This window comes from Mesorhizobium sp. 131-2-1 (assembly GCF_016756535.1).
In the GTDB taxonomy this organism is placed as follows: domain Bacteria; phylum Pseudomonadota; class Alphaproteobacteria; order Rhizobiales; family Rhizobiaceae; genus Mesorhizobium.
The window spans coordinates 1612501-1669041 of sequence record NZ_AP023247.1; the positions used below are offsets into that span (position 1 = coordinate 1612501).

The 56541-nt window shown below is 64.6% G+C and carries 52 protein-coding genes, 1 tRNA gene, 2 rRNA genes and 1 pseudogene (1 of these 56 only partly in view); 24 read left to right on the forward strand and 32 right to left on the reverse strand.

Features of this window, described 5'->3' with window-relative positions:
• Positions 1–119: 119 nt before the first annotated feature.
• From JG743_RS07915 to JG743_RS07930, 4 genes are all read left to right on the forward strand, one after another.
• A 23S ribosomal RNA gene (locus tag JG743_RS07915) occupies positions 120–2917 on the forward strand.
• A gap of 203 nt (positions 2918–3120) precedes the next feature.
• Positions 3121–3235 (forward strand): 5S ribosomal RNA (gene rrf / locus JG743_RS07920).
• Between the two features lie 186 nt (positions 3236–3421).
• Positions 3422–3498: transfer RNA gene (locus JG743_RS07925), tRNA-Met, on the forward strand.
• Positions 3499–3810: 312 nt separating this feature from the next.
• Positions 3811–4452, forward strand: a complete 642-nt coding sequence (locus JG743_RS07930) for a ThuA domain-containing protein (RefSeq protein WP_202299231.1) — start codon at positions 3811–3813, stop codon at positions 4450–4452.
• A 204-nt stretch (positions 4453–4656) separates the two neighbouring features.
• Here JG743_RS07930 and JG743_RS07935 read toward each other — a convergent pair whose 3' ends face one another.
• The 5 genes from JG743_RS07935 to JG743_RS07955 all read right to left on the reverse strand — a co-directional run bounded on the left by JG743_RS07935 (position 4657) and on the right by JG743_RS07955 (position 9395).
• Positions 4657–5007, reverse strand: coding sequence for a hypothetical protein (locus JG743_RS07935; RefSeq protein ID WP_202299232.1), 351 nt, complete (start codon positions 5005–5007; stop codon positions 4657–4659).
• A 464-nt stretch (positions 5008–5471) separates the two neighbouring features.
• Positions 5472–5942: a nucleoside deaminase gene (locus tag JG743_RS07940; RefSeq protein ID WP_202302504.1), complete on the reverse strand. Its 471-nt coding sequence runs from the start codon at positions 5940–5942 to the stop codon at positions 5472–5474.
• A 151-nt stretch (positions 5943–6093) separates the two neighbouring features.
• Positions 6094–7449 carry a glutamine synthetase family protein gene (locus JG743_RS07945; RefSeq protein WP_202299233.1) on the reverse strand — a complete coding sequence of 452 codons (1356 nt, stop codon included), beginning with the start codon at positions 7447–7449 and terminating at the stop codon, positions 6094–6096.
• Between the two features lie 303 nt (positions 7450–7752).
• A complete protein-coding gene (locus JG743_RS07950; RefSeq protein WP_202299234.1) occupies positions 7753–8451 on the reverse strand; it encodes a GntR family transcriptional regulator in 699 nt (232 codons plus the stop codon).
• A gap of 161 nt (positions 8452–8612) precedes the next feature.
• Positions 8613–9395 (reverse strand): SDR family NAD(P)-dependent oxidoreductase, encoded by a 783-nt coding sequence (locus tag JG743_RS07955; protein WP_202299235.1) that lies wholly within the window; start codon positions 9393–9395, stop codon positions 8613–8615.
• 176 nt (positions 9396–9571) lie between these two features.
• On the opposite strand from JG743_RS07955, the gene uxuA reads away from it, so the two are divergent.
• Positions 9572–10756, forward strand: coding sequence for a mannonate dehydratase (uxuA, locus tag JG743_RS07960; protein WP_202299236.1), 1185 nt, complete (start codon positions 9572–9574; stop codon positions 10754–10756).
• Positions 10757–10824: 68 nt separating this feature from the next.
• Here uxuA and atzF read toward each other — a convergent pair whose 3' ends face one another.
• Genes atzF through JG743_RS08000 form a run of 8 tightly spaced genes read right to left on the reverse strand, consistent with a single transcriptional unit; the run spans position 10825 to position 19171 of the window.
• A complete protein-coding gene (gene atzF, locus JG743_RS07965; protein WP_202299237.1) occupies positions 10825–12657 on the reverse strand; it encodes an allophanate hydrolase in 1833 nt (610 codons plus the stop codon).
• Positions 12654–13004 (reverse strand): cupin domain-containing protein, encoded by a 351-nt coding sequence (locus JG743_RS07970; RefSeq protein WP_202299238.1) that lies wholly within the window; start codon positions 13002–13004, stop codon positions 12654–12656. The genes atzF and JG743_RS07970 overlap by 4 nt, the downstream gene beginning before the upstream one ends.
• A complete protein-coding gene (locus JG743_RS07975) occupies positions 12997–13665 on the reverse strand; it encodes a cysteine hydrolase family protein (protein WP_202299239.1) in 669 nt (222 codons plus the stop codon). Before JG743_RS07975 ends, JG743_RS07970 begins: the two co-directional genes overlap by 8 nt.
• Positions 13665–15197, reverse strand: coding sequence for an ABC transporter ATP-binding protein (locus tag JG743_RS07980; protein WP_202299240.1), 1533 nt, complete (start codon positions 15195–15197; stop codon positions 13665–13667). Before JG743_RS07980 ends, JG743_RS07975 begins: the two co-directional genes overlap by 1 nt.
• Positions 15198–15207: 10 nt before the next feature.
• Positions 15208–15909 (reverse strand): biuret amidohydrolase, encoded by a 702-nt coding sequence (gene biuH / locus JG743_RS07985; protein WP_202299241.1) that lies wholly within the window; start codon positions 15907–15909, stop codon positions 15208–15210.
• A gap of 38 nt (positions 15910–15947) precedes the next feature.
• On the reverse strand, positions 15948–16874 hold the full coding sequence (locus JG743_RS07990; RefSeq protein WP_202299242.1) for an ABC transporter permease: 927 nt from the start codon (positions 16872–16874) through the stop codon (positions 15948–15950).
• Entirely contained in the window at positions 16874–18016 is a 1143-nt protein-coding gene (locus tag JG743_RS07995) for an ABC transporter permease (RefSeq protein WP_202299243.1), read from the reverse strand. The genes JG743_RS07990 and JG743_RS07995 overlap by 1 nt, the downstream gene beginning before the upstream one ends.
• A 27-nt stretch (positions 18017–18043) precedes the next feature.
• The gene (locus tag JG743_RS08000) at positions 18044–19171 is read right to left on the reverse strand and encodes a BMP family ABC transporter substrate-binding protein (protein ID WP_202299244.1); all 1128 of its coding nucleotides are present in this window, start codon (positions 19169–19171) and stop codon (positions 18044–18046) included.
• A gap of 337 nt (positions 19172–19508) precedes the next feature.
• Here JG743_RS08000 and JG743_RS08005 point away from each other — a divergent pair, with 337 nt between their 5' ends.
• Positions 19509–20162 (forward strand): GntR family transcriptional regulator, encoded by a 654-nt coding sequence (locus JG743_RS08005; RefSeq protein ID WP_244673179.1) that lies wholly within the window; start codon positions 19509–19511, stop codon positions 20160–20162.
• On the opposite strand, the gene JG743_RS08010 is transcribed toward JG743_RS08005, so the two are convergent.
• Positions 20140–20952: a LuxR C-terminal-related transcriptional regulator gene (locus JG743_RS08010; RefSeq protein WP_244673085.1), complete on the reverse strand. Its 813-nt coding sequence runs from the start codon at positions 20950–20952 to the stop codon at positions 20140–20142. The two genes, JG743_RS08005 and JG743_RS08010, sit on opposite strands and share 23 nt — an antisense overlap.
• A 112-nt stretch (positions 20953–21064) precedes the next feature.
• On the opposite strand from JG743_RS08010, the gene JG743_RS08015 reads away from it, so the two are divergent.
• Genes JG743_RS08015 through JG743_RS08035 form a run of 5 tightly spaced genes read left to right on the forward strand, consistent with a single transcriptional unit; the run spans position 21065 to position 25864 of the window.
• Positions 21065–22201, forward strand: coding sequence for an ABC transporter ATP-binding protein (locus tag JG743_RS08015; protein WP_202299246.1), 1137 nt, complete (start codon positions 21065–21067; stop codon positions 22199–22201).
• Complete coding sequence (locus JG743_RS08020; protein WP_202299247.1) at positions 22182–23345, forward strand: ABC transporter substrate-binding protein; 1164 nt, start codon at positions 22182–22184, stop codon at positions 23343–23345. Before JG743_RS08015 ends, JG743_RS08020 begins: the two co-directional genes overlap by 20 nt.
• Positions 23346–23392: 47 nt before the next feature.
• Positions 23393–24286 (forward strand): ABC transporter permease, encoded by an 894-nt coding sequence (locus JG743_RS08025; RefSeq protein WP_244673086.1) that lies wholly within the window; start codon positions 23393–23395, stop codon positions 24284–24286.
• A complete protein-coding gene (locus JG743_RS08030) occupies positions 24286–25092 on the forward strand; it encodes an ABC transporter permease (protein ID WP_202299248.1) in 807 nt (268 codons plus the stop codon). Before JG743_RS08025 ends, JG743_RS08030 begins: the two co-directional genes overlap by 1 nt.
• 10 nt (positions 25093–25102) lie before the next feature.
• On the forward strand, positions 25103–25864 hold the full coding sequence (locus JG743_RS08035) for an SDR family NAD(P)-dependent oxidoreductase (RefSeq protein WP_202299249.1): 762 nt from the start codon (positions 25103–25105) through the stop codon (positions 25862–25864).
• Between the two features lie 24 nt (positions 25865–25888).
• Here JG743_RS08035 and JG743_RS08040 read toward each other — a convergent pair whose 3' ends face one another.
• The 9 genes from JG743_RS08040 to JG743_RS08080 form a co-directional block, all read right to left on the reverse strand.
• Positions 25889–27397 carry an aldehyde dehydrogenase family protein gene (locus tag JG743_RS08040; protein WP_202299250.1) on the reverse strand — a complete coding sequence of 503 codons (1509 nt, stop codon included), beginning with the start codon at positions 27395–27397 and terminating at the stop codon, positions 25889–25891.
• A gap of 155 nt (positions 27398–27552) precedes the next feature.
• A complete protein-coding gene (locus tag JG743_RS08045; RefSeq protein ID WP_202299251.1) occupies positions 27553–27897 on the reverse strand; it encodes a cupin domain-containing protein in 345 nt (114 codons plus the stop codon).
• A gap of 27 nt (positions 27898–27924) precedes the next feature.
• Positions 27925–28266, reverse strand: a complete 342-nt coding sequence (locus JG743_RS08050) for a cupin domain-containing protein (RefSeq protein ID WP_202299252.1) — start codon at positions 28264–28266, stop codon at positions 27925–27927.
• 17 nt (positions 28267–28283) lie between these two features.
• Positions 28284–28634, reverse strand: coding sequence for a cupin domain-containing protein (locus tag JG743_RS08055; RefSeq protein WP_202299253.1), 351 nt, complete (start codon positions 28632–28634; stop codon positions 28284–28286).
• Positions 28631–29905: a glycosyltransferase gene (locus JG743_RS08060; RefSeq protein WP_202299254.1), complete on the reverse strand. Its 1275-nt coding sequence runs from the start codon at positions 29903–29905 to the stop codon at positions 28631–28633. Before JG743_RS08060 ends, JG743_RS08055 begins: the two co-directional genes overlap by 4 nt.
• A 14-nt stretch (positions 29906–29919) precedes the next feature.
• Entirely contained in the window at positions 29920–30993 is a 1074-nt protein-coding gene (locus JG743_RS08065; protein ID WP_202299255.1) for an ABC transporter ATP-binding protein, read from the reverse strand.
• On the reverse strand, positions 30990–31784 hold the full coding sequence (locus JG743_RS08070; protein WP_202299256.1) for an ABC transporter permease: 795 nt from the start codon (positions 31782–31784) through the stop codon (positions 30990–30992). The genes JG743_RS08065 and JG743_RS08070 overlap by 4 nt, the downstream gene beginning before the upstream one ends.
• Positions 31777–32619 (reverse strand): ABC transporter permease, encoded by an 843-nt coding sequence (locus JG743_RS08075; RefSeq protein WP_202302510.1) that lies wholly within the window; start codon positions 32617–32619, stop codon positions 31777–31779. Before JG743_RS08075 ends, JG743_RS08070 begins: the two co-directional genes overlap by 8 nt.
• Positions 32620–32720: 101 nt before the next feature.
• Positions 32721–33782: a polyamine ABC transporter substrate-binding protein gene (locus JG743_RS08080; RefSeq protein ID WP_202299257.1), complete on the reverse strand. Its 1062-nt coding sequence runs from the start codon at positions 33780–33782 to the stop codon at positions 32721–32723.
• A gap of 234 nt (positions 33783–34016) precedes the next feature.
• Here JG743_RS08080 and JG743_RS08085 point away from each other — a divergent pair, with 234 nt between their 5' ends.
• Genes JG743_RS08085 through JG743_RS08100 form a run of 4 tightly spaced genes read left to right on the forward strand, consistent with a single transcriptional unit; the run spans position 34017 to position 38944 of the window.
• Positions 34017–34955: a GntR family transcriptional regulator gene (locus JG743_RS08085; RefSeq protein ID WP_202299258.1), complete on the forward strand. Its 939-nt coding sequence runs from the start codon at positions 34017–34019 to the stop codon at positions 34953–34955.
• A gap of 11 nt (positions 34956–34966) precedes the next feature.
• Entirely contained in the window at positions 34967–36250 is a 1284-nt protein-coding gene (locus tag JG743_RS08090) for a glycosyltransferase (protein ID WP_202302512.1), read from the forward strand.
• A 4-nt stretch (positions 36251–36254) separates the two neighbouring features.
• The gene (locus JG743_RS08095) at positions 36255–37640 is read left to right on the forward strand and encodes a glutamine synthetase family protein (RefSeq protein WP_202299259.1); all 1386 of its coding nucleotides are present in this window, start codon (positions 36255–36257) and stop codon (positions 37638–37640) included.
• A gap of 2 nt (positions 37641–37642) precedes the next feature.
• The gene (locus JG743_RS08100; protein WP_202299260.1) at positions 37643–38944 is read left to right on the forward strand and encodes an NAD(P)/FAD-dependent oxidoreductase; all 1302 of its coding nucleotides are present in this window, start codon (positions 37643–37645) and stop codon (positions 38942–38944) included.
• A 15-nt stretch (positions 38945–38959) separates the two neighbouring features.
• Here JG743_RS08100 and JG743_RS08105 read toward each other — a convergent pair whose 3' ends face one another.
• The 6 genes from JG743_RS08105 to JG743_RS08130 all read right to left on the reverse strand — a co-directional run bounded on the left by JG743_RS08105 (position 38960) and on the right by JG743_RS08130 (position 44930).
• Positions 38960–39466, reverse strand: coding sequence for an L-2-amino-thiazoline-4-carboxylic acid hydrolase (locus JG743_RS08105; RefSeq protein ID WP_202299261.1), 507 nt, complete (start codon positions 39464–39466; stop codon positions 38960–38962).
• Positions 39463–40248 (reverse strand): ATP-binding cassette domain-containing protein, encoded by a 786-nt coding sequence (locus tag JG743_RS08110; protein ID WP_202299262.1) that lies wholly within the window; start codon positions 40246–40248, stop codon positions 39463–39465. Before JG743_RS08110 ends, JG743_RS08105 begins: the two co-directional genes overlap by 4 nt.
• Entirely contained in the window at positions 40245–41234 is a 990-nt protein-coding gene (locus tag JG743_RS08115; protein WP_202299263.1) for an ABC transporter ATP-binding protein, read from the reverse strand. The genes JG743_RS08110 and JG743_RS08115 overlap by 4 nt, the downstream gene beginning before the upstream one ends.
• Positions 41231–42061: an ABC transporter permease gene (locus JG743_RS08120; protein WP_202299264.1), complete on the reverse strand. Its 831-nt coding sequence runs from the start codon at positions 42059–42061 to the stop codon at positions 41231–41233. The genes JG743_RS08115 and JG743_RS08120 overlap by 4 nt, the downstream gene beginning before the upstream one ends.
• Positions 42058–43044 (reverse strand): ABC transporter permease, encoded by a 987-nt coding sequence (locus JG743_RS08125; RefSeq protein ID WP_202299265.1) that lies wholly within the window; start codon positions 43042–43044, stop codon positions 42058–42060. Before JG743_RS08125 ends, JG743_RS08120 begins: the two co-directional genes overlap by 4 nt.
• Before the next feature lie 275 nt (positions 43045–43319).
• The gene (locus JG743_RS08130; protein WP_202299266.1) at positions 43320–44930 is read right to left on the reverse strand and encodes an ABC transporter substrate-binding protein; all 1611 of its coding nucleotides are present in this window, start codon (positions 44928–44930) and stop codon (positions 43320–43322) included.
• A gap of 383 nt (positions 44931–45313) precedes the next feature.
• Between JG743_RS08130 and JG743_RS08135 the strand changes: the two genes are divergently transcribed.
• Entirely contained in the window at positions 45314–46501 is a 1188-nt protein-coding gene (locus JG743_RS08135; protein WP_202299267.1) for a M24 family metallopeptidase, read from the forward strand.
• Positions 46502–46512: 11 nt separating this feature from the next.
• Here JG743_RS08135 and JG743_RS08140 read toward each other — a convergent pair whose 3' ends face one another.
• The 3 genes from JG743_RS08140 to JG743_RS08150 are packed head-to-tail and all read right to left on the reverse strand — an operon-like array spanning position 46513 to position 49012.
• Positions 46513–46932, reverse strand: coding sequence for a cupin domain-containing protein (locus JG743_RS08140; protein ID WP_202299268.1), 420 nt, complete (start codon positions 46930–46932; stop codon positions 46513–46515).
• Between the two features lie 4 nt (positions 46933–46936).
• Positions 46937–47803, reverse strand: coding sequence for a phosphoenolpyruvate hydrolase family protein (locus tag JG743_RS08145; RefSeq protein ID WP_202299269.1), 867 nt, complete (start codon positions 47801–47803; stop codon positions 46937–46939).
• Positions 47804–47815: 12 nt separating this feature from the next.
• On the reverse strand, positions 47816–49012 hold the full coding sequence (locus tag JG743_RS08150) for a Tm-1-like ATP-binding domain-containing protein (protein WP_202299270.1): 1197 nt from the start codon (positions 49010–49012) through the stop codon (positions 47816–47818).
• A 105-nt stretch (positions 49013–49117) separates the two neighbouring features.
• Between JG743_RS08150 and JG743_RS08155 the strand changes: the two genes are divergently transcribed.
• From JG743_RS08155 to JG743_RS08190, 8 genes and pseudogenes are all read left to right on the forward strand, one after another.
• Positions 49118–49765, forward strand: coding sequence for a TetR/AcrR family transcriptional regulator (locus tag JG743_RS08155; protein WP_202299271.1), 648 nt, complete (start codon positions 49118–49120; stop codon positions 49763–49765).
• 439 nt (positions 49766–50204) lie between these two features.
• Complete coding sequence (locus JG743_RS08160) at positions 50205–51317, forward strand: ABC transporter ATP-binding protein (RefSeq protein WP_202299272.1); 1113 nt, start codon at positions 50205–50207, stop codon at positions 51315–51317.
• 46 nt (positions 51318–51363) lie between these two features.
• On the forward strand, positions 51364–52797 hold the full coding sequence (locus JG743_RS08165; RefSeq protein ID WP_202299273.1) for an ABC transporter substrate-binding protein: 1434 nt from the start codon (positions 51364–51366) through the stop codon (positions 52795–52797).
• An 80-nt stretch (positions 52798–52877) separates the two neighbouring features.
• The gene (locus tag JG743_RS08170; protein WP_111548867.1) at positions 52878–53939 is read left to right on the forward strand and encodes a carbohydrate ABC transporter permease; all 1062 of its coding nucleotides are present in this window, start codon (positions 52878–52880) and stop codon (positions 53937–53939) included.
• A 3-nt stretch (positions 53940–53942) separates the two neighbouring features.
• Positions 53943–54881, forward strand: a complete 939-nt coding sequence (locus JG743_RS08175; RefSeq protein ID WP_095084794.1) for a carbohydrate ABC transporter permease — start codon at positions 53943–53945, stop codon at positions 54879–54881.
• Between the two features lies 1 nt (position 54882).
• Positions 54883–55971 carry an ABC transporter ATP-binding protein gene (locus JG743_RS08180; protein WP_202299274.1) on the forward strand — a complete coding sequence of 363 codons (1089 nt, stop codon included), beginning with the start codon at positions 54883–54885 and terminating at the stop codon, positions 55969–55971.
• Positions 55968–56408, forward strand: coding sequence for a hypothetical protein (locus JG743_RS08185; protein ID WP_095772406.1), 441 nt, complete (start codon positions 55968–55970; stop codon positions 56406–56408). The genes JG743_RS08180 and JG743_RS08185 overlap by 4 nt, the downstream gene beginning before the upstream one ends.
• Positions 56409–56515: 107 nt before the next feature.
• Positions 56516–56541: pseudogene (locus JG743_RS08190) on the forward strand (ABC transporter ATP-binding protein) (its annotated part continues 739 nt past the right edge of the window); the annotation flags it as partial.

Below are 56541 nucleotides of genomic sequence, written 5' to 3' on the forward strand. Positions count from 1 at the left end.
TGCACAGGATCTGGTTCGGGCGACAATCCCTTCGGGATTGCGCGGACGCTAATCCCGTAAGGGAGTGGCTGAAGCGACGATTTCTTCGAAATCGCGCGATGGGTATTGGCAATGAGAACGATCAAGTGTCTTAAGGGCAATTGGTGGATGCCTTGGCATGCACAGGCGATGAAGGACGTGATACGCTGCGATAAGCTACGGGGAGGTGCGAATACCCTTTGATCCGTAGATTTCCGAATGGGGAAACCCACCTAAGGTACTTGGAAAATCAGAGCAGCAGAGCGATCTGCTACTGTGGTTTCCAAGTATCGATAATAGGTAACTTATCCTGAATACATAGGGATAAAGTGGCGAACGCGGGGAACTGAAACATCTAAGTACCCGTAGGAAAGGACATCAACCGAGACTCCGGAAGTAGTGGCGAGCGAACCCGGACCAGGCCAGTGGCGATTGAGAGACAAGCGGAACCTTCTGGAAAGTTGGGCCATAGCGGGTGACAGCCCCGTACGCGTAATGCGATCAATCGTCCTCGAGTAAGGCGGGACACGTGAAATCCTGTCTGAAATTGGGAGGACCACCTTCCAAGCCTAAGTACTCGTGCATGACCGATAGCGAACTAGTACCGTGAGGGAAAGGTGAAAAGCACCCCGACAAGGGGAGTGAAAGAGTACCTGAAACCGATTGCCTACAAACAGTGGGAGCCCGCAAGGGTGACCACGTACCTTTTGTATAATGGGTCAGCGACTTAGTGTGACGAGCAAGCTTAAACCGATAGGTGTAGGCGCAGCGAAAGCGAGTCTGAACAGGGCGTTCAGTTCGTCGCATTAGACCCGAAACCGAGTGATCTAGCCATGAGCAGGTTGAAGGTAAGGTAACACTTACTGGAGGACCGAACCCATAACTGTTGCAATAGTTCGGGATGACTTGTGGCTAGGGGTGAAAGGCCAATCAAACTCGGAAATAGCTGGTTCTCCGCGAAATCTATTTAGGTAGAGCGTCGACCGAATACCCCAGGGGGTAGAGCACTGGATGGGCTAGGGGTCCTCACCGGATTACCAAACCTAACCAAACTCCGAATACCTGGGAGTACTAGTCGGCAGACACACGGCGGGTGCTAACGTCCGTCGTGAAAAGGGAAACAACCCTGACCTACAGCTAAGGTCCCCAAGTTATGGCTAAGTGGGAAAGGATGTGAGGATCCCAAAACAACCAGGATGTTGGCTTAGAAGCAGCCATCATTTAAAGAAAGCGTAACAGCTCACTGGTCTAAATAAGGGTCTTTGCGCCGAAAATGTAACGGGGCTAAAGCCATACACCGAAGCTTAGGGTTCGCAGTAATGCGAGCGGTAGCGGAGCGTTCTGTAAGCTGATGAAGCCGTACCCGTGAGGGGCGGTGGAGGTATCAGAAGTGCGAATGCTGACATGAGTAACGTAAGGGGAGTGAGAGACTCCCCCGCCGAAAGACCAAGGGTTCCTGCTTAAAGTTAATCTGAGCAGGGTTAGCCGGCCCCTAAGACGAGGCGGAAACGCGTAGTCGATGGGAACCACGTTAATATTCGTGGGCCTGGAGGTAGTGACGGATCGCACAAGTTGTTCAACCTTATCGGATTGGTTGGGCGGCGGAGCGGTTCCAGGAAATAGCTCCTCCTTATAGACCGTACCCGAAACCGACACTGGTGGTCTGGTAGAGTATACCAAGGCGCTTGAGAGAACTATGCTGAAGGAACTCGGCAAATTGCACGCGTAACTTCGGAAGAAGCGTGACCCTTTTCTGCGCAAGCAGAGGAGGGTGGCACAGACCAGGGGGTAGCGACTGTTTATCAAAAACACAGGGCTCTGCGAAGCCGCAAGGCGACGTATAGGGTCTGACGCCTGCCCGGTGCTGGAAGGTTAAGAGGAGGGGTGCAAGCTCTGAATCGAAGCCCCAGTAAACGGCGGCCGTAACTATAACGGTCCTAAGGTAGCGAAATTCCTTGTCGGGTAAGTTCCGACCTGCACGAATGGCGTAACGACTTCCCCGCTGTCTCCAGCATAGACTCAGTGAAATTGAATTCCCCGTGAAGATGCGGGGTTCCTGCGGTTAGACGGAAAGACCCCGTGCACCTTTACTATAGCTTTACATTGGCATTCGTAGTGGCATGTGTAGGATAGGTGGTAGGCTTTGAAGCCAGGGCGCCAGCCTTGGTGGAGCCACCCTTGAAATACCACCCTTATCTCTATGGATGTCTAACCGCGGCCCGTTATCCGGGTCCGGGACAATGTATGGTGGGTAGTTTGACTGGGGCGGTCGCCTCCTAAAGAGTAACGGAGGCGCGCGATGGTGGGCTCAGAACGGTCGGAAATCGTTCGCTGAGTGCAATGGCATAAGCCTGCCTGACTGCGAGACTGACAAGTCGAGCAGAGACGAAAGTCGGTCATAGTGATCCGGTGGTCCCGCGTGGAAGGGCCATCGCTCAACGGATAAAAGGTACGCCGGGGATAACAGGCTGATGACCCCCAAGAGTCCATATCGACGGGGTTGTTTGGCACCTCGATGTCGACTCATCGCATCCTGGGGCTGGAGCAGGTCCCAAGGGTATGGCTGTTCGCCATTTAAAGCGGTACGTGAGTTGGGTTCAGAACGTCGTGAGACAGTTCGGTCCCTATCTGCCGTGGGTGTAGGAATATTGAAAGGATCTGTCCCTAGTACGAGAGGACCGGGATGGACGGATCTCTGGTGGACCTGTTGTGGCGCCAGCCGCATAGCAGGGTAGCTATATCCGGACGGGATAACCGCTGAAGGCATCTAAGCGGGAAACCCACCTTGAAACGAGTATTCCCTGAGAACCGTGGAAGACGACCACGTTGATAGGCCGGGTGTGGAAGAGCGGCAACGCTTGAAGCTTACCGGTACTAATAGTTCGATCGGCTTGATCGTTCTCATTCCTAATACTCATCCGACAAGTCGGATGTTTTGTTCTCACTCACGCTTGTTCCGCCCTGCGGGCGGCGCTACGTGGGTGCGGCGCATCAGCGCCGACGGTCGGTCGACCTTGCGAAGCTTCGCTTCGAAAGGCGCCAGGCCAAAAGAACATCCAAGGCACAAAAAAACAGCTTCTCGAACAACGTGCGTTTCGCCGACCTGGTGGTTATGGCGGAGCGGCTGCACCCGATCCCATTCCGAACTCGGCCGTGAAACGCTCCAGCGCTGATGGTACTTCGTCTCAAGACGCGGGAGAGTAGGTCGCTGCCAGGTCTGCCAAACGCACGTTCATCTCACATCCGGATCAAGGCATCCGGATCGAGACAAATCTTCTCATTACGATAGGTCCGCCAACGGGATCCCGGGCCGCGCAAGCGGCCCTTTCATTTGGCAGCCACTTGAATCCGGTAAGCGAAAACTTACCTCTAAGGACGCAAGCTAACGCTTGCTCGTTGTTGACGCGGGGTGGAGCAGCCCGGTAGCTCGTCAGGCTCATAACCTGAAGGTCACAGGTTCAAATCCTGTCCCCGCAACCAAATACAAAAAGGCCCGCCTCGCGCGGGCCTTTTTGTATTTGGTCGTGGTGGCCGGCGATCTTAACCCGCATAAGGGGCCCGCAAGGAGGCAAAGCCGACGCCGCGGGACAAAAACCAAATCCTGTCCCCGCAACCAAACAAAAAACGGCCCGCCAGGCTCCTCGCCCGCGGGCCGTTTTCGTTTGTCGCATGGCGCTGGCTGGACAACCGCGCGCTCTTTTCATCTCGACTTGGCGGGGCTTTGCGGCGATGGTCGCCCGACCCCGCGCTGCGGCATATCCGGCCACCGGGGTAACGCATAAGGAGCGGAAGATGCGGCAGGCGCTGATCGTATGGGGCGGCTGGGAGGGCCACGAGCCGAAATTGGGGGCGCGCGCCGTCAAGGCGCTGCTTGAGGAGGAAGGTTTTGCCGTGCGCGTCGAAACCTCGACCGCGGCGTTCGGCGATCCCGCGATCGCCGATCTCAGCCTGATCGTGCCGATCTACACCATGTCCAAGCTTACCAAGGCCGAGGAATCCAATCTCACCAAGGCGATCGAGGGAGGTGTCGGCCTTGGCGGCTACCATGGCGGCATGGGCGACGCCTTTCGCGAATCGACGGACTACCAGTTCATGTGCGGCGGCCAATGGGTCGCCCACCCCGGCAACATCATCGACTACCAGGTCAATGTCGTCCGGCGCGACGATCCGATCATGAGCGGCATCGACGATTTCCCCTACCGCTCCGAGCAGTATTACATGCATGTCGACCCCTCGAACGAGGTGCTGGCGACCACCACCTTTTCCGGCGCGCATGCGCCGTGGATCGACGGCGTCGTCATGCCGGTGGTCTGGAAGCGCCGGCACGGCAAGGGGCGGGTGTTCTACTCCTCGCTCGGCCACGTGGCCGCGGAGTTCGAGGTGCCGCAGATGCGGACCATCCTGCGCCGCGGGCTGGCTTGGGCGGCGCGCTGAGTTCGGCGCGGAGATCCGGTGTCGGCCTAAGGTTTTCTATTGCCGCCGGCCCTTACGAATCATTTCGATCGAACGAGTCGCGTGTCCTTGCTCAATGACGCGCAGGCCGGCGGAACCGGCACGGCACGACCGGTCCCGCTTTCTACGTCTCGCGGTCGCGTGGGGCTGTCGCGTTTGGACGGCCTCACGCGGCTCGCAATAGCTTCATCTGACCGCAAGGCGGACATCGCCGTCGCCGCGAAGGCGATCCACGCACAGGGCGCGGAGGACGAGAGCGGCGTCGGCGTAGGTGGTCGTCCTTTCGCCGCCGGAAAGCGGCATGCCGCCGACCGTATCGAGGACATCGGCCTCGATACGCCAGGGCAGGATGTCGGTGCAGGTGCGCATGCGACCGAAGACCGAGCTGATCGGGATCATATGGCCTTCGAACTCGACTTGCGGCTCGTCCGTGCCCGGAGTCCAGGCCTGGTAGGCTTCCAGAGCCTCGTCGAAGGCGCCATGCAATTGGATCGGGGCATGGCCCTCATGCAGGGCGGGCAGCAGGCGTGTGGTCATCGGTTTCCTCCTCGATCGCGGCAGATATCCGTGCCGCCCAACGCCCCCGCGCCTTTGATGATTTGGTTGGTCTACTGCACCGGCCTGACGGTGATGGGATCTGGAACGATCTCCAGAAATGTCTGCGTCATCGTCATCTCCTGATCATACGAACACGAATGGCGAAAAGGCCAGGCACTGGAAGGGCAGTATGACTTGCTCCGACTCAAATGTCTATCAAACTTGTAGACATTCGTTAGGCGAAGCTAAGATGAGCTCAATCGCCCTGTCGCTGACCTTGTCGAGGGGCCGGCAAGCGTCAGAGCACGCTGAACCGGCATTCGACACCGCACGAAAGCTCGCTCCGTTGAAAACAAAGGCGCTGCCGCGCAGCCTGTTGCCGAGCGGTATCGGCGGAAAGCAGGTAGAATGGGGCTTCGGAGCGACGATCGTCTCGGGACGACTGTCGCCTGGCATGGTGCTCGTCAGCGCTTCCAGAAATCGCGGTGCGGTGCGAGCAACTCGTCCGCGAGTTCAGGAAAGGGGCCAAAGACCTCGATCTCTTTCTGGCCGGAGCCGAGTACGGTGCGCGAAGAAAGGCTCATCGTCGGATTCTCCGGGTGATCCCCGGTGAGCGCCAGGAGGTCGGTCTCCTCGAAGCCGTAGACCAGCCGGCCGATATTCGCCCAGTAGAGCGTGCCCGTGCACATCGCGCAGGGCTCGCCGGTCGTGACCAGCGTGCAGGTCCAGAGAAACTCCGGCCGATAGGCAGCCGCCGCGCGCCGGGCGAGCTCGGTCTCGGCATGGCGTACCGTGTCGAGATTGCCCTGCCGCATCAGCACGCGGTCGTCCGGGCCGACCAGCACCGCACCGAACGGATGATGGCCATGCGCGGCCGTTTCGCGGGCAACGGCGTCGGCGGATCGGAGGTGGGCGAACATCTGATCGCGGGTCATGGCAAATCCCATCGCGCGGCTGTTTGCGCCGAGATTGCTGCCGGGGAACGCCATTGGCAAGAGCCAACCGTCGCTTGAGCGCCCACCTTCGCGACTGCGCGAGGCGTTGGCGCTTCGCCGTGGTTCCACGCTACTCTCGGACGGGGTTACCCTAGACGCTCTCCAGGTAGGTCTCGATCTCGAAGTCGCTGACGTTGAGCGCGAAGGTGTTGAGCTCCTGGCGCTTGCAGGCGACGAAGGACTGGCGCAGCGTGGCGGGGAAGATCTCCGCCACCAGCGGCCCGCCTTCGAAGCTGGCGATGGCCGAGGCCCAATCCGGCGGCAGCTTCGCCAGCGTAAGCCCTTGTCCCTCGCCGCCGGTCGGCTCGCCGGGCGACAGCGCCCGTTCGATGCCGACGAGTGCTGCACCCAGGATTGCCGCCAGCACCAGATAGGGATTGGCGTCGGCGCCGGAAACGCGGTGCTCGATGCGGCGCGCGGCAGACGGGCCGCCCGGAATGCGGATCGCCACCATGCGGTTCTCGTAGCCCCAGGCGACCGCGGTCGGCGCGTAGGAGCGCGGCCGCAGCCGACGATAAGAATTGAAGTGCGGGGCGAACACCAGCGTGCTCTCGGCCATCGCCGCAAGCAGGCCGCCAACCGCGTGACGCATGGTGTCGGAGCCCTGGTCGCTGCCGTCATCGAAAATGTTGCGGCCGTCCTTGTCGATGACGCTGAAATGGACATGGAAGCCGTTGCCGGCGCGCTCGCCATAGGGCTTGGCCATGAAGCAGGCGGCAAAGCCGTGCTTGCGGGCGATGCCCTTGACGGTGCGCTTGAACAGCACGGCGTCGTCCGCTGCGCGCAAGGCATCGGGGACATGGTTGAGGTTGATCTCGAACTGGCCGACGCCGTTCTCGGCGATCGCGGTGTCGACGGGGATGCCCTGCATGCGGCAGGCCTCGTAGACGTCGTGGATGAAGGCCTCGAAATCGTCGATCTCGTCGATCGAGAGCGCCGCGTCGGAATCGAGGCGCCGGCCGGTGATCGGCGAGACAGGTCCGACGGGCCGCTGTGAGGTCGGGTCGACAAGGTAGAATTCGAGTTCGGTCGCGGTGACCGGCGTCAGGCCAAGGGCCGCGTAGCGGTCGAGGACGCGGGCGAGCGCGCGGCGCGGGTCGCCGAGATAGGGCGCGCCGTTTTCATCTGCGAGCCAGAGCGGCAGAAGTGCGGTCGGATGCGCCGTCCAGTCGACCGGCAGGATGCCGCGTCCCGTCCATTGGCAAAGGCCGTCGGCGTCGCCGGTCGAGAAGACCTGTGCGTTGCCTTCGATGTCCTCGCCCCAGATGTCCAGCCCGATCAGCGAATAAGGCATGCGCAGCTTGCCTTCGAGCGCCTTGCGCGCCTGCTCGACGGGTATGCGCTTGCCGCGCATGATGCCGTTGAGATCGCACACCGCAGCCCTCAGGCTCTGGATGTCCTCTCTGCTTTCAAGCCAGTTCAAAACGTCCGCAATTGCATCGCTCAATTTCCAGCCCCTGGTTGCTGAAGGTGCTGTAGCCTGACAGCTACGATATCCCTTAGTGAAGACAGTCAGTGAGTTTCGAAAAGCCTCTCCGGCGCTTGCCAGAGAAATTTTCGTCATTTTTTCAATTCACTAGCTGGGATATCGGGGGGCATTATGAAACCAAATTTCGCGATCTGCGATCGCAACATAGCTGGCTGGCGAGGGAAAGCCAAGCGGGCATTTGAGATTGCCGTCGCCGATGTCATTGCGGAACCTGTGCGCACAGGGGCGGGGGCGCGAAGGGTCGCTACCCCCGCCGCGTTCCTAATTCCGCATCTCCGGGAACCTGACCTGACCGAGGATGTGCGTGGCGCCTTCGTCGATGTCGCGCACGATAGCCGCACGGGCCCGTCCGCCGTCGCCCGCTTCGATCGCCGCGACGACTTCCTCGTGATAGTCGATGCCGAGAATACCGGCGAGGCCGTCCTCGAAGCCGACCGCCAGGTTCCTCAGAAACGGACCAACCTGCATCCACACCGTCTCGATCAGGAAGATCATCTGCTCGTTGCCGCAATAGCGGTAGATCGAGAATTTGAAATCGTGGTTCTTGCGCAGATAGTCGTCGATGTCGCCGCTGCGGGCAGCCTGGGTGAGCTCGGCGCAATGGCGGCGGATGGCGCGCAGATTGTTGCCGTTGATGAATTTGGTGGCGAGTTCGGTGGCCGTGCCTTCCAGGATCGTGCGCACGGCGGTCAATTGCTGGAAGCGCTCGGCGGAGATCAGCGGCACCTCGACGCTGCCGTTCGGCATAGGGCTCAGTGCCCTTAGCGCCTGTAGCCGCGTGAAGGCGCTGCGCACCGGCATGTCGCTGGTGCCGAGCTCTTTGGCGAGCTTGCGCGAGGTCAGCTTCTGGCCGGGCTGGAGCTGGCCCGACATCAGCGCCCGCACGAGCTCCAGATAGACTTTCTCATGCAGTGGAACGGTATCGACAGCGGTCAGCCCGAATCGTGATTTGTCGGCCATTGGCGATGCGTTGCTTCACGTGTCCTGAAATCTGCCCAGTCGCTCCGTCGGCAGCCGGGATGCGTTGCCGGCGGCCTTCGCACCACGATAGACGGTTAACGCGCGCTGCCGCAAGCGAGGTCCGGACAGTGGTCCCAACCGCTCTGTTGCCGGCGACGCCGCTATTTCACTCCAATGCCGGCCAGAAGGCCGCCATCTATCCTGTAATCGGCGCCGGTGCAGAAGCTCGCCTTGGACGAGCACAGGAAAGCGATCAGCTCGGCCACCTCCTCCGGCTCGCCGATCCGGCCTAGCGGGTGGGCTTCGCCGAAGCGCCTGAAGGCCGCCTCGATGTCGGCGTTCGGGTCGTCGCCGCCCGCGGCCCTTTCGAGGATCGGCGTGCGGACCGACCCCGGGCTGACCGAATTCACCCTGATGCCCTGGCGGGCATAATCGAGCGCCAGCGAGCGCGTCAGCGTGTGGATGGCGCCCTTGGTGGTGGCATAGGCAGCCACGTTCTCCTGGCAGGCAGTGCCTTGCACCGAAGCCACGTTGACGATGGCGCCGCCGCGGCGCTTGATCATCTCGGGAATGCCGTAGTGGGCGGTGAGATAGATGGAGCCGACATTGACGGACATCGCCCGGTTCCAGGTTTCGAAATCCGTTGTGGTAGCTGTGCCATAGGGGTGCACCGCGGCCGAGTTGACGATGACGTCCAGCCCCCCGAAACGGCCGACACCGGCGGCGATCGCCTGGGCAACCTGGTCCGGCACGGAAACGTCGACGGTCGCCACCAGGGCAGCGGCGCCGGCGTGGTCGAACTCGGCCTGCATCGCCGCATTGGCGCTTTCGTCGATGCCGAGCGCGATGATCGCCGCGCCACCCGCCGCCAGGCGCCTGGCGCTGGCCAGGCCGATCCCGGTCGTCCCTGTCACCAGGGCAACCTTGCCATCGAAATCCTTCATTGCCGAAACTCCGTGATTGTCCGCCGGGATCTGCAGGCGCGCGAGCCGTTGCGATCCTCATAATGCGCGGGATGACCAGCGACAAGAACACGTGTTCCGCCGGCCGGCGGCAGGCCGATTTGACTCCCCGTCGTGGCCGACAATAAGGTCCGGCCGGAATAGCGAAAGAGGCGATCATGGAACAATGCTGGCGCTGGTACGGTCCGGACGATCCGGTTACGCTCGACCATATCAAGCAGGCCGGCGCGACGGGCATCGTGACGGCGCTGCACAACATCTATGACGGCAGCCCCTGGCCGCTCGATGCCATCCTGGAACGCAAACGCATCATCCAGGCGACGGGGCTGACCTGGTCGGTGGTGGAAAGCATCCCCGTCCACAATTCGATCAAGATCGGCGCCGCGGAACGGCAGCGTTACGCAGGCTGGTACAAGGACACGATCCGGGCGCTGGCCAAGGCCGGCATTTCCACCATCTGCTACAATTTCATGCCCGTCGTCGACTGGACGCGCACCGATCTCATGTACCGGCTGCCGACCACCGGCTACGCCTTGCGCTTCGATGCGATCGACTTCGCCGCCTACGACGTCTTCGTGCTGAAGCGCAAGAACGCCGAAGCAAGCTACAGCCCGGCGCGTCTCAAGGAGGCGGAAGCGCGGCTGAAATCCCTGAGCGACGATCAGATCGGCAAGGTGGAACGCAACCTGATCGCCGGCCTGCCGGCCACCGAACGCAAGTACAATCGCGACACGATGCGCGAGGCGCTCGCCGACTACGACGCGATCGGCCCGGCGGAATTGCGCGCCAACCTTGCCTGGTTCCTGAACGAGATCATCCCGGTCGCCGAGGAGGTCGGGGCGCGCATGTGCATCCACCCGGACGATCCGCCCTTCTCGTTGTTCGGGCTGCCGCGGGTGCTCTCCACTGCCGCCGATGCGCGCTTCATCCTGGAGGCGGTCGACAGCCCGGCTAACGGCCTGACCTTCTGCACCGGCTCCTACGGCGTGCGCGCCGACAACGACCTGGTCGCGATGATCGGGGAATTCGCCGCAAAAATCCATTTCGCGCATCTGCGCAACGTGACGCGCGAGGCGGACGGCTCCTTCTACGAGGCAGAGCACCTGGAGGGCTCGACCGACATGGCGGCGGTCATCCTGGCGCTGATGCGGGAGGAGGCGCGCCGGCGCAAGGAGGGCCGCTCCGACTGGCGCATCCCGATGCGGCCCGACCATGGCCACCTGCTTGCCGACGACATAGGCAAGACTAGGATCAACCCCGGCTATTCGCTGATCGGCAGGCTCAAGGGCCTTGCCGAATTGCGCGGCATCATGCGCGCGGTGGAGCGGTTCGAGCTGACCTGAGGCGCACCTCCGGAGGCCGGCGGAGCTTGAATTCTCCCGTCGGTATCAGGATCCGGCCGGGCCCTCGTTCATCTGGAGGGAACGCTTTCCGGTTGCCGGCGCGCCTCGTGGGCCCTGGCGACAAAATTGCGCCAGCCGCCATAGGCCGAGATATCCGTCGCAGCCAGCAGGCCGGCGGTCTCGGCCAGGAAGCCCTTCGCCGACGTGCCATCGTCGAGATCGATCGTGCCAATGCCGAGCGGTGGCGGGATGGCGGCGACGAAACGGCCGAAGGCATCGGCGCAAAGCCGCCAGACCTCGACCTCGATCGCCGTGCCGCCGCTGCCGACCCGGATAAGCCCCGGCTTGGGCGTCGCCTGGCCGGCAAGCTCATAGAGCTTGTAGGAGGGGGTCGTCCGCGTCGCCCTGCAGAAGCGAGCGCCGGCGTCCTTGAGCTGGCCATTGAGCGGCATTCCCGAAAGATGCGCGCCGACAACCACCAGCTCGATCGTGCCGTCCTTGGCCGACACGCTCGCCGGTTGCGCGCTAGGCTGCCGCCATCCGGTCGCGCCGAGAGCTAGGCCGCTCGCGGCATGGAGGTCGCGCGCGGTCGCCGCGACGAGGCCGTCCCTTCCGGCGGACGCGAGCACGGTGACGCTCATCGGCAGGCCATCGGCGCGTGTGCCGGTCGGCACGGCGATGCCGCACATGTCGAGCAGGTTGACGAAATTGGTGTAGGTGCCCAACCGGCTGTTGGTGGCGATCGGATCGGCAAGCACGGCATCGAGCGTGTAATGGGTTGGCGCGGTCGGCACGCAGAACAGGTCGACGGAGGCGATGACCGGGGCGAGCCGCGCCTTGTAGGCCTGCAGGGCATAGAGCCCGCGGAAGGCGTCGGCGGCCGACAGGTTTCTGGCGCCGCCGATGATCTTGCGCGTTACCGGATGGAGCGCCGCTTCGTTCGCCTCGAAGAAATCGCGGATCGCGGCATAGCGCTCCGCCACCCAGGCGCCTTCGTAGAGCAGATCGGCGGTGGCGTAGAAGTCGCCGAATGGAATCTCGACGAGCCGGCAGCCTAGCCGCGACAGCAAGGCCAGCGACGCCTCGAAACCGGCCTGCATTGCCGCATCGCCGAAGAATTTCCGGTCGGCTTTTGCCGGGATACCGACGTTCAGCGCCGGCGGGCGCGGCGCGAGCGATTGGACGGCGATGTCACGCGAATAGGGATCGGCCGCATCGCGCGCGGCGGCGACGGAGAATACAGCGTAGGCATCGTCGACGGTCAGCGCGAAGACCGAGACGCAGTCGAGGGTCCGGCAGGCCGGCACCACGCCGGTCGTCGACAGCGCGCCGACGGTCGGCTTCAGCCCGACAATGCTGTTGAGGCCGGCCGGGATGCGCCCCGAGCCAGCGGTATCGGTGCCCAGCGCGAAGGAGACGATACCGCGCGCCGTCGCCACCGCCGAGCCGGAGGAGGAGCCGCCCGGCACCAGTTTCGGCTCGATCGCATTGCGAGGGATCGGCCATGGCGTGCGCGCGCCGACGAGGCCGGTGGCGAACTGGTCGAGATTGGTCTTGCCGACGACCAGGGCGCCCGCGGCCTTCAGCCTCGCCACCACGGTGGCGTCGCTCACGGGCGTGTAGGAAAATTCGGCGCAGGCGGCCGTGGTCGGCATGCCGGCGACGTCGATATTGTCCTTGACGGCGAAGGGGACGCCCCAGAGCGGCCTTGCCACGGGGTCGAACGGACCCAGCGCCTCGGCCTCGGCCAGCATCTCGGCCCGCGTCGAAAGGTGGATGAAGATGCCGGGATCGTCCGCCGCCGCGATGCGGGCCAGTACCGTATCGATCACCTCGGCGATGCCGGTGCCGCTTTGGTAGGCCGCGTGCAGGCTGCCAATGTCGAAGTGGATGTCACTCATCTCGTCTCCCCCAGGATGATCACCGGCAGGTCCCACTGGATCAGCACGACACAGCCCTCCTTCGTCCACACCGAATGCTCGGTACCGACCGGATTGAGGACCACGCTGCCCGCCGGATAGTCGCCGTTCTCGTCGCTCTGTGTGCCTTCCAGCACAATGATGGTTTCCAGCCCGGCATGGCGGTGCCGCGGCACGCCGGCGCCCGGTTGGTATTTGAGGACCGCGACGGACGGTTCGACCGGTCCGCCCCTGAGCAGCCAGTGCACGCCGATGCCGTCGCGGAAAGGCTCGAACGCCAGATCGCGCCAGCCGCCATCAAGCAGGCCGGCAAAACTCAGATTAGGCATTCGCAATTCCCTTGAGCACCTGATCGGTCGTCGCCGTCCAGCCGACGATCGCGCCTTGCGCCCTGATCATCGCCAGGGCGGCCGCCTTGAATTCGGGAAAGTAGCTTTCCGTGGCGTCCTCGGCGACGAGGCACTCGTAGCCGCGGTCGTTGGCCTCGCGCATCGTCGTCTGGACGCAGACCTCGGTTGTCACGCCGGCGAACACCAGCTGGCGGGCGCCGATCCGTTTCAGCTCGTCGCCGAGGGTAGTCGCATAGAAGGCGCCCTTGCCGGGCTTCTCGATGACGATCTCACCAGGCAGCGGCGCGAGCTCGTCGAGGATCGCTGTGCCGGGCTCGCCCGCGATCAGCACGCGCCCCATCGGACCGATATCGCCGATGCGGATCGACGGGTTGCCGCGGTCGCGCTTGGCGGGCGGCAGGTCCGACAGGTCGGGCCTGTGGCACTCCATGGTATGGATCACCGGCAGGCGGGCGGCGCGGAAGCCTTCGATCAGCCGCTTCACCGTCGGCACGATCGCCACCACCCGACTGACGTCGTTGCCGAGGCTGGCGCCGAAGCCGCCCTGCTCGGCGAAGTCGCGCTGCATGTCGATGACGACGAGCGCCGTCGTCTCGGTCTTGAAGGCAAAGGCGAAGGGCTGCGCTGCGATTTCCGCCATCAGTGATGCCCCGCCATGTGCTCGCCGATCGTCTGCACGCTCGCCTGGGCGATCGGCGTCTCGTAGACGAGCGCGCCGTCGGACATGACGAGGATGCGGTCGGAAAGCTCCAGCAGCTCGTCGAGGTCCTCCGACATCAGCAGCACGGCAGCGCCGGCATTGCGCGCCTTCATGATGCGGGCGCGGATTTCGGCGACGGCGGAAAAGTCGAGGCCGAAGCAGGGGTTGGAAACGATCAGCAGGTCGACCTCGCCCGTCAGCTCGCGGGCGAGCACCGCGCGCTGCACGTTGCCGCCCGACAGCGAGGCGATCGGCGAGGAGAGCGATGCCGTCTTGACCTTGAACTGCTCGACAAGCCGGGCGCTGAAAGTCTTGATGGCGCCGGCGCTGATCCAGCTCACCGGCCTGCCGCTGCCGTCGACGTCGAAGGTGCGAAAGGCGATGTTTTCGGCCACCGTCATCCTTGGCGCGCAGGCATTCTTCAGCGGCTCCTCCGGGATCAGCCGCACATTGAGCGCGCGAGCCTCGGCGCGCGTCGCCGCATAGGCCGTGCCGCGCACCATGACTTCGCCCTGATCGCGGGCGCGCTGGCCGGCCAGCACCTCCAGGAATTCCTTCTGGCCATTGCCGGAGATGCCGGCGATGCCGACGATCTCGCCGGAGCGCACGCCGAGATCAGCGATGTCGATCGACTTGAGGCCGGTGCGGTCGGGCGCCTTCAGCGCCTTGACCTTGAGCACGATCTCGGCGTCCAGCTTCGGCTCGACGCGGCTGTCGAGGGCGGCGATCGGCTGGTCGCCGATCATCATCGCCGCCATCTCTCTGTGAGTAAGGGCGGAGACCTTGCCGGTTCCGGTGGGCCTGCCCTTGCGCAGCACCGTGATGTCGTCGGCGAAGGCCGTGACCTCATGGAATTTGTGGGAAATCATCAGCACGGTGAGATCTCCGGCCTTGGTCATGCCGCGCACCAGGCCAAGCACTTCCTGCGCCTCGCCGGGGGTGAGCACGGATGTCGGCTCGTCCAGCACCAGGAAGGAGCGGCCAAGATAGAGCTGCTTGATGATCTCAAGCTTCTGTTTCTCGCCGGCGGCGAGCTCGGCCACCTTGACGTCGAGCGGCAGCTTGAAGGGCATGCGTTCCATGAATTGGGCGAGCGCGCCGCGCTCCTTGCGCCAGTCGATCACGCCGGGCACCTTTTCGCGCGAGATGACCAGGTTCTCGGCGCCAGTCAACGAAGGCACCAGCGTGAAATGCTGATAGACCATGCCGAGGCCGAGCGCCGAGGCATCCCTGGGGCTGGCGACCGCGACCTCGCGTCCGTCGACCAGCATGTCGCCGGAGGTCGGGTGATAGAAACCCATCATGCATTTGACCAGCGTCGACTTGCCGGCGCCGTTCTCGCCGAGCAAAGCGTGGAAGGAACCGGCCGGCACCTTGATCGAGACGTCGTCGAGCGCCGTGAAGGCGCCGAAGCGCATGGTCATGCCGATGGTCTCGACGCCGATCGCTTTCCGATGGGGAGTTCCGCTCATCGCCGGTTCCTCATGGCAACTGGGCGACGAGCGCGGCGGAATTCGACACCGCGCCGAACACGCCGCCCTGCATCTTGATCATCTTGATCGCCGCCAGATGGTTGCCGTAGTCGGTCGCTCCGCAGCAATCCTCCAGCATCACGCATTCGAAGCCGCGGTCGTTGGCCTCGCGCATGGTGGTGTGCACGCAGACATCGGTGGTGATGCCGGTGAGCACGATGTTTGCGATGCCGCGCTGGTTGAGGATAAGCTCGAGGTCGGTGGCGCAGAACGAGCCCTTGCCGGGCTTGTCGATGATCGGCTCGCCCTCGGCCGGATAGAGGTCGGGGATGATGTCCCAGCCCGGCTCGCCGCGCACCAGGATGCGTCCGCACGGACCTGGGTCGCCGATGCCGGCATTGATGCGGCGCGAGCGCCAGCGCTTGTTGGCCGGCAGGTCGGCGAGGTCGGGGCGATGGCCCTCGCGCGTGTGGATGATGGTGTAGCCCTTGGCGCGCATGGCCGACAGCACCGACTTGATCGGCTCGATCGGCGCCCTGACCAGCGACAGGTCGTAGCCCATGTGGTCAACATAGCCGCCCGGCCCGCAGAAATCGGTCTGCATGTCGATGATGATCAGCGCCGTGTTGTCCGGCCTGAGCTCGCCATTGTAGGGCCAGGGATAGGGATCGGCGTCGATGTAGCGCTGGGTGATCTCGGCTCTGGCGTTCATGGCAAAAACTCCGGTCTCGCGAGCGGTTCCTGGGAGGGTCACTTGGTGATCGACAGTTCGCCGGGCGCGCCGGCGAGCGTCCGGCTCGGCGACGAGGTGGCGATCATGATGATGAGGGTGAGGATGTAGGGCGCAGCGTAGAACAGGTAGTAGCCCTGCGTGACGCCGACCGACTGCAGCGCCGGACCGAGAGCGCCGGCACCGCCGAACAGGAGCGCGGCGGCAAAGCAGCCGAGCGGGTTCCAGCGCGCGAAGATGACCAGCGCCACCGCCATCAGCCCCTGGCCGGACGAGATGCGCTCGGTCCAGCTGCCGGGATAGTAGAGCGACAGATAGGCGCCGCCGATGCCGGCCAGCGCGCCGCCGACGCCGGTGGCGAGGAGGCGCACCGTGTTGGGGTTGAGACCCATGGCGCGCGCGGCATCGGCGCTGTCGCCGACCACGCGCACGATCAGGCCGACACGGGTGTTGCGGAAGGCCCACCAGAGGAAGACGGCAAGGGCGGCGCCGATCAGGAACAGCACGTTGACATTGAGCGCCGCCTGCACCTGCGGGATGTTCGACCAGGCGCCGAAGGGGATCGCCGGCAGGTCGGGCGCCGAGGGCTGGATGAAGGGCTTGCCGAAGAAGAAGGCGAGGCCGGTGCCGAACAGCATCAGGGCGATGCCGATGGCGATGTCGTTGACCTTCGGGAATTTGCAGATCCAGCCATGGAAGAGGCCGAAGGAGAGGCCGGCGATTGCCGCGGCAAAAAGGCCAGGCCATGGCGAGCCGGTCATCACCGCCACCGCGTAGGCGCTCATGGCGCCGAACACCAGCGTGCCCTCGAGACCGAGATTGATGCGGCCGGAGCGCTCGGTGATGGCCTCGCCAAGCGAGACGAAGATGAAGGGAGTGGAGACGCGGATGGCGCCGCCCAGCATGGCGAGCGGCACGCCCCAGAGGCCGATGTCGGTCGTTTCCATCAGGTGGTCCCCTTCAAGGAATCGGGCCTCTGCCAGAGGTCCGGGTTGAAGAGCTTGAAGCGGCCGTAGAAGGTCTCGCTGAACAGGATGACGATGAAGAGCATGCCCTGCAGCACCAGCACGGTCGCGTCGGGCAGGTCCATGCGGCGCTGGATCAGGCCGCCGGAGGCGTCGATGCCGCCAAGCAGGATGGCGACCGGGATGATGGCCAGCGGATTGTGGCGGGCCAGGAAGGCGACGAGGATGCCGGTGTAGCCGTAGCCGGCGGCAAGCGAGCCGTTGGCGCTGCCTTGCACGGCCGCGACCTCCAGCATGCCGGCAAGGCCGGCGAAACTGCCGGCCAGCGCGGTAAACCCGACGATCAGCGGCCCGACCGCAAGCCCCTGCACCTGCGCTGCCCTGACATTGCCGCCGGCGATGCGGGCGGCAAAGCCCCAGCGGGTCTTTTCGATCAGCAGCCAGGAGAGCACGCAGGCGAGGATGCCGACGACGAGGCCCCAATGCACCTCCATGCCCGGAATGTTGCCGATCCGGTAGATGTCGGCCAGCGGCTGGGTCGAGGGCTTGTTGAGCGAGGCCGGATCGCGCAGCGGTCCTTCCACCAGATGATTCATCAGGGCGATGGCGATGTAGGCCATCAGCAGGCTGGAGATGGTTTCGTTGACGGCGCGATAATGGCGGAGCGCGCCGACGGCACCAATCCAGATGCCGCCGGCGGCCATGCCCCCCACGCCCATGAGAGGGATGACGAGAAAAGACGATGCGCCGTTCAACGCCACGCCGACGGCGGCAGCGGCGACGCCGCCGAACACGATCGCGCCCTCGCCGCCGATGACGACCAGGCCGAGGCGCGCGGGCAGCGCCACGCAGAGCGCCGCAAGCAGGAGCGGAGCGCCGCGCGACAGAGAGTTCTGGATCGAGAACCAGGAACCAAAGCCGCCCCGCCACATGGTCTCGTAGAGCTGGACAGGCGACTTGCCGACCAGCGCCACGAACAGGCTGAACAGCACCATGCCGACGAACAGCGCCGCGAGCGGAATGACAAACGCCTCAGCCCGCCTGGCGGTCCATTCGAGCGCCGCCCGATATCTCCTGGCGCCGAGAATGGCCGGCATGTCGGCGCTGCTCACCGTGTCCGTCATCGTCCCGTCTCCCTCAGCCGGACCGGATCAAGCGGTCGAGCCGACGACGCCCTCGACCAGATAGTCCATGCTTTCGAGCTCGATGGCGGTCTCGACGAAGGCCTGTCCGTCGGTGGCGACGACGACGCCCTTGTTGCTCTTCAGCGGGCCCTTGATGACGGAGAAGCCGCCCTTCATCATTTCGGCCAGGGTGGCGTCGAATTGCTTGCGGGCCGCTTCGCCGACAGCGGGGCCGAGCGGGCTCATCTTGACGAAGCCGTCGGCCAGGCCGCCGCGCGTGAAATTGGGCAGCGGCGTGCCAGCGACGAGGTCGTCTACGAACATCTTGTAGACCTTGGCCCAGTTCCATTCCGCGCCGGTCAGGTATTTCTCCGGCGCCAGCGGGCTCTGGTTGGCGTGATAGCCGCAGACAAAGGCGCCGCGGCCGGCGGCCGTCTCGACCACCACCTTCGGGCTGTCGACATGGCAGGTGATGACGTCGGCGCCCTGGTCGACCAGCGCGTTGGTGGCCTCGGCCTCCTTGACCGCCAGCGACCATTCGCCGGTGAAGATCACCTGGCAGGTGATCGTCGGATCGACAGAGCGGGCGCCGAGCAGGAAGGAATTGATGTTGAGCAGGACCTGCGGGATCGGCTTGGCGGCTACGAAGCCCAGCTTCTTCGACTTGGAAGTGTGACCGGCGACGACGCCGTTCAGGTATTGGCCCATGCCGATATAGCCGAAATAGGAACCGGCGTTCATCGGGTGCTTGTCCTTGTTCCACATGCCGCCGCAATGGCGGAACTGCACGTCTGGGAACTTCGCGCATATGGCGAGCATATGCGGATCGAAATAGCCGAAGGAGGTCGGGAAGATCAGCGAGGCGCCGTCGAGGTTGATCATCGATTCCATCGTCTTCTGGACGTCGACCGTCTCGGGAACGTTCTCTTCCTCGACGACGGAAATGCCTTCGATGCTCTTCAGCGTGGCGGCGCCTTCGGCATGCGCCTGGTTGTAGCCGTAGTCGTCCTTCGGGCCGACATAGATGAAGCCGACCGTCGCCGAGGCGGCGAGCGCCCTGCGGATCGGAAAGGCCGCCGAGGCCAGACCGAGCGCCGCTCCGGCGGCGGAGGTCCTGAGCAGATCGCGGCGGCTAAGCATGAATCTCTCGGTCATATCGAATGCTCCCCTTTTTGGACCCGATCCCGGGTCGGTTGATGTTCTCTGGAAAAGTGCATGCAATCACTGTGCCAGTTTCAAAGCTTGGTTTTTTGTAATAAAATCAATGAACGACTTTAGAAGCCCTGCATAAAGGCGCGGCAAGTGCATGCACTTTCTGCCCGATAAATGACCAATTTGACAGAGAGGTCAAAATATAGGCATACAAGTGCAGCCTTGAGTCGAAATTCAGCCCGTGAGCCGTCCACCTCGCGGGCCTGCCTGCAACAAACTGGACGGAGGAGACGTGTCGGCAAAGCGCAGCTTGATCAGGTCGGGCACGACCGTGGATCAGATGGTGAGGGCGATCGCGGACCGCATCGTCACCGGCTATCTGCGCCCCGGCGAGAGGCTAGACGAGGGCTCGCTCGCCGCCCGCTTCGACGTCTCGCGCACGCCGGTCCGCGAGGCGCTCGGCCATCTCAGCGCCATGGGGCTGGTCGAGAGGCGGCCCAACCGCGGCGCCATCGTCGCCGTGGTGACGCAGGAGCATCTCGCCTCGATGTTCGAAAGCATGGCCGAGCTGGAAGCGATCTGCGCGCGCTTCTCGGCCGAGCGCATGACCGGCAGCGAGCGCCGGGCGCTCGAGATGGAACATCAGGCTTCGGCGCGCCTGGTACAGCTCGGCGCCGAGGAGGACTACGAGTATTTCAACACCGAGTTCCACAGCCGGCTTTACCGTGGCGCCCACAGCGCGCATATCCAGGACCTGACCGTGACGACCCGCAGCCGGCTGGCGCCGTTCCGGCGCGCGCAGTTCATGCTGCCCGGCCGGCTGGCCAAATCCTGGCAGGAACACGACCTGATCGTCACCGCGATCATGCGCGGCGACGGCGCGGCGGCGGGCAAGGCCGCCAGGGACCATGTCTCGATCGTCAGCGAGGCGAGCGCGGTGTTCGCGGCCGCAGAGCCGGCTGCTCCCGCGCTCAGCCGATCTGCGCGTCAATGATCTCGACGAAGCGGGCGAACAGGCCGGCCTGCGACTTGATCTTGAGCTTGCGATAGATGTTGCGGCGGTGGACCTTGACGGTTCCCGGCACGATCCTGAGCGCCCGGGCGATCGATTCCGTCGAGTGACCCTGAAGCACGAGGTCGACGACCTGCTTCTCGCGTGAGGTGAGAGACAGGCTCTTCCAGATATGCGCGCGGTCGAATTCGCTGGCGATCGCCACCGCCTCGCCGCGTGGCGAGGCGGCCGGCGCGTCGACCGGCAGGTTCGGCCAGCGCAGCCTGACCAGGCTGATCACCGCCGGCGCCATGTCGCGCAGCAGCCTGGCGTCGGCGGTCCCGAACGGCCCCGAGGCGCGAAGGCGCATCAGCGAGAGCACCACCGCATCCTTGCCCGGCAGCGCAACGAAGAAGCCGACCTCCTCGGCGAGCTTCGTCTGGGTGTAGTAGGAGCGGTAATACTCGCTGGCATAGAAGCGGTCCGGTGCGAGCTCGCGCATGCGCCAGAAACCCTCCTTGCGCTCGACCGCCGCGTGATGGAATGGGTCGAGCAAGTACGGCCCCTCCTGATAGAGCGCGACGAAGACGTGGCTTTCTGCCGGAGAGAATGTCTCGAACAGCAGCGGCGGGCGCGCGGCGCCGCGATAGCCGAAGATGACGCAATGATCGAAACCGACATGACCGCGCAGCCAGCCGACCATGGCGCGGCCGAAATGATCGCCGCTTGGTTCCCGCGTCGCGGCGATGACGGTGCCGAGCCCGTTGTAGTCATCGCTGCGGGAAACGGCCAATTCATACCCCTCTAAACGATAAAATAGGCTAAATATACCACCTGCGAGGTATATACTAGCCGGCATTGGCTCTGGTAGCGTTTCGAAATCAACTCGTCCTGGAGCCCCGCCTTTGACTGCAGTGCCCGATATCGAGTTTCGCGCGGTCACCAAACGCTATGGCGCGGTCACGGCGGTGAGCGGCATCGACCTCGCCATTCCGCCGTCAGCCTTCGTTGCCTTGCTGGGTCCCTCCGGATGCGGCAAGACGACTTGCCTGCGCATGATCGGCGGCTTCGAGCAGCCGAGCGAGGGCCAGGTGTTGATCCGCGGCCGCGACATGGCCGGCACGCCGCCCTACCGGCGGCCTGTCAACATGGTGTTCCAGCAATACGCTCTGTTTCCGCATCTCGATGTCGAGGACAACATTTCCTACGGGCTGCGCCAGGCGAGGCCGAGGCTGTCGTCGCGCGAGATCGCCTCGAGGGCCGGCGAGGCGCTCGCCATGGTGCGGCTCTCCGGCTATGGCCGCCGCAAGATCCACGAGCTTTCCGGCGGCCAGCAGCAACGGGTCGCGCTGGCGCGCGCGCTGGTCAACAAGCCGGCGGTGCTTCTGCTCGACGAGCCGCTCGCCGCGCTCGACAAGAAGCTGCGCACCGACATGCAGATCGAGCTGCAGAACCTGCAGCGCGAGATCGGCATCACCTTCGTGCTGGTCACGCACGACCAGGAGGAGGCGCTGTCGATGAGCGACCTCGTTTGCGTCATGAATGGCGGGCGCATCGTCCAGCTCGGACAGCCGAACGAGATCTATGACGAGCCGGCCGATCTGTTCGTCGCCGATTTCGTCGGCAAGACCAATCTGTTGAGCGGGACCGTGGCAGGGCTGTCGGGCGAGCTTGTCGATGTGGCACTTGCCGACGGCACGGTGATCGCCGCGCGCAAGCGGGTGCCGCTCAGCCGGGGCGAGGCCGTGTCGGTGTCGCTGCGTCCCGAAACACTCAGCCTCGGCCCGGCCGGAAACGGCAGCCTGAAGGGCATCGTGCGCAACCGCATCTTCCTGGGCTCTACCGCCGAATATGCCGTCGAGGTCCAGGGCATCGGGTCACTGCTCGCCAAGGCCGATCACCAGGTCGGCCAGGGCAACCTCTTCAAGCCGGGCGAACCCGTCGCCATCGGCTTTGCCGCCGGGGCGCCGCTGGCGTTTCCGCACCCTAAGAACAACGGGACCAACCAGAGGGAAAGCAACCATGTCGAAATCCTATCGTGACGGACTGCCGATAAGCCCCGAGAAATTCGTCGACCAACTGATGCGCCTGAAGCGCGGCTCGATCGGCCGGCGCGAATTCCTCGGCCTCACCGGCCTTGGCGTCGCCACCGCGGTGATGGCGCGCGAGCTCGGCATCATGCCGACGCCGGCCTACGCCGCGGAAAACCTCGGCGACCGCATGTCGATCGCCACCTGGCCGAACTATCACGACCCGGCGACGTTCGAGAGCTTCAAGGCCGAGACCGGCGTCGCCGTCGAGGTCAACGTCTTCGGCTCGAACGAGGAGATGCTGGCCAAGCTGCAGGCCGGCGCTTCCGGCTGGAGCCTGTTCGTGCCGACCAACTACACGATCTCGACCTACAAGAAGCTCGGCATCATCGAGGCGCTCGACATGGCCAAGCTCGGCAATTTCGACGGCACCCAGGAAGACCCGCGCTTCACTTCGGAAGGCACGATCGACGGGACGATCTATGCCGTGCCGAAGAACTGGGGCACGACCGGGTTTTCCGTCAACACCAAGAAGCTGACCAAGCCGATGTCGAGCTGGAAAGAATTCTGGGACACCGCCATGGCCGAAGGCGACGGCCGCACTATGGTGCATGACTATCAGCTGACCACGATCGGCAATGCGCTGAAATATTACGGCTACTCGTTCAATTCGCTGAAGCAGGACGAACTCGCCAAGGCCGAAGAATTGCTGCTCAAGGTCAAGCCGCATCTGTTCGCGGTGTCGAGCGACTATCAGCCGTCGATGCGCGCCGGCGATGCCTGGATGACGATGTGCTGGACCAATGACGGGGCGCAGCTCAATCGCGACATCCCCGAGATCGCCTATGTGCTCGGCAAGGAGGGCGGCGAGATCTGGACCGACTTCTACGCCATCCCGAAGGATGCGCCGAACAAGCCGGCCGGCTACGCGCTGCTCAACTACCTGATGAACCCGAAGGTGGCGGTGAAGGAGCATCTGGCCAACGGCGCGCCCTCGATCGATGCGCGCGTCAACGCGCTGCTGCCCAAGGAGGTGCTGGACAATCCGATCCTCTACCCGGCGGCGGACCTGTTGAAGCCGCTGGAGTTCGGGGCGGCCGCGACGCTGACCGATCCGGGGCGCGCCGAACTGATGGCCCGCTTCAAGTCGGCTTGAGCGGCTCCGGCCACAAACACGATCCAGGCAACGCGACCGGCGGGCAGATGCCCGCCGGCACCGAAGCGGCTTTCTCGATGCGCGGCACTCTCCTTCGCAAGAATCTCATGACCGCGCTGCTGCTTGCGCCGGCGACGCTGTGGCTGGTGGTGTTCCTCGTGCTGCCGTTCATCGCCATCGCCATCTTCAGCGTCGGCGAGCGGGCGCCGGAGGGCGGCTATCAGGCGGCGCTGACGCTGGCCCAATACGCCAACCTGCCGGCGCGGGCGACGGCGTTCTGGAACACGATGGTGCTGGCGCCGGTCGGCGCGTTCGCCTGCCTGCTCGTTGCCTATCCGGTCGCCTACTATCTCGCATTGCGCGCGCCGGAGCGCTGGCGGCTGATCCTGCTCGCGCTCGTCGTCATCCCGTTCTGGACCAGCTTGCTGATGCGCACCTATGCCTGGATGTATGTGCTGGGCGGACGCGGCATTCCGGCCCTGCTCGCCTATGTCGGCATCGAGGACGTCAGGCTGATCAACACGCCAGGCGCGGTGTTGCTCGGCATCGTCTATGGCTACCTGCCGCTGATGATCCTGCCGATCTATGTCAGCCTGGAGCGGCTCGACCGGCGACTGCTGGAGGCGTCCGCCGACCTCGGCGCGACGCCGCTGTCGACCTTTTTCGGCGTCACGCTCAGGCTGTCGCTGCCCGGCGTGATGACCGGCTTTTCGCTGGTGATGATCCTCTTGCTCGGCGAATACCTGATCCCGACGCTGCTCGGCGGCGGCAAGGTGTTCTTCATCGGCAACGCGCTGGTCGACCTGTTCCTGCAGTCACGCAACTGGCCGTTCGGATCGGCGATCGCCATCACGCTGGTGCTGGTCTCGGTGGTGGTGCTGATCGCCGCCAACCGCATCTCGGCCAGGCTGTCGGGCGCGCGCAGGGTGGACCTGATCTGATGCGCGCCTTCGTCGTTGCCGTCTTTGCCTTCCTCTATCTGCCGATCGCGCTGGTGGTGCTGTTCTCCTTCAACGCCGGCCACCATGCCAGCGAATTCACCGGCTTCTCGGTGCAATGGTACGGCAAGGCGCTGTCCAACCCGTTCCTGGTCGAGGCGCTGAAGAACAGCCTGTTCATCGCCACCACGAGCGCGCTGCTGGCGGCGGTCGCCGGCACCGCCGCGGCACTCGGGCTGCAGCGTGTAGGCGCGCGGACGCGGGCGGTCTTCGACGGGCTTTTGGGTGCGGCAATCGTGGTTCCCGGCGTCGTCATCGGCATTTCGACGCTGGTCGCGCTCGTCCAGCTGTTCGGCGTCGTCAATCCGTTCCTCGCCGAACTGTGGCCTGGCGACCAGCCGCCGCGCTTGGCGCTCGGCTACGGTTCGATCATCGCCGCGCACGGGCTGTTCTCGATGGCGCTGGTGGCGATGATCGTCGGCACGCGCCTTAGCAGCCTCGACCGCAACCTGGTCGAGGCGTCGAGCGATCTCTACGCCACGCCGCTGACGACGTTCCGCTCGATCGTGCTGCCGCAGATCATGCCGGCGGTCATCGCCGGCTTCCTGCTCGCCTTCACCTTCTCCTTCGACGATTTCATCATCGCCTTCTTCGTCGCCGGCGCCCAGACGACCCTGCCGATCTACGTCTTCGCCTCGATCCGGCGCGGCGTGACGCCGGAAATCAACGCCGTCGCGACAATCGTGTTGATCGCCTCGGTCCTGCTCGTGGTGCTTGCCCAATGGCAGCTGCGCCGAAGAAAACAGTGAAAGACCGATCATGATCCTGAAAGATCGCATCGCCGTGGTGACGGGCGCCGGGTCCGGCATCGGGCGCGCCGGCGCCATGATCATGGGCAGGGAAGGGGCGATGGTGGTGATCGCCGACCGCGACCGGGCCGCGGGCGAAGCCACAGCCTGCGACATCCGCGAAGCCGGCGGCCGCGCCGAAGCGCTTGCGACAGATGTGGGTGACGATGCCGCGGTCGAGGAGCTGATCACCGGCACGCTCGGCAGGCATGGGCGGATCGACATCCTGCACAGCCATGCCGGCATCCAGGTCGGCGGCACGCTCACGGAAGTCGGCGTCGACGGCATGGATGCCTCGTGGCGCATCAATGTGCGGGCACAGTTCCTAGCCGCCAAGTCTGTGATGCCGGCGATGATCGCGCAGGGCGGCGGCGTCATCCTCAACACCGCCTCGAATTCGGGCGTCTTCTACGACCGCGAGATGATCGCCTATGCGACGTCGAAGCATGCCGTGGTGGCGATGACCAGGCAGATGTCGCTCGATTATGCAAAGCACAATGTCCGCATCAACGCGCTTTGCCCGGGCTGGGTCGACACGCCGTTCAACGAGCCGTTCATCGCCCAAATGGGCGGACGCGAGGCGATCGAGCGCTATGTGCGCACGAAAATTCCGCTGGGACGCTGGGCGAGCGCCGAGGAGATCGCCGAAGCGATCCTGTTCCTGGTCTCCGACCGCTCCTCCTTCATGACCGGGCAGGCGCTGGTGGTCGATGGCGGCGAAAGCATCGGCTGAGCCTGGGCTTCCGCCCCGCTCGCCTCACACGTGTTTGCGGCCGCCAGTGTCGCGGAACCAGCTGTCGGGGTAAGGATACCACCAGCCTTGGATTTCGGGCTTGTGGTCGATGATCACCATCTTCGAGCGGCGGAAGGCGTCGAGCCCCTGGCGGCCGAGCTCACGGCCGAGGCCCGAGGCCTTCCAGCCGCCGAAAGGCAGCGCGTCGTTGTCGATCAGCGGATTGTTGACCCAGACCATACCGGCTTCGAGCCGCTCGGCCGCCTCATGCGCTTCGGCGAGGTCGGTGGTGAACACCGAGGCGCCGAGGCCGAAGGGACTGTCATTGGCGAGCCTGATCGCCTCGTCGAAATCCTTCACCCGGCAGATCGCGGCGACCGGGCCGAAACATTCCTCGCGAACGATCGCCATGTCTGGGGTTACGCCGGTCAGGATCGTCGGCTCGTAGAACCAGCCGGTGTTGTGCGCCGGCGGAATGCGCCCGCCGGTCACCGCCTTCGCACCATGGGCGATGGCGTCGTCGACCAGGCGCATGACCTTGGCCCGCGCGGCCTCGCTGACCAGCGGGCCGATCTCGGTCCGGTCCAGCCCGTTGCCGATCCTGAGCGCGCGGGTCTTTTCAGCAAAGAGTTCAACGAAGCGGTCATGCACGGCGTCGACGACGAAGAAGCGCTCGGCCGAGGTGCAGACCTGGCCGGTGAGGTGGAAGGCGGCGGTGACGGAACCGGCCGCCGCCACCTCCAGTGGCGCATGTTTCGTGATGATCAGCGGATCGCTGCCGCCGGCTTCGATGACACAGGGCTTCATGCGTTCGGCGCAAGCGACCGCGACCGCCTTGCCGGCGGCGACCGAGCCGGTGAAGGCGACGGCATGGGTTCGCTCCGAGGCGATCAGCGCCTGCGCCGTCGCGGCGCCGCCGGGCAGGCAGGCGACGAGGCCCTCGGGCAACGAACGGAACATGGTCATGTAATCGAGCGTCGACAGCGTCGTCGCTTCAGCCGGCTTGATGACGCAAGCGTTGCCGGCGGCGAGCGAGGCGGCCACCGTCCAGCACATCAACAGGATCGGGAAATTGTAGGGCATGATGTGGACGGAGACGCCGTAGGGTTCGTAGCGCGCGTACTGGAACGAGCCCGCCTGCGTCGTGCCGGCGACCTTGCCGGCCTCGTCGCGCGCCATCTCGGCATAGTAGCGGAAGATCGGCGCACAATTGGCGATCTCGCCGATCGCTTCCGGATAGGGCTTGCCCATCTCGCGCACCATCAGTTCGGCGCAGCGGGTGAAGTCGGCCGCCTCGATGGCATTGGCCACGGCATGCAGATGCTTGGCGCGGCTCTTGGCATCGAGTTTCTTCCACGCCGCCTGCGCCCTGGTCGCGGCGGCAAGCACGGCATCGATCTCACTGTTGCTGGCGGCAGCGATGGTGCCGACCGTCTCCAGCGTCGCCGGATCGATCACCGGTTTTTGCGCGCCGGCCATCGGCCGGTAGTCCGGATTGACGAACAAGGTGGGCCGGTCGGGTGAGAATTCCATTTTGTCCTCCTAGCGGAGCCTTTTTGAGAATTCGCCCTGCCGAGGCAGATGGCGCGGCTTTCGAGAACCGGAGCGCAGCGGACATCTGGTCCGTGAGCACCGGAAGCGGAGAAAGTCGCGTCAGGTGTCCGGCAGGGTAGAATTATCAAGAAGGCTCAGCGGATCATGTAGACCTTCTTGATGGTCTCATGGACGGTGCAGACGCCCTTCCAGTCCTGCGGAAAGAACGCCGCCGTGTCGGGTTCGATCTCGATCACCTCGCCGGATTCATGCACATAGGTGCAGCGCCCTTCGAGGAAGTGGCAGAACTCGTCGCGCGTGACGTGGCAGTGCCATTTGCCGGGGGTGCAGACCCATAGGCCGCATTCGGAACGGCCTTCTGGCCCCTTGTACAAGAGCTTGCCGGAGGTGTGGGACTGTCCCTCGATCATGGTTGGGATGACGCCCCAGTCGACGAGGTCGGTGATGGCGAGCGGCGATTTCATGACAGGTGTGGTCATCGGTCTATTCCTGGGTTCGTTGGCTGCTCACCGGCACATGAAGGCCTTGGTCAGCGTTTCGGTGATTTCGGAGGTGCCGGTCCAGCCGGCGGGAAAGAACACCAGCGTTCCGGCCTCGACCGGGATCGCCTCGCCATTCTCGTGGATGTAACTGCCGCGCCCAGACAGGAAATGGCAGAACTCGTCGACGGCGAAGGTGATGTGACGCGTGCCCGGCGTGCAAGACCAGAGGCCGCATTCGCTCGATCCGTCGGCGTGCTGGAACAGGATCTTGCCCGAGGCGCGCGGCGAGCCGGCGATAGGGTTGGCACCGGCACCCCAGTCGTCCAGTTCCACAGTCGAGGCCTTCGGCCAGTGCGGTGTCGGCATGTCGTGAGGCTCCTCGCTCAGGCCAGCATGTAGACGTTGCGCATGGTCTCATGCACGGTGCATTCGCCGGTCCAGCCGGCCGGGAAGAGCACCACCGTCTCGGCGGTCACCTCTGTCACCTCGCCGTCGTCGGATTTGTAGGTGGCGCGACCTGAAACGAAGTGACAGAGCTCGTCGCGCGGGATCTTGAGCCGCCAGCGCCCAGGCGTGCAGACCCAGATACCGGACTCCGGCTGATTGTTCGGTCCCTTGTGCACCAGCCGCCCTGTCGAATGCGAAGCGCCTTCCAGCGCGTCGGGCTGCACGCCCCAGTCGACGAGATCGGTGCGGGTGGAGGCCTGGTGGAGATGCGGTGCGGAGGAGGTCACAGCAATTTCTCCAGCAGCCCGGCCGCCTTCTCGGGGCCGTTCTGCGACTGCATCTGCGCCGATGCCTTGGCGAGCTTCGCCTTGATCGCCGGGTCGGTGAGGCAGGCCTCGATCCTGGCGATCAGTTCGGCATCGCTCCAGTCGTAGCGGGGCATGCCGAAGCCGCAGCCGATCTCGCCGACGCGGGTGGCGTTGTCGTGACCGTCCCATACATAGGGCATGATGATCGCCGGCTTGCCGAAATAGAGGCACTCGGTGAAGGAGTTGTTGCCGCCATGGTGGATCACCGCATCGACCTGCGGGATCACCGAAGGCTGCGGGAACCAGCTCTCGACGATCACATTGCCGGGCACGTCCGTGTACTGGTCCTTGTAGCCGCCGACATTGACCAGCGCCCGGTAGCGCGTCTTGCCGAGTGCAGCGATGATGCGCTTGAGAAGGTCGACGTCGCCCGCCCCCAAGCTGCCGAAGGAGACGTAGAGCAGCGGCCCGTCATTGTTCCTGGCAAAGGTCGGTATTGCGTAGGGCTTCTCCTGCCGCACGCAGCCTTCGAGATACTGGAATTTGGCCGGGTCGAGCGGATGCCGGCGGTTGAACTTCGCCGCCTGCGGATAGAGTAGCAGGTTGAGATAGGGCGAGGCCTCGAAGAACTGGCCGATCGGATAGGGCGCTTCGCCATTGGCGGCGAGGAAGGCGTTGAAGTCGTCGTGGATCGGCTTGATCACCGCGTTGAAATGGTCGCGGTAGCGCTGGTGTCCGGCATGGTCGTTCTCGGCGCAGCCGGAAAGATGCGGCGGGATGTCCTCGTCCTCGATCTCGTTCTCCGAGCAGGAGATGACCCGCACCCAGGGCTTGCCGTACTGCTTGATCGCCGGGAACAGGATGACGTTGTCGACCGAGATGACGTCGGGCCTGATCTTCGCAAGCACGCCGGGGAGATCCTTCTGCGCCCATTTGGCGCTGTCGACGATCGCCGTCCAGCAATCCTTCACGTAATTGTCGACCTGGTCGTAGGGCGATTTGCGGAAGTTCGGGATGTGGCCGTTGATGAAGTCTTCCCAGAATTTTGCCATCTGCTCCGCCGGCATAGGCTCGGAGAGGTTTACCGGATGCGCCTCGAAGCCGTAGCCCTTGTAGACGTCGACGAAGCCGGGGTCGGACAGGAACACCGCCCTGTGGCCGCGCGCCTCGACCGCCTGGGCGATGCCGACGGAATTGAGCGCCGGGCCAAAGGCCGCTTCCGGGAAAAACGCGATCGTCTTCTGCGCCATGGTTTGTCTCTCCATCAATCTGCGAAAATTCTGACGTCGGCGGCGTCCCAGCCGAGCTCGATCCGGTCGCCCGCCGCGACCGGCCGGCGGTCGGCGGCGTCGGCGGTGACGCGCACCAGGAACGGTTTTTCCGACAGCGCGGTGCGGACATGCACCTGCAGGTCGAGGCCCTGATAGGCCAGCGCCTCGACCGTGCCGGCGACGCGGTTGGCGGTGTCGGGCGCGGGGAACAGCCGGATGCGCTCGGGCCGCACCGCGGCGACCGCGGCGGCACCCGACGAAAGCGTCGCCGGCACCTTGCCGGTGATCCTGGTGCCATTCGCCGCCTGGACCCCGTTGGCATCGGCGCGGCCGGGGACGAAATTCATCACGCCGATGAAGTCGGCGACGAAGCGGTCGGAAGGATGCTCATAGATCGCGTGCGGCGTGTCGCATTGCAACAGCCTGCCGTCCTTCAGCACCGCCATGCGGTCGGCCATGACCAGCGATTCCTCCTGGTCATGCGTGACGATGACGAAGGTGATGCCGACTTCGTGCTGCAGGCGCTTCAGCTCGAGCTGCATGGCGCCGCGCAGCTTCTTGTCGAGCGCGCCGAGCGGCTCGTCGAGCAGAAGCAGTCGAGGCCGCTTGACCAGGGCGCGGGCAAGCGCGACGCGCTGCTTCTGGCCGCCCGACAATTGCTCCGGCTTGCGGTCGGCGAAGGGCACCAACTCGGTGGTCGCCAGGATGGCGTCGACGCGGCTGCGGATCTCGGTCGCCGGCAAACGCTCCATTTCGAGGCCGTAGGAGACATTGGCCCTGACACTCATATGCGGAAACAGCGCATAGGACTGGAACATCAGGTTGACCGGCCGCTTGTTGGGCGGCGTGCGGGCGATGTCGCGCCCGTCGAGCAGGATCTGGCCGTCGCTGGGAGTCTCGAAGCCGGCCAGCATGCGCAGCAGCGTGGTCTTGCCGCAGCCGGAGGGGCCGAGCAGGGCGAAGAACTCGTTCTCGCGGATGTCGAGCGAAATGCCGTCGACGGCCCTCACGCGGCCGAAATTCTTCGACACGCGATCGATCTGGAGCAGCGTGCGCGGTTCGCTCATTGGCCGATGACCCCACGATTGAGCCGCTGCGAAAGGGTGAGCGCGGTGATGCTGACCGCCATGACAATGGTCGCCAGTGCGTTGATCTCCGGCGTGATGCCGAAGCGGATCATCGAATAGATCTGCATCGGCAGGGTGGTCGAGGCGCGCCCGGCGCCGGCGGTGAAGAAGGCGATGATGAACTCGTCGACCGACAGTGTGAAGGCGAGCAGCGCCCCAGCGACCACCGCCGGCAGGATGACCGGCAATGTCACCCGCCGGAAGGTGGTGAGCGCGGAGGCGCCAAGATCGGCGGATGCCTCGACGATCGACCAGTCGAAGCTCTTCAGCCGCGCGCGCACCACCGAGCAGACAAAGGCAAGGTTGAAGACAACATGGGCGAGGATGATGGTGTGCAGGCCCATTGTGACATTGAGCATCGAGAAGAACGACAGCAGCGCGATGGCGAGCACGATGTCTGGAATGATCATCGGCGCGAAGATCAGCGCTTCCAGCCCCTTGCCGTACTGTCGGCGCATCTCGATGCCGATCGCCAGCAACGTACCGAGCAGCGTGGCGATGGCGGTCGAGACCAGCGCCACGATCAGCGTGTTGAGGGCGGCCTGCAGGATCGCCGCATTGCCGGCGAGCGAGGCGTACCATTTCAGCGAAAAGCCCGACCATGCCGTCGGCAGTCCGCCGGCGTTGAAGGACAGAGCCACCAGCACGGCGATCGGGATGTAGAGGAAGGCGAAGACCAGGACGAGCACGAGCCAGAGCCCGCGCCGGGTACCGGGGGAGCGCTCAGCCATCGGCGCCTCCGCTGGCTTCCCTGGCACGACCAGCGGCGCGGTCGGCAAGCAGCGCCTGCGCCATCAGGACCACGAGCATGATGGCGATCAGCGCCATGGCGAGCGCGGCTCCGAACGGCCAGTCATTGGCGGTCAGGAACTGGTCGTAGACGAGGTTGCCGATCATCTGGAAGCGGCCGCCGCCGAGCAGAGCGGGGGTGACGAAATTGCCGATCGACAGCACGAAGACGAAGACCGCGCCGGCGGCGATGCCAGGCACCGTCAAGGGCAGGATGATGCGGCGAAAAGTGGTGAGAGCCGACGCGCCGAGATCGCGCGAGGCTTCGGCCAGTTCGGGGTTGAGGCGCGATAGCGGCGCGTAGCAGGCGAGGATGACGAAGGGCAGGTAGTTGTAGACCAGGCCGGCGATGACGGCGCCCTCAGTGTAGAGCATCGACGGCGGCTCGCCCGCATAGCCCATCCAGCGCAGTAACTGGGTGACGAGGCCCTCGCGGTTGAGCAGCACGATCCAGGCATAGGTGCGGATCAGGTAGTTCGACCAGAACGGCAGCACGGCGAAGAACAGGAACACCGGCTGCAGCCGGCGAGGCGCCGCGGCAATCGCATAAGCGGCGGCGTAGCCGATGATGACGGCGATCAGGGTCGCGGTGCCGGCGATGCGCGCCGAATTGAGGAAGATGCCGGCATAGAGCGGGTCGAGGACCTGGCCGAAATTCTCCAGCGTGAAGGTGTATTCGATGCCGCCATAGATGCCGCGCCGGAAAAAGGCGAGCGCCAGCACCAGCGCGCATGGCACGACCATCAGGGCCGTCAGCCAGGCCAAAGCCGGCGCCATCAGCAGGTTGGAACGAAGTCTGGTCTGGGACAATTTTCGATACCGCTCAGCGGCCGATGGCGGCACGCCGCCACCGGCTGTTGTCTCTGGCCTGTCAGCGCCTACTGCGCGGCCTTGATCTCGCTGACGATCTTGGAATAGTCGCGCTGGGCGTCGCCGACGTCGCGCAGCTGCTCGAACTTGACGAGGTCGGCCACCGGCATCGCCATGTTCGGGAACTTGGCCAGGAAGTCGGCCGGCAGGCTCTCCATCGCCGGCTTGTTCGGCACCTTGTAGTCGATGTTCTGGGCCGCCCAGGCGTGGTTCTTGGCGTCGAGCATGAAGTTGATGAACTTGAAGGCGGCATCCTTGTGCTCGGAAGCCTTCATCACCACCATCGTGTCGACCCAGAGATCCGAGCCTTCCTTCGGAATGACGTATTTGATCTCGGGCTTTTCGGCGATGCCGTAGTTGCACCAGCCGTCCCAGGCCTGCACCAGCAACGCCTCGCCGGAAACCAGCTTCGAATAGAAGGTGGTGTCGTCATAGGCGAGCAGGGTCTTCTTGGCCGAGATCAGCAGATCCTTGACCTCGGCCATCTTGGCCGGGTCGGTCTCGTTGACGGAGAAGCCCTTGTCGAGCTGGCCGGCGGCGAGCAGCCAGCGGTCGGTAGCCAGCATGGTGGTCTTGCCCTTGAGGTCGTCGGCAGGCGCAAGCAGGTCGCTCCAGCTGGTCGGCGCCGTCTTGACCAGGTCCGAGCGGTAGCAGAGGCCGGTCGTGCCCCAGGTGTAGGGGACGGAGAAGGCATTGCCGACATCGTGCGGCAGCTTTGTCGCCTCCGGGTAGAGATTGGCGAGGTTGGGGACCTTGGCGTGGTCGATCGGCTCGGTCAGGCCAAGCTTGTTCAGCACCTCGGCAAAGGGCGAGGAGACGAAGACCACGTCATAGCCCTTGCCGCCGGAGGCGACGAGCTTGCCCATGATCTCCTCATTGGTGGCGTGGACCACGACCTCGCCGGAAACACCCGTCGCGGTCTTGAAGGCGGCCATGGCGTCCGGCGCCATGTAGCCGTCCCAGTTGGAGATGACGAGGTCGGCGGCGGCGGCCGGCGCCGAAAGCACCAGTGCGAGGCCAAGCGCGATTGAAGACGTTCTGAGCGAACGGTGCCGCAGGGCGGTGTTCATGACAGACTCCCATTCCGGTTGATCGTCGAATTCGTTGCCGGATCGGCATTCGCGGTTCCCGCCGCGGGCTCGATCCTGTTCCCCGGTCTTTTGTCGCCGATTGCAATGACAGTACTATTGCAGAAAAAAGTACGTCAATCCATAATTTGACAGGCGGCTCCGGAATCTGGCCGATTGCGTCGGTAGGGACGGTCGGCCAAACCGGGGCATCACGCCCGTTCACGAGAACAAGTCATGCAAGCGGCAGCCAGGCGACCTCGCACCAACCATCTCGATCTCGCGCAGCGGATCCTGGACGTCGCCAGGCAGCGCGGCTTCGAGCCCGGTGCCCATCTTCCCGAACAGCAGATCGCCTCGCTCTGCAGCGTTTCGCGGACTCCGGTGCGGGCGGCATTGCGCCTGCTCACGGAACAGGGCGTGGTGCGCTGGGAAGCCGCCACCGGCTATCGCCTCGCCGTCGACCTCACGACGCAGGCGACCGTCGCCACCGAATTGCCGAATACGGAGGAAGACGAGCTGGCCGAGGCGATCCTGCGCGATCGCTCGGCGCGGCGGTTGGACCAGACGGTGACCGTAAGCGGGCTGATGCGCCGGTACGATGCGGGTCGCAAGACGGTACTAAAAGCGCTTCAGAGACTGACGGAAGAAAATCTCGTCGACCGCGCGCCGGGCCAGTCCTGGCTGTTTCGCCGCACCCCCGACGATCCCGAGGCGCAAGGCGAGAGTTACGAGTTCCGTCTTTTGCTGGAGCCCGCCGCCATCCTGACGCCGGGGTTCCAACTCGACGGCGCGCGGGCGGCGGCACTTCGCCAGAGCATGGAGGCGCTGACGGGGCAGGCCGACGCGGCTTTCGACATCAAGGAGTTCCAGCGGCTGGACATCGAGTTCCACGGCATGATCGCCGACGGCTCGGCCAACCGCTTCGTCACCGACGCGCTGTCGGATCATCTGAGGCTGCGCCGGCTGCCCGGGGTCTATGCCGGCGTCAACGTGTTCCGACTGAAGCAGTCGCTGCGCGAGCACCTCACCATACTCGACCATCTGGAAAACCGGCAGTATGAGGTTGCCGCCGACCTGCTGCGCGTGCATCTGAGGCTGTCGCGCAGCCAGCGGCCGCGGGCGGCCAGCCGCGGCGCTCCGGCGCTGTTCGGCATGATCAGCCGGCCGGATTGACCGAGGACATCGTGACGCGCAAAGCCAGCCCGACCATAGCGCTGTTCCCCGAAGCGAGCTTCGGCGCGGCGCTCAATTGCGTCGGCATCGCGCAGGCACTGCGCGCGCGCGGTGCCCGGCCGGTCTTCATCTGCCATGCCGGCTTTTCCGGCGTCTTCGCCGACTACGGCTTCCAGGAATACCAGTTGCCGACCGACGACCCGCTCAGCGACAGCGAGCGGCAGAGCTACTGGCAGGCCTTCGTGCGCCGCCATCTGCCGCATTTCCGGCTGAGCCCCGTCGACCAGCTCGAAACCTACGTCGCCCCGACATGGCAGGCGATCGTCGACACGGCGGTCCAGGCCGAGGCGCCGCTCAGGCAATTGCTGGCGCGGCTGAAGCCCGACGCGGTCGTGCTAGACAACGTCATCATGTTTCCGGCGCTCGCCGCAGCCGGCTGCCCGTGGGTGCGCGTCATCTCCTGCGCCGAGACGGAGCTGCCCGATGCCGAGGTGCCGCCCTATCTGTCCGGCCTTGCCGCCGACGACCCCGAGCGTGCCGCCTTCGAGGCGCGCTATCTCGCAGCGGTCGCTCCGGCGCATGAGCGGTTCAACCGGATGCGCGCGGATGCGGGCCTCGCGCCGCTGCCGAAGGGGCTGTTCCTGGAGGCGTCGCCCGACCTCAACCTGCTGTTGACGCCGGCCATCGTGCGTCGCGAGCGTGCCGAGCCGCTCGACGCCGCGCGCTTCACCTATCTCGAGGGCTGTGTCCGCTCCGAAGGGCCATTCGAGGTTCCGGTCTTTCCGCGCAACAAAGGGCCGCTGGTCTATGTCAGCTTCGGCAGCCTGGGCGCCATGGATGTCGGGCTGATCCAGCGCATGCTGGCGGTGTTCGACAGGCTGCCCGCCCGGTTCATCGTCAATGTCGGCGGCCTGCGCGATGCCTACCGCGCGGTGCCCGACAATGTCTATCTCGATGCCTGGTTCCCGCAGCCCTCAGTGGTGGCGAAATCGGACCTCTTCATCCATCACGGTGGCAACAACAGCTTTTGCGAGGCGCTGCGCTTCGGGGTGCCGTCGCTGATCATGCCCTATTGCTGGGACGGGCACGACAATGCGCGACGCGCCGAGGAGACCGGTGTCGGCAGCCATATCGGCCGCGACGGCTGGACCGAGGGAGTATTGGAGAGAGCGATTCTCGGCCTGCTGGCCGACGATGCGATGCGCGCCCGCCTGAAGGACAATGCAGCGCAAATGGCGCTGAAGCCTGGAACGGATGTGGCCGCCGAAGCGATCCTCTCTTTGATACGGACATGAAAGAATGCCTGAAAACCATATGATGACCCTGCCGCCGATGAGCGGCGCCAATGATCCGAAAAGCTGGCTGGCCGCGCACGCGATCAGCGAAGTCGAATGCCTCGTGCCCGACATGAACGGCGTGCTGCGCGGCAAGGCCCTGCCGGCGGCGAAATTCCTCAAGGCGCTGGAGGATCGCGCGCTCTATCTGCCGAGCAGCGCCTTCCTGGTCAGCATAGACGGCCGCTATTCCGGCTCGATCGACGAAGGGTTCGCCTATCAGGATCCGGACATGCGCATGATGCCTGATGTCGGCACACTTTGCCTGGCGCCCGGCGGCGGCCCGGGCAAGGCCTATGTGTTTGCCGATGCCTTCCACATGGACGATCGTCCCTGGATGGCCTCGCCGCGTCATGTCTTGCGGGCGGTGCTCGATCTCTATCGCCAGCGCGGCTGGCGGGCGGTGGTGGCGCCGGAGCTCGAATTCTATCTCACCGCGCCAAACCCCGACCCCGATCGTCCGCTGACCGCGCCGGCCGGGCGCAACGGCCGCGCCGAAAGCGTGCAGCATCCCTATGACATGGCGGCGCTGGAGGAGTTCGAGCCGGTCATCCAGCGCATCTACGCGCATGCGGCGGCCGCCGGGTTGCCCCTCGATACGCTGATCCATGAATCGGGTACGGCGCAGCTCGAGATCAACTTCCTGCATGGCGACGCGCTGACGCTGGCCGACAAGGTGCTGCTGTTCAAGCGCCTGACCAGGCAGGCGGCGCAGCAAAGCGGCATGCACGCCACTTTCATGGCGAAGCCCATCGCGGCGCAGGCCGGCAGCTCGATGCATCTCCACATGTCGGTTGTCGACGAGGCCGGCAACACGCTTTTCGCCGGAAGCGACGATGCCGACACTGCAATGTTTGGGCATTTTATCGGCGGTCTGCAGAAATACGTCCCTGAAATCATGCCGCTGTTTGCGCCGAACGTGAATTCGTATCGTCGCATCCGCCCCAACCACAGCGCGCCGGCCAATATCGAATGGTCGCACGACAACCGCTCATGCGGCCTGCGCGTGCCGGCCGGTGGCCGCGCCGCGCGGCGGGTGGAGAACCGGCTGCCGGGAGCCGATGCCAATCCCTATCTGGCGATCGCCGGCTCGCTTCTCGCAGGCTATCTCGGCGTGGAGGAGAAGATCGCGCGCTCGGCGGAAGCATCGGGCAATGCCTACAAGATCAAGAGCACACTGCCGAAGACCATGGAGGAGGCGCTCGACCGGTTCACCACCTGCGCGCCGGTGCGGGCGCTGCTCGGCGAGGATTTCTTCCAGACCTATCTGCGCGTCAAGAGCGTCGAGCTCGACCTGTTCCAGAGCGTCGTGACGTCCTGGGAACGCGACCACCTTTTGCTCAAGGTGTGACGATGGTTTCCAGTTCGACGGGTTTCAATTCCGGTCTCGATATCGGCAAATCCTATTATGTCGCCACCGCCAATCCGGCGCCGGATCATCCGGCGCTCATCGGCGATGTCGAGGCCGACCTGGTGGTGGTCGGCGGCGGCTGCACCGGCCTGTCGGCGGCGCTCCACGCTGCCGAGCGCGGGCTGAGGGTGGTGCTGCTCGAAGGCGGCAGGATCGGCTGGGGCGCATCGGGCCGCAATGGCGGCCAGATGATCCCCGGCCTGCGCAAGGGCGCCAAGGGTCTGGTCAAGGCCTACGGGCCGGAACGGGCGAAGGCGCTGTTCGACCTCGCCTTCGAGGCGCGCGGCCTGGTGCTCGACATCATCGGGCGTCACGCCATCGACTGCGACCTCAGGCTCACCGGCCATCTGGTCGGCGCGGTGAACAGCTCCGACCTCAAGGACCTGGAAGACGAGGCCGAGTGCCTGGCCAGGGTGATGAATTTTCGTGACGTCGAGATCCTGTCGGCCGCGGAAGCACGCGGCAAGGTCGACACACCCTATCACGGCGCCATGTACGAGCCGCTCGGCGGCCACATGCATCCGCTGAACTACACGCTCGGCCTTGCCCGTGCGGCGGTCGCGGCAGGCGTCGTCATCCACGAGAACTCGGTCGCTTTGCGGCTGGAGCGGGAGCCTTCAATCAGGGTCTCGACGGCAAAGGGATCGGTGCGGGCGAAACATGTCGTGCTGGCCGGCGACGCGCTGCTGCAGGGACTGGAGCCACGCGTCAACAGCCGCATCATGCCGGTCGGCAACTACATCGTCGCCACCGAGCCGCTGGAGGGCAAGCGCAGTGTCATCCCGGCCAATGTCGCGGTGTCCGACACGCGCTTCGTCGTCAACTACTACCGGATGTCGGCGGACGGGCGGCTGCTTTTCGGCGGCGGCGAGCGCTACACACCGTCGCCGCCGGCCGACATCGCCGGCTTCGTGCGGCCGCATATGGAACAGACCTTCCCGCAATTGAAGGGCTGCCGCATCGATCACGCCTGGGGCGGCCTGGTGTCGGTGACGACGTCGCGCTTGCCGCATGTCGGGCACTATGGCGAGGTCTATTTCGCGCATGGCTATTCCGGCAAGGGCGTCATCCTGTCGACGCTGTCCGGCAAGCTGCTGGCCGAGGCGATCACCGGCGATTCCGCGCGGCTCGACCTGTTCGCGACGCTCAGCCCGCTGCCGTTCCCCGGCGGCACGGCGCTGCGCGGTCCGCTCTATGTGCTGGGCATGCTGTGGTACGCGATGCGCGACCGCATCAAGCACTGAACCGCCGGGGTTGCCTTAGCCGGCATCCCTGTTGGTCAGCGCGATGTGGCAGCAGCCGGAACCGTGGCCCGGCGTCCAGGTGACGTTGTCGAAGCGCACGCCGGTCGCCTCGAACAGGCCACGGTCGAAGGCGCCGGCGATGCGGCAGAGCGTGGCGAGCTTTTCCTCGCCGACGCCTGCCTCGACCCAGGCGTCCTTCAGCGGACAGCGCTTCACTCTGAAGGCGATGTGGGTCGCGTTGCGCTCGACATCGGTCGGGTACATGTGGCCGCCATCCGGGCTTACGGCCAGAAACGCCTCGCCGATCGCCCGCGCATCGTTGGGTCCGAAATCGGCGAAGGCCACCGCCGCCACTTCCCTGCCGCGCTGCTCGATGGTGCGGATCATCACCGCCTCGGCCCTCTCGGCGCCGAGCTCCGCGGTCAGTTCGTCGAGGAACAGACGGTAGAGATCGGCCCGGTTGCGGAAAGCGGAGTCGAGCTCGCGCGACAATTTTTCGGCTCTGGCCTCGGGGTCGGTCATAGTGCTGGGTTCCTATCCAGTCTTGGCGTCGCTGCCACCAGCGCCTTGCCGATCGCCGATTGCGGTGCCGCAATGACGGCGCGGGCGTCGCCGGTCTCGGCGATCCGCCCGGCGTCGAGAATGGCGAGGCGATGGGCGATGGCGCGGACGACGCCGAGATCATGCGAAATGAACAGATAGGCGATCCGTTCCGTGGCTTGCAGGTCGAGCAGCAGGTCCAGGATCTGGCCGCGCACCGAGACGTCGAGCGCCGAGACGGCTTCGTCCAGCACGATCAGCGAGGGATTGGTCGCAATAGCGCGCGCGATGGCGACGCGCTGGCGCTGGCCGCCGGAGATTTCATGGATGGCGCGCGGCGCAAGATCGGAAGCCAGGCCGACGCGTTCCAGCAGGGCGGCAATGCGGCGCGGGCGCTCAGTGCGCGAGGCGAGGTCATGGATGCGCAACGGATCGTCGAGCACGCGCGCCACGGTGGCGCGCGGGTTGAAGGCAGCGAGCGGATCCTGGAACACCATTTGCAGCCGCGCGCGCTTTGCGCGCAGGGCCGCTCCGCCCAGCGAGCGGAAATCGCCGCCTTCGAACTGGATGGTGCCGGCGTCCGGCTCGATCAGCCTTAGCACCAGCCGCGCAATGGTCGATTTGCCGCTGCCGGACGGGCCGGCGAGCGCCAGCGTCTCGCCGGGCTCGATCGCGAAGGAAACGTCGTTGACGGCGGAGACCGCCTTGCCACCGCGGCGATAGCGCTTGGTCAGGCCGGAAACGGCCAGCAATGGCGTGCTCATGCCGGCGCTCCGGTGCGCCGCAGAGGCCCGGTGTCGAGGCCGAGATGGGCGTCGAGCAGTGCGCGCGTGTAGGCGTGGCGCGGGGCGTTGACGATCTCCGCCGTCGTGCCGAGCTCGAGCAACTTGCCATGGCGGAATACGGCAATGCGTTCAGCAAGCTCGGCGGCGAGCGCAATGTCGTGGCTGATGAACAGAAGCGTCATGCCGTCCTCGGCCACCAGCCGCCGGATGAGCGACACGATCTCGGCCTGCACGATGGTGTCGAGTGCGCTGGTCGCCTCGTCGGCGATCAGCAGTCTTGGCCCGGCGGCAATTGCCGCGGCGATCGCCACGCGCTGCTTCTGGCCGCCGGAAAGCTGGTGCGGGTAGGCGCGCATGGCGGCGCCAGGGTCAGGCAAGCGGACGCGTTCGAGCAGGGTTCTGGCTTTGGCGTAGGCTCGAGGCCAGCCGAGGTTGAGATGCGTGTGGGCGACTTCGGCGATCTGCTTGCCGATCGGCATGACCGGGTCGAGGCTGGCGGAGGGATCCTGGAAGACGAAGCCGGTGTCGCGGCCGAGGAGGGGAACGAACTTAGGCTGGAGTTCCTTCACACCCCCCTCTGTCCTGCCGGACATCTCCCCCGCAAGGGGGGAGATTGAGCTGTCATCGCTGCTTTCGCCAATCTCCAACGTTGCAGGAGGAGAGCCAACGGCGAAGGTGCTGATCTCCCCCCTTGCGGGGGAGATGTCCGGCAGGACAGAGGGGGGTGCCTTGGCACCCGCGCTTGATGGCAAGAACCAATCGATCTGCCCCTCAATCCTGGCAGACCCCGGCAGCAACCCAGCGATCGCCAGCGCCAGCGTGCTCTTGCCAGAACCGCTTTCGCCGATGATGGCCAGGCGCTCACCGGCCTCGATCTCCAGGCCGACGCCCTGCAGCGCCGGCACCTCAACGCCATTGCCGCGGTAGGCGACCGAAAGGTCGCGGATTGAAAGCAGCGCCGTCACGACAGGCTTCTCCGCACCGCAGTCGTTTCGACGACGCCTTCGCCGGCGAGGTAGACACCGAGCACGGTCAGCACCAGGGCGATGCCGGGAATGATCGACAGGGAAGGCGCGGTGCGCAGCACGGCGCGGCCTTCCGCGATCATGCCGCCCCAGGTGACGCGGTTGGGGTCGCCTAGCCCGAGAAAGGAAAGTGCTGCCTCGGTGAGGATCGCCGCCGCGACGATCACCGACGACAGCGCCAGCACCGGCGGCAGCGTGTTGGGCAGCACTTCGCGAAAGGCGATCTCGAGCGGATGCATGCCGATGACGCGGGCGCCGGCGACATAGTCGCGCTCGCGGATCGACAGCACCTCGGCGCGCGCGACGCGCGCCGGTCCGGTCCAGGCACCGAGCGCGATGGCCGCGACGACGACGCCGAGCGACGGGCCGACAATGCTGACGAAGGCGAGTGCCAGCAGGAAGCCGGGCACCGTCTGGAAGGCGTCGGTGACGCGCATCAGCACCTCATCGGCGAGGCCGCCGGCAAAGCCGGCCAGCGTTCCGATCACCACGCCGATGATAAGGGCGGCAGCGGACGCCGCCAGACCGACGGCCAGCGAGGTGCGGGCTCCATGAAAGAGCTCGGCAAGCACGTCACGGCCGAGCCGGTCGGTGCCGAACGGCAGCGACCAGTCCTGGAAGGGCGGCAGCAGAGCCGGACCTGCGATTGCCTGCGGGTCGCCGGGAAAGATCAGCGAAGCGGATAGCGCCATGGCGAACAGCACCGCCAGGATGATTGCGCCGGCGACTGCCTCCGGCGTGCGCAGCAAACGGCGAAGCCCGTTCACGCTCCGGCCTCGCTGGCGCCGACGCGCGGATCGAGCACGGCATAGGCGAGGTCGACCAGCAGGTTGATCAGGATGACGAGCACGGCGCTGGTGAGAATGATGCCGAGAAGCAGCGGCGTGTCGCGTCCCGCGACAGCTTCCTGCGCCAGCCGGCCGAGGCCGGGCACGGCAAAGACGCTTTCGATGACGACGCTGCCGCCCAGCATCTGCGCCGACTGCAGCCCGAGCATGGTGACCAAGGGCAAGAGCGCGTTGCGGGCGACATGGGCGAGCACGATACGGCGGCGCGACAGGCCCCTGGCGCGGGCTGCGAGGACGAAGTCCTGCCGCCAGGCCTCGGCCATGCCGGCGCGCATCATGCGCAGATAGAGCGCGAGATAGATGAAGCCGAGTGCCGACACCGGCAGCACGAGGTGGGTGGCGATGTCGGCGGCGCGGTCGAGGCCGGTCTTGCCTGAGGCGATGGTCTCGATGCCGCCGATCGGCAGCCAGCGCAGGTCGACGGCGAAGACAACGATCAGCACCAGGCCGAGCCAGAAGCCGGGCACGGCATAGAGCGCCAGCGAGCCGATCGACAGGAAGCGGTCGCGAAGGCTGCCTGGTCGCGCGCCTGCATAGATGCCGAGCGCCGAGCCGAGGCCGAAGGACAGCGCGGTGGCGCTGCCCATCAGGATGAGCGTGGTGGGCAAGCGTTCGAGGACGACGTCGCGGATCGGGCGCGAGAAGGTGACGGACTGGCCGAGGTCGAGATGGCAGAGCGCCCAGAGATAGTTGGCGAGCCGCGTCAGTTCCGACTGGTCGAGACCCCAGCGATGGCGCAGCACCTCGATCAGGCCGGCATCGCCGCCGGTCGAGACGATGTAGGCATCGACCGCGTCGCCGGGGGCCGCCTCGAGCAGAAGGAAGGTGCCGATGACGACGATCAGGAGCACGAAGACGCTGCCGACGAGACGGCGGCGGATGAGGGCGAGGGCGCGGTTCATGGGGAAGGGGCGATTGCGCTAGAGCCAAACTCGCAAGGTTGAGCTCTACGGCGCCCCCCTCTGTCCTGCCGGACATCTCCCCCACTTCGGGGGAGATCGGTTGTCATCGCTGCCTTCGCCAATCTCCAACGTCGCAGGATTGAGTTAGGCGCGGGACCTGCTGATCTCCCCCCTCGTGGGGGAGATGTCCGGCAGGACAGAGGGGGGCGCGAAGGAACGCTCATCGTCAAACCTGAGCACCCGGACACGCGAACCGCAAGCCTGTAGAGCTGCGATCAGCCGGCCAAATAGGTGTCCGCCCAGTTCGAGACTGCCCAGCGCGGGTTGTTGGCGATATTCCCCACCGTTTCGCGGGCGACGCTGATAAAACTCCATTCGGCGACGTTGATCAGCGGCAGGTCGGCCGCCACCTTCTTCTGGAATTCCTTGTAGAGGTCGGTGCGCGCCGATGTGTCGAGCGTCTCGGAGGCCTTGGCGATGAGCGCGTCGAGATCCGCGTTCTTGTAGCCGCCCTGGTTGGAGAAGGGCACGCCGTCGGGAATGCCGCTCTGCACCAGGATGGTGGTCGAGATCGCCGGGTCGCCGCGGAACACCGGCGGGCCGACGGCGAGGTCGAAGGCATGGTCGGTGTAGACCGCCTTGATGTGGGCTGGAGAATCGTTGTTGACCAGTTCGGCGTCGATGCCGATTGCGGCCAGCGCCTGGCGCAGATAATCGCCGAACTGCTTGGTCTCGTTGAAGTAGGGCGCCGGCAAAAGTTTCAGCGAGAAGCGCTTGCCGTCGGGGCCCTTCTTGTAGCCGGCCTCGTCGAGAAGCGCATTGGCCTTGGCGACGTCGAAGGCATAGGTCGGCACGTCGGCGGTGTAGAATTGCGGATCGTTCTTCGGCACCGGGCCGGTCGCGGTCGCGGCGTAGCCGAGGAAGATCGTCTTGACGACGAAGTCCTTGTCGATGGCATGGGCGATCGCCTGCCGGACCTTGATGTCGGCTAGCTCCTTGCGGCGATGGTTGATCTCGACGACGAGCTGGTAGGTCAGCCCCTCATAGCCCTTGGTGATCACCTTCAGGCCCGCCACCTTGGAGATGCGGTCGAGATCGGCGAGCGGCACGGCGGAGAAGGCGGCGAGCTGGATCTCCTCCGCTTCGAGCGCGGCCGCGGCCGAGCCACGGTCCGGCAGCACCTGGTAGACGATCTCGTCGAGATAGGGCTCGTCCTTCCCCCAATAGTCGGCGTTCTTAGCCAGCCGGTAATACTGGCCGGCCTTGTATTCGGCGAATTTGAACGGGCCGGTGCCGACCGGCGCGTTGTTGGCCGGGTTCTCCTCGATCTTGCCGTTCTCGTAGACGTGCTTCGGCACCACGCTGCTCAGTGCGGGCAAGGCGTTGCGGATCAGCTGGAACGGCGTCGGCTTGGCGAATTTGAAGACGGCGGTCAGTTCGTCCGGCGTTTCGACGGCTGCCAGGTCCTTGAACACGGTGCGGCCGAGATTCTGCAGCGGCTTCCACACCTGCAGCGCCGAGAAGGCGACGTCGGCGGAGGTGAAGGGCTTGCCGTCATGCCACTTGACGCCATCGCGCAATTTGAACGTCACCGACAGGCCGTCGGCGGCGCCTTCCCAGGAGAGTGCGAGGCGCGGCTGGAGTCCGTCCTTGCCGTCGAAGGAGGCCTCGGCCAGCGTCTCCACGACCTTGCTGGAGATAAAGAAGACGCCGTTGGAAGCGACGATCGCCGGGTTGAGGTTGCGCGGCTCGGAATCGGCGGCGACGACCAGCCGGCCGCCCTTCTTTGGCGTCTGCGCGCGACCGATCGCCGGCATGGCGGTGGAGGCGAGCAGCGCCGCCGAACCGGCAAGCACGCTGCGCCTGGAGATGGTGAAAGCTGACATGATCGACCTCCGTCCTCCGCGCCACCGGTCGGGCGCCATTCCCCTCGGCGCTAGCGGGTCCGCGAGCGTCGTTGCGGCGGCGATTATGGCCCTTGCCAAGGGTTTCGCCAGAGACGGATTTGGCGCATTCTGGCGTGGCTTTGAAATTTCCGTCCGCTGGACCAGTTGCTGAGCAAGCGGCCCGATCGGCAAGTCTGGTAGGACCAGATATCGCGATCGACGGCCGATGCGCGGCAATGTGAAGTCTGACGGGGCCGAAAGGCCCATTTCTGGCTGGACCAGAGTGGGCAAGATGGTGCAGATTTGGATGACAGCCAGACGATCAGCAACCAGCGCAGCCGGCGAGCCGGCCCGATCGGCCGGCACATTCAGGGAGAGAAAGAATGAACATCGCTCCGGGCAAGAATGCCGCCGCCATTCCGTTCGACCAGGCGAGGCTGGACGGGCTGATGGAGGAGGCCGGCATCGACGTGCTGCTCGCCACCTCCAAGCACAACACGCAGTATCTGCTCGGCGGCTACAAGTTCATCTTCTTCGCGGCCATGGACGCGATCGGCCACAGCCGCTACCTGCCCATCGTCGTCTATGAGAAGGGCGGGCCGGATCGTGCCGCCTATATCGGCAATCGCATGGAGGGTGCCGAGCATCAGAACAACCCGTTCTGGACGCCAACCTTGCACGCCGCCTGCTGGGGCACGCTCGATGCCGCCAATCTCGCCGTCGAGCATGTGCGCAAGATCGGCAAGGATGGAGCCCGCATAGGCATCGAGCCGGCCTTCCTGCCGTCGGACGCCTACGCGCTGATCCGCAAGGCGCTGCCGGACGCGAAGCTCATCGATGCGACCGGCATGCTGGAGCGAATGCGCGCCATCAAGACCGACGCCGAGCTCGAAAAGCTGCGCATCGCTTCCGAGCTGATCACCGATTCCATGCTGGCGACCATCCAATGGGCGCGCGAAGGCACGACCAAGACCGAGATCATCGAGCAGCTCAGGCGCGAGGAGACCAATCGCGGCGCGCATTTCGAATATTGCCTGCTGACGCTCGGCTCCAGCCACAACCGGGCGGCCTCGCCGCAGGCGTGGAAGAAGGGTGAGGTGCTGTCGATCGATTCCGGCGGCAACTATCACGGCTATATCGGCGATCTCTGCCGCATGGGCATCCTCGGCGAGCCGGACGCCGAGCTGGAGGATCTGCTGGCCGAGGTTGAAGCGGTGCAGCAGGCGGCCTTTTCCAAGGTCAGGGCGGGCACGCTCGGCGGTGACATGATCTCCTACGCGGAAGCCGTGCTGAAAGCCTCGAAGGTGGCCCCCTACACCGATTTCTTCGCCCACGGCATGGGGCTGATCACGCATGAGGCGCCGTTCCTGATGACCAACCATCCGGTCACCTATGAAGGCACCTATGCGACAAAGCCGCTGGAGACGAACATGGTGCTCTCGGTCGAGACGACCATGCTCCATTCAAGGCGCGGCTTCATCAAGCTGGAGGACACGGTTGCGGTGACGGACACCGGCTACGTGATGTTCGGCGACCGGGCCAGGGGGTGGAACAGGGGTGGGACGGCTTAGCCAGCGTTCCCTTACTTCCCAGCCGGCGGCAGCAGCCTGAAGTCCGGCAGTTCGCGCAGCGCCAGTTCAGGGCCGGTGGGAGAATAGACGACGAAGAGCTGCATAGGCTGGTCGCCGGTGTTCAGCGTCGAATGGAAGCGGCTCTCGGGCACGTAGACGGTGCAGCCGGGGCCGACCTTCGCCACCACCGGGTTACCGTTCTCGTCTTCGACCATCTGCTCGCCATGCCCCGAGATGACGAAGATGATCTCCTCGGCGCCCGGATGGTTGTGGCGGGTGTGGCCCTTGCCGGAGGGCAGGTCGACGACGCCGCCGGAAAAGCGCTCCGCACCATTCACTTCTGGCGCGACCGTGAGGGCCAGCCTGCCCCAGTCGAAGCCGAAGGCGCTGACGTCCTTCGGGTACACGAACACCTTGCTCTTGTCGGTCATCGACTCATCCCTTCTTTTTCTTTGCATTCGTTTTCGCGCCGCCGATCGATACCGCCTTGAAATCCGCGGTCTGTCTTGCGATCGCCGCTTCAGCCGGCAGCCGCTCCATCGAGCTCGCGCCATAGAAACCGTGCAGCCCTTCGCAGCGCTCCAGGATGTAGCGCGCGTCGTCCGGCATCGAGATCGGACCGCCGTGGCAGAGCAGGATCACGTCCTTGCGCACCAAACGCGCGGCCGCCGCGATGGCGTCGATCTCCTTTACGCAGTCGTCGAGCGACTTGGCCGAGGTGGCGCCGATGGAGCCGCCTGTCGTCACGCCCATATGGGCGACGATGATGTCGGCGCCGGCTTTCGTCATGGCGCGCGCTTCGTCCGGGTTGAAGACGTAAGGGGTCGTAAGAAGATCGAGCTTGCGAGCCTCGGCGATCATGTCGACCTCGAGCCCGAAGCCCATGCCGGTCTCCTCGAAGCTTTGCCGCATGGTGCCGTCGAACAGGCCGATGGTGGGGAAGTTCTGAACACCGGAAAAGCCCATCGTCTTCAGCTCGGCCAGGAACAGCGGCATGATGACGAAGGGATCGGTGCCGTTGACACCGGCTAGTACCGGCGTCTTCTTCACCACCGGCAGCACCTCGTAGGCCATCTCCTTGACGATCTCGTTGGCATTGCCATAGGCGAGCAGGCCGGCGGCCGAGCCGCGACCGGCCATGCGGTAGCGGCCGGAATTGTAGATGATGATGAGGTCGATGCCGCCGGCTTCCTCGGCCTTGGCCGACAGGCCGGTGCCGGCGCCGCCGCCGACGATCGGCGTGCCATCGGCGATCATCTTGCGGAATTTTTCCAGGATTTTCTTGCGCGGTATGGCGGCCATGCTTGTCGGATCTCACTTGCTGGCGATGTCGAGGAAGGCCGCTGTTGCGGCCCTGGCGAATTCGGGATCGTTGATGTGCAGCGGCAGGCGCGTCACCCGCCGTGTTGCCGTCGGTCGGATCGTGCGTTCGATGGCCTCGAACAGCGCGGCATCCGCTTCCTGATCGAAGAAGGCGCCGCCTTCGATGTCGAGCGCCGAGACGCCCTTTTCAGGGATCAAGAAATGGACCGGACCGTCGCAGCGGCTCAGCCTTTCGCCGATCCATGCGCCGATCGCGCGGCATTCGTCAGGTGTCGTGCGCATCAGCGTCACGTTGGAATTGTGCTCGTAGAAGAGGCGACCACGAAAGCGCTCGGGAATGGTCGGCGGCGCCCAGAAGTTGACCATGTCGAGCGCGCCGACCGAGCCGACATAGGGCAGCTTCGTGCGGGCGACGGCGCCAAACCGATCCTCCGTCGCCGGCAGCACGCCGCCAAACAGGAGGTCGCAAACCTCCGTTGTGGTGATGTCGATGATGCCAGCAAGCAGTCCTGAATCGGCAAGCTTCTCCATGGTGCGGCCGCCGGTGCCGGTGGCGTGGAAGACCATGCAGTCATAGTTGGCGCGCAGCTGGTCGGCGATGGCCGTCACGCAAGGCGTGGTGACGCCGAACATGGTGAGCCCGAGCGACAGCTTGCCGTCGGCGGACGGCGCCGGGCTCCGCGCCATGCCAGAGATCGCCTGGGCGGCATTGTGCAGCACGACGCGCGACAGGCGGTTGAGGCCGGCCATGTCGGTCACCGACGGCACCATGACGATGTCGGAGACGTCGACATAGGGCGCGGTGTCGCCGGAGGCGAGCGTCGAGACCATGATCTTGGGCAGGCCGAGCGGCAGCGCGCGCATGCCCGCCGTGACGATCGAGGTGCCGCCGCCGCCGCCGATGCCGATCATGCCGGATACGTCGCCTCGCGATTGGACGAAGCGGGCAAAAGCGGTGGCCATCGCCGCGACCGACCTGCCGCGGTCGTCGATGCCGAGCACGGCCGTTTGGCCATCGGGATGGTGCCCGGCGACCGCTTCGGCCGTGACATCGACCGGCACGGTGGCAGTGCGCGTTCCGACGTCGACGCGGGTCACGGTGGCGCCCGTGGCGGTGATCGCGTCCGCCAGGAAGCCGAGTTCCTCGCCCTTGGTGTCGGCGGTGCCCACCACATAGATACGCTTCATCGCGTTTCCCCGGTCGTCAATGCGGCCGACGTTGTCGTCGGCTTCTGCCAGCCGTCGGCAAGCAAAGGCCATTGCAAATTTTTGAGACGCGCGTACCGTATTGACATGGATGTCTCACGTCAACAAGCCACAGTGAACGACGAGGCTGACCAGGCCGCCAAGCGTGGACCCCGTGCGCGCACAAAGCGGCTGATGCTGGAGACGGCAACGAGGCTGATGCAGGCTGGCGTCACCCCTTCGGTCAGCGAGGTCGCGGAGGCCGCGCAGGTTTCCCGCGCCACCGCCTATCGTTATTTCCCGAGCCAGGCGGCTTTGGTGCAGGCGGTGGTCGACGAGGGGCTGGGACCGATCCTCACCTGGCAATCGAGCTCGGTCGATCCCGAGCGCCGGGTGGCCGAACTGTTCGACACCGCCATGCCGCGCATCGAGGCTTTCGAGGCGACGTTCAAGGCGGCGCTGAAGCTGTCGCTCGACCAGTGGGCCCGCCAGCAGGCAGGCACGCTGGGTGGCGAGCCGGCCTTCACACGCGGCCATCGCATAGACCTGCTGGAGGATGCGCTTGCGCCACTGAGGGGCGAGCTGCCGCCGCGCGAATTCGAGCGCCTGGCGCAGGCGCTGTCGCTGATTTTCGGCGTCGAACTGCTGATTGTGCTGAAGGACATCTGGGGCCTGGACAGCGGCAAGACCCTGGCCGTCGCCCGGTGGGCGGCCTCAGCGCTGGTGCGCCAGGCGCGACTCCGGACGCCATCCTGACCAGGGGTGGTGGCGGCGTGAGTTGGGCATGGAGGAGGGCTGGACGAAAGCGGATGCAGGATATGAGACTTCTCCCGACGCGGACCGGATTGGGGGGTCGTCGAGGGGAATCCGAGGCGGTCGCCGCGGTAGCTCGGAGCGAATCTGGTTCGACCAGATTTGAAGGTCGGCGATTTCAGTGATTTTGAGGATTGGCGTTTTGCGAACGGTATGAAGGTGGAGAATTGCCAAAAATGAAGGAAATACCAACATATAGCGGACGTTTTCAGCTTATTTTGGTGACGGCAAATTTTAAGAAAGCGCTTGACGAGCATCTTAAATTGGTAATACCAGATTAGGAAAGAAAAGGCGGATCGGGAATGACAGCAGCAGTCCATTTCGGCAGGGCGAGGAGGATCACACGGATGGCGCGTGTTCCGTCCGCACGAGGTGGCGCATCGTGACGCAGACGTCGCCTCGCGCCAGTGCCGGCAAGGGGATTGCGCTGCGCCTCGATGGGCTCAGCAAAGCCTATGGATCCGTGCGCGCCATCAACGACCTGAGCTTCGCCGTCGACGAAGGCCGCTTCTTCGTACTCTTCGGGCCGAGCTCGGTTGGCAAGACGACGACGCTGCGCACTATCGCCGGCCTCGTCCAGGCCGACTCCGGCACGCTTGAGATCGGCGGCCGCGACATGACCCATGCGCCGATCGCCGGCCGCGGCATCTCGATGGTCTTCCAGTCTTTCGCGCTTTACCCCCACCTCACGGTCTACGACAATCTCGCCTATCCGCTGCGCGAGGAGAAAGCCGCGCGCGCCGAGATCGACAAGCGGGTGAAAGAGACCGCCGAGATCCTGAAGCTGACACACCGCCTGAAGGCCAAGCCGGCAACCCTGTCCGGCGGAGAGCAGCAGCGCGTCGCGCTCGGCCGCTCCCTGATCCGCCGGCCAAAGATTCTTCTCCTCGATGAGCCGCTCACCAATCTCGACGCCAAGCTTCGGCACGAGACGCGCGCCGAGCTGAAGCGGCTGCACCGCCAGTTCGGCATGACCGTGATCTATGCCACGCCCGACGAGCTCGAGGCTCTCTCGATGGGCGAGACGATCGCCGTCATGCGCGATGGCGGCATCGTCCAGATCGGCACGCCGGACGAGCTTTACGAGCAGCCGATCCATACCTATGTCGCCAGCAAGATCGGCTCGCCGCACATGAATCTGTTCACGGCCTCGGTGCGCGCCGACACCAGGTCTTTCGACACGCCGCTCGGGACTCTGGTTCCGGCGACGGCGCCAAAGACTGCCGATGCCGGCGAGGCCGCGCTGATCGGCATTCGCCCGAGCGACATTCGGCTCGCCGCCAAGGGCGAAGCCGGGGTTGCCTCGAAGGTGCATCTGGTCGAACCGCTCGGCGACATCACGGTCGTCTCGGTCGAGGCCGGCGGCGAGATGTTGCGCATGGTGCTGCCGGAAGCGATCGCCGCCAGCATCAGGACCGGCGATTCGGCATCGATCGCCATCGATAACAGGAAAATCCACGTCTTCCGCGCCGTGAGCGGCCAGGCAATGACCTGACGCGAACGGCGAGAAGCAATCCGGTTAACCAAGGGAGGAAACGCGAATGACGGCGATGACCAAAGTGAAAGGGCTAGCGACAGCCGCAAGCTTCGCTGCCACGCTACTGGTGGGAGGCGTGACCTATGCCTCTGCCGAAGAAGTGACGTTGACGATGGCGGTGCCGGATTGGCCCCCGACCCGCATTATGAAGAAGTTCTTCGACGAGCAGTACAAGCCCAAGTCTGGCAATACCGTGAAGCTCGATGTCGACTTCATTCCGTGGCCGGATTTCTACACCCGCGTCAACGCCTCGTTGACCTCGGGCGAAAAGAAGTACAACTTCATCGTGTCGGACTCGCAGTGGCTGGGCGCCTTCGTCGAAGGCGGCTACTTCCGCAAGATCAACGATCTCATCGATGCCGACCCGGAACTCAAGGCGACGATGGAGTCGATGCATCCCGCCGTGCTCAACGCCTACTCGACCTATCCCAACAGCACGCCGAACTACTACGGCTTCCCGCAGTTCCCGGACGTGCTGGTCACCTACGGCCGCAAGGACGTGCTCTGCAACGACGACGAGCAGGCCGCCTTCAAGGCGAAGTACAATGAGAAGCTGCCCTGCACCGGCGAAGAAATCGACGCCATGGACTGGAACACGTTCGAGCATGTTGGCGAATTCTTCCAGCGCAAGAAGGGCGACAAGCTCGCCGGCCAGGTGCTGGATGACGATTTCTACGGCATCGCCTATCAGGCAGGCAAAGGCTACGACTTCTCGACGAGCTCGGTTCACACGTTTGTCTGGCAGCATGGCGGCGGCATCTGGGATGAAACCAAGGCCCCGACCGGACATGCCGAAGGCGTCGTAAACTCCCCGAAGTCCATCGAGGGCATGGAGCATTTCCTCAAATTGCTGAAGTACATGCCGCCGGTGGTCAAGACCGGCACCATGGACATCTTCGTCTCGGACCAGTTGTTCCGTGAAGGCAAGGTGGCCATGAACATAGACTGGATCGGTCTCGGCGAAGCCTCGCTCGATCCCAAGACGTCGAAGGTTGCCGACAAGCTGGTGTTCGGATTGGCGCCAGGCCTGCGCGGCCCCGACGGCAAGGTGAATCGTACGTCACAGATCGGCGGACAGCCTTTCGTTCTCACCACCTGGACGACGCCTGAGCAAATCAAGGAAGCGGTGGGCTTCGTGAAGTGGTGGCTCTCGCCCGATATCCAGCACCAGTTCGCCGCCGGCGGCGGCCAGTCCGCGATCAAGTCGGTCTACAGCGATCCGAAATACGTGACCTATCGTCCGTGGGACCGCGCCTGGGCGAACTCGCTCGACTGGCAGAAGGACATGTGGCACGTGCCGCAGTTCTTCGAACTGCTCACCCAGCAGCAGGACCAGTACGACCTAGCCATCACGGGCAAGCAGGACGCCAAGACCACCCTGGATAACATCGCCAAGTTCCAGGAGGACCTCCTGAAGAACGCTGGCCTTATCCAGTAACCTTCCGACATAGCTGCGGGGAGCGGGCAAAAGCCGCTCCCCATCATTGCCACGTCACGCGCTCCATATTTCGGACTCCCATGACCGCTGTTTCAAGTACGCTGCTGACACCACGCCTTACCGCGGTTGTTGCCCACAACTGGAAACTCGCCATCGCTGTCGCTGTCGTCGTGTCGGCCATATCAATGGCGGGCTTGCCGGCGGCTGTCTCCTTCTGGGTGGTGGGCGCCGCGGCGGCGTTGGTCGCGGCCGCATTTACCGTCAACGCGTATCGCCGCCACTACTTCGGCGCCCTGCTGGTCGCTCCGGCAATCGCCGTTCTGTTTGTGATGAATATCTTCCCCCTGCTGTGGTCGCTGGGCCTTTCGTTCTTCGCCTACCAGGCAAACCAGCAGACGATCCGCTTCGTCGGACTCGGGAACTACGTTCGGATCCTTACCAACGATCTCGCTGCTCACGCGACTTGGGGCGCGCTGATCAATACCGCCATGTTCGTCGTGTTCACCGTCTCCGCGCAGATGATCGTCGGCTTTCTGCTGGCCATCCTGTTCGCCAAGCAATTTCCGCTGCGCAAGTATTTGTTGATCCTGGTGCTGACACCGATGATGCTTTCGGTTGTCGCCTCTGGCGTGTTCTTCACCTACTACTATGACCCGACATTCGGGATTCTCAGCTACGTCATCAATTCCATCTCCGGCAACCAGTTCATCCTGATGAGCAACAAAGTCGGTGCCGTGGCGGGAATCGTTTTCGCCGACGCATGGATGTGGTCGCCCTTCGTCATGCTCCTTGTGCTGGCGGGCCTCGTCTCGGTGCCGAAATACCTTTACGAGGCCGCTGCCATCGACCGTATTTCCAGCTGGCGGCAATTCTGGATGATCACCTTCCCCTACATCCGCGGCCTTCTGATGTTGGCCCTTCTCTTCCGCACCATCGAGGCATTCAAGCTGGCGGATCTCGTCATCCTCCTCACCAAGGGCGGCAACGACACACTGACGATCTCCTATCACTTGATCCGCATCGCCAACGAGCAGAACAAGACGAGTGAGGGCGCGGCGATCTCCTATCTGATGCTGTTCATGGTGATCGTTCTCACCAACCTCTACCTGTACCTCGCAAACCGCCGTACGCAGGGAGCCTGACCCGTGGCCGAATCGATATTGGGAAAGCTCGGCTTCGGCAGGGCCAGCGGAGTAGACAAGGCCGGCTGGGGGCGGACGCTCGCCGTGGCCGTCGTCGCCTTTATCTATTTTCTGCCGGTGCTGTTCATCATATTCACCGCCTTCAAACCGCAGGGCGACGCGCTCCTGGTGCCTCCGACGCTGTCGCCCACGTCGCTGTTCGGCTTGATTCCGGACCATTTTGTGTTCAAGCCCACGCTCGAAAATTTTGGGTCCGTCTTTTCCCGCTCGATGACGCCGGACGGTGCCCCGGAAGCGACAGGATTCGACCGTTATTTCTTCAACTCGATCTTCATCGCCTCGGCGTCGGTGCTGCTGGCGCTGGTCATCGGCACCCTGGCGGCCTTCGGCTTCTCGCGCTATCCGCTGAAAGGCAATGACACCTACCTGTTCATCATCCTGACCACGCGCATGCTGCCGGCGATTGTGGTGATCATTCCGGTGATCCTGATGTTCCGTGTAGTGGGCCTGTCGGGCTCGTATCTCGGCATCATCATGCTCTACACCGCCTTCAACCTGGCCTTCACCATCTGGATGATGAAGAGCTTCTTCGATGAATTGTCGCCAGACGTCGAGGATGCCGCCCGCATCGACGGATCGTCCGGAATGCGGGTGTTCTTCAAGATTTGCCTGCCCCAGGTCATTGCCGGGCTCGCCGCCACGTTCGTGTTCGGCCTGATCCTCACCTGGAACGAGTTCCTCTTCGCCCTGTTGCTCTCGGGGCCCGACACGAGAACGGTCCCGGTCGCCATGAACCAGGCCGTGTCGTCGGGTGGACGCGGCACCGACTGGACTTTGCTTGCCGCCATCGAAACCCTGTTCCTCGTCCCAGTCTTCCTAGTCACCTTCTTCTTGCAAAACCATCTGTTGCGCGGCGTTACCTTCGGCACCGTGAAGCGCTGAGATGTCAACCATCGAACTCCGCAAAGTCACCAAGCGTTTCGGCTCCTTCACCGCGGTCAAGGACGTTGACCTGTCGGTGGCCGCCGGTGAGGTCGTCTGCCTTCTCGGCCCGTCCGGCTGTGGCAAGACGACGACCCTGCGCGTCATCGCCGGGCTGGAAAGCGTCACTGACGGCGAGGTCGTCATCGCCGGCAAGGTGATGAACAACCTGCCGCCCGAAAAGCGCGACATCGCCATGGTGTTCCAGTTCTACGCGCTCTACCCGTCGGCATCGGTCGGCGAGAACATCGCCTTCCCGCTCTATCATGACGGCATTTCCAGGGCTGAGCGGACTGCCCGCGTCAACCGCGTCGCCGCGATCCTCCACTTGGAGCACGTTCTCGACCGGCTGCCGAACCAGATATCCGAGGGCGAAAAGCAGCGCGCCGCCATGGCCCGCGCCATCGTCCGCGACCCCAATTGCTTCCTCTTCGACGAGCCCTTGTCGCGTCTCGATGTCGAACTGCGCCAGAGCATGCGTGGCCAGATCAAGGAAGTGCTGCAGGGCCTCTCCAAAGCGACCGTGATCGTGACCCATGACCAGCTCGAAGCGCTCACCATGGCCGACCGCATCGCCATCATGAAGGACGGCCTGATCGAGCAAGTCGGCTCACCGCACGAGGTTTTTGCCAAGCCCGCCAATGCTTTCGTGGCGAGCTTCATCGGCACGCCGCAGATGAATCTTCTCGAGGCCGACCTCAAGACCTTCGCCGATGGCACGGCGGAGATGACCGTGGCCGGCATTAATCTGGCGATCCGCACGGACGCGGCGGTCGCGCGCCTGCAGCCCGGCAAGGTGACGATCGGTGTCCGCCCCCGCGCCTTCACCGCGACCGATACGGGGGACCGTGGCACCATCTCCGCCCGGGCCGAGCTCATCGAGCCCATGGGCGCCGAAACCCTTATTCATGCCCGCACGGCGGCAGGCGCCGACATCCGCGTCGTGGTGACGAGAAGCCAGCGGGTCAAGGTCGGCGAGGCGCTGAATCTACGCCCCGATCCCAGGCAAACCCATGTCTTCGATGGCGCTGGAAAGGCGGTGCGGTCATGAGCGACAGTTCTTCCGGCATGAGCCGGGCCGGCGCGTACTGCCTCGAGGTCTTCATCATTGGCCTCGGCGTCATGGCGCTGGTGCTGATCTTCCAACCCTTTTCCATCGGCCTGTACGCGGTCGGCAGCGGTCTCGTGGTGCTTGCCGGACTCATCAACAACCTGCTGCCGTTGGCCCAGCCGGGCGTCAAGGTGCGCAGTGTGGTGACCGTAGCGCTGGTCGTGGCGCTGGTCTTCTGCATTGCGCTGCTGGTTTCGATCACGGCGGCGCATCTCTACGGCGTCTTCTTCCTCAATCCACCGGACCCCAACACTCTCGCCGGCAAGGCGCAGCTCGCCACGCCGCCTTTCTACAAGCAGGCTTTCGTGTGGGAAATCGCCGCCGCGGCGGTGATTCTCGCGCTCGTCGTCACCGCTCTCAACAAGACAGCGCGATGACCAGCAGCTGACGCTATACGGCAGGTCGCGCTCGCGCCGGTCCGCGACGGTCGGTGTGCGTCGCCCTCCCAACTGTCACGCCGTCATCCTCCGGCTTGACCGGAGGACCCGACGCCGAGATCAAGGATCGCGT

What these genes read in the sequence shown, in the direction of transcription:
- JG743_RS07930 (WP_202299231.1), top strand. Translation starts at nt 3,811, where the DNA reads ATGCGGCAGGCGCTGATCGTATGGGGCGGCTGGGAGGGCCACGAGCCG.
- JG743_RS07935 (WP_202299232.1), bottom strand. Translation starts at nt 5,007, where the DNA reads ATGACCACACGCCTGCTGCCCGCCCTGCATGAGGGCCATGCCCCGATC.
- JG743_RS07940 (WP_202302504.1), bottom strand. Translation starts at nt 5,942, where the DNA reads ATGACCCGCGATCAGATGTTCGCCCACCTCCGATCCGCCGACGCCGTT.
- JG743_RS07950 (WP_202299234.1), bottom strand. Translation starts at nt 8,451, where the DNA reads ATGGCCGACAAATCACGATTCGGGCTGACCGCTGTCGATACCGTTCCA.
- JG743_RS07955 (WP_202299235.1), bottom strand. Translation starts at nt 9,395, where the DNA reads ATGAAGGATTTCGATGGCAAGGTTGCCCTGGTGACAGGGACGACCGGG.
- uxuA (WP_202299236.1), top strand. Translation starts at nt 9,572, where the DNA reads ATGGAACAATGCTGGCGCTGGTACGGTCCGGACGATCCGGTTACGCTC.
- atzF (WP_202299237.1), bottom strand. Translation starts at nt 12,657, where the DNA reads ATGAGTGACATCCACTTCGACATTGGCAGCCTGCACGCGGCCTACCAA.
- JG743_RS07970 (WP_202299238.1), bottom strand. Translation starts at nt 13,004, where the DNA reads ATGCCTAATCTGAGTTTTGCCGGCCTGCTTGATGGCGGCTGGCGCGAT.
- JG743_RS07975 (WP_202299239.1), bottom strand. Translation starts at nt 13,665, where the DNA reads ATGGCGGAAATCGCAGCGCAGCCCTTCGCCTTTGCCTTCAAGACCGAG.
- JG743_RS07980 (WP_202299240.1), bottom strand. Translation starts at nt 15,197, where the DNA reads ATGAGCGGAACTCCCCATCGGAAAGCGATCGGCGTCGAGACCATCGGC.
- biuH (WP_202299241.1), bottom strand. Translation starts at nt 15,909, where the DNA reads ATGAACGCCAGAGCCGAGATCACCCAGCGCTACATCGACGCCGATCCC.
- JG743_RS07990 (WP_202299242.1), bottom strand. Translation starts at nt 16,874, where the DNA reads ATGGAAACGACCGACATCGGCCTCTGGGGCGTGCCGCTCGCCATGCTG.
- JG743_RS07995 (WP_202299243.1), bottom strand. Translation starts at nt 18,016, where the DNA reads ATGACGGACACGGTGAGCAGCGCCGACATGCCGGCCATTCTCGGCGCC.
- JG743_RS08000 (WP_202299244.1), bottom strand. Translation starts at nt 19,171, where the DNA reads ATGACCGAGAGATTCATGCTTAGCCGCCGCGATCTGCTCAGGACCTCC.
- JG743_RS08005 (WP_244673179.1), top strand. Translation starts at nt 19,509, where the DNA reads ATGGTGAGGGCGATCGCGGACCGCATCGTCACCGGCTATCTGCGCCCC.
- JG743_RS08020 (WP_202299247.1), top strand. Translation starts at nt 22,182, where the DNA reads ATGTCGAAATCCTATCGTGACGGACTGCCGATAAGCCCCGAGAAATTC.
- JG743_RS08025 (WP_244673086.1), top strand. Translation starts at nt 23,393, where the DNA reads ATGCCCGCCGGCACCGAAGCGGCTTTCTCGATGCGCGGCACTCTCCTT.
- JG743_RS08030 (WP_202299248.1), top strand. Translation starts at nt 24,286, where the DNA reads ATGCGCGCCTTCGTCGTTGCCGTCTTTGCCTTCCTCTATCTGCCGATC.
- JG743_RS08035 (WP_202299249.1), top strand. Translation starts at nt 25,103, where the DNA reads ATGATCCTGAAAGATCGCATCGCCGTGGTGACGGGCGCCGGGTCCGGC.
- JG743_RS08040 (WP_202299250.1), bottom strand. Translation starts at nt 27,397, where the DNA reads ATGGAATTCTCACCCGACCGGCCCACCTTGTTCGTCAATCCGGACTAC.
- JG743_RS08045 (WP_202299251.1), bottom strand. Translation starts at nt 27,897, where the DNA reads ATGACCACACCTGTCATGAAATCGCCGCTCGCCATCACCGACCTCGTC.
- JG743_RS08050 (WP_202299252.1), bottom strand. Translation starts at nt 28,266, where the DNA reads ATGCCGACACCGCACTGGCCGAAGGCCTCGACTGTGGAACTGGACGAC.
- JG743_RS08060 (WP_202299254.1), bottom strand. Translation starts at nt 29,905, where the DNA reads ATGGCGCAGAAGACGATCGCGTTTTTCCCGGAAGCGGCCTTTGGCCCG.
- JG743_RS08065 (WP_202299255.1), bottom strand. Translation starts at nt 30,993, where the DNA reads ATGAGCGAACCGCGCACGCTGCTCCAGATCGATCGCGTGTCGAAGAAT.
- JG743_RS08070 (WP_202299256.1), bottom strand. Translation starts at nt 31,784, where the DNA reads ATGGCTGAGCGCTCCCCCGGTACCCGGCGCGGGCTCTGGCTCGTGCTC.
- JG743_RS08075 (WP_202302510.1), bottom strand. Translation starts at nt 32,619, where the DNA reads ATGGCGCCGGCTTTGGCCTGGCTGACGGCCCTGATGGTCGTGCCATGC.
- JG743_RS08080 (WP_202299257.1), bottom strand. Translation starts at nt 33,782, where the DNA reads ATGAACACCGCCCTGCGGCACCGTTCGCTCAGAACGTCTTCAATCGCG.
- JG743_RS08085 (WP_202299258.1), top strand. Translation starts at nt 34,017, where the DNA reads ATGCAAGCGGCAGCCAGGCGACCTCGCACCAACCATCTCGATCTCGCG.
- JG743_RS08095 (WP_202299259.1), top strand. Translation starts at nt 36,255, where the DNA reads ATGCCTGAAAACCATATGATGACCCTGCCGCCGATGAGCGGCGCCAAT.
- JG743_RS08100 (WP_202299260.1), top strand. Translation starts at nt 37,643, where the DNA reads ATGGTTTCCAGTTCGACGGGTTTCAATTCCGGTCTCGATATCGGCAAA.
- JG743_RS08105 (WP_202299261.1), bottom strand. Translation starts at nt 39,466, where the DNA reads ATGACCGACCCCGAGGCCAGAGCCGAAAAATTGTCGCGCGAGCTCGAC.
- JG743_RS08110 (WP_202299262.1), bottom strand. Translation starts at nt 40,248, where the DNA reads ATGAGCACGCCATTGCTGGCCGTTTCCGGCCTGACCAAGCGCTATCGC.
- JG743_RS08125 (WP_202299265.1), bottom strand. Translation starts at nt 43,044, where the DNA reads ATGAACCGCGCCCTCGCCCTCATCCGCCGCCGTCTCGTCGGCAGCGTC.
- JG743_RS08130 (WP_202299266.1), bottom strand. Translation starts at nt 44,930, where the DNA reads ATGTCAGCTTTCACCATCTCCAGGCGCAGCGTGCTTGCCGGTTCGGCG.
- JG743_RS08135 (WP_202299267.1), top strand. Translation starts at nt 45,314, where the DNA reads ATGAACATCGCTCCGGGCAAGAATGCCGCCGCCATTCCGTTCGACCAG.
- JG743_RS08140 (WP_202299268.1), bottom strand. Translation starts at nt 46,932, where the DNA reads ATGACCGACAAGAGCAAGGTGTTCGTGTACCCGAAGGACGTCAGCGCC.
- JG743_RS08145 (WP_202299269.1), bottom strand. Translation starts at nt 47,803, where the DNA reads ATGGCCGCCATACCGCGCAAGAAAATCCTGGAAAAATTCCGCAAGATG.
- JG743_RS08150 (WP_202299270.1), bottom strand. Translation starts at nt 49,012, where the DNA reads ATGAAGCGTATCTATGTGGTGGGCACCGCCGACACCAAGGGCGAGGAA.
- JG743_RS08155 (WP_202299271.1), top strand. Translation starts at nt 49,118, where the DNA reads ATGGATGTCTCACGTCAACAAGCCACAGTGAACGACGAGGCTGACCAG.
- JG743_RS08165 (WP_202299273.1), top strand. Translation starts at nt 51,364, where the DNA reads ATGACGGCGATGACCAAAGTGAAAGGGCTAGCGACAGCCGCAAGCTTC.
- JG743_RS08170 (WP_111548867.1), top strand. Translation starts at nt 52,878, where the DNA reads ATGACCGCTGTTTCAAGTACGCTGCTGACACCACGCCTTACCGCGGTT.
- JG743_RS08180 (WP_202299274.1), top strand. Translation starts at nt 54,883, where the DNA reads ATGTCAACCATCGAACTCCGCAAAGTCACCAAGCGTTTCGGCTCCTTC.
- JG743_RS08185 (WP_095772406.1), top strand. Translation starts at nt 55,968, where the DNA reads ATGAGCGACAGTTCTTCCGGCATGAGCCGGGCCGGCGCGTACTGCCTC.